Genomic DNA, 55834 nt, shown 5'->3' with positions numbered 1-55834 from the left:
TTCGGCATAGACTGCGCCGAGTCGGGTCCCGTAGCTCTGTCCGAAGAAGGTGAGGGTCTTGTCCCCCAGGGTGGTACGAAGCACGTCCATATCCCGTGCTACATTCCGGGTGCCGACAGCAGCGAGGACCTGCTCACCCCCCGATCCCTCGGCGCACTGCTCCATTAGCTGGCGCGTGTCGGCGGCACTCCATTCTCCCGACGTACCCAACAGCGTCGTCTGGTTCTCGCCTCGGTCGTTCTCTTCGTCGGTGAAGCAGTTGATGGCCGGGGTCGAGGCACCGACGCCGCGCGGGTCGAAGCCAACCCAATCGAAGCGTTGCAGCAGTGGACCGTCTTTTTGACCCGTCAATGCCGAAAGGACAGCAACCTGCATTCCCGAGCCGCCCGGCCCTCCTGGGTTAATGACCAGCGAGCCGATCCGCTGGCTCGGCTCACCTTGCGCAGGCAGGCGCAAGACCGCGATTTGCATGGTCTCACCCTCAGGGTCGTCGTAATCTAGCGGCACCTCCAGTCGACCACATTCAAACGGATCGACGTACAGTTGTGCTTCGATAGCAGTAGTCGCAAAGCCTTCGCAGGAGCCGAACGCCAGATCCTGGTTGTAAAATCGCTCCAGTTCCGCCGCTGGTGCCGGGGCCGACTGTGTCAGTGCGGCCGGTGCCCCAGCGAGGATAAGCAACATTACTGCTGTGCCTGTTAATAAGCGCCTGACGCAGGTCTTGGGAACGCGCATAATTCTCCCCTCAGTGGAAGCTGTTGGTCTTGAGTCGTGCGTGAGTCGGTCACGATTTCGTGAGCTGTTAGAAGAAATTTGAGACATGATGGTGGACTCGTTGCCGTCCAACTCATCCGGCAAAGCACCTAGGGCGACCACCCAGCACCGACTGGCTGTTGTGGTACACACAACCAATGCCTCAGCCGATGAGGGCCAGCATGGCATGAACCGTCAGGTGGGCGATTATGGCGGCCTCTAGCCCGTAGCGCCAGAATAAATACCCCGCAGCTACTGCAAACAAAGAATTTTGGAGCAGCAAGAACCCTAGCAAGGCTGGGGTTAACGGCAGTCCTAGGGCGATCGCAGCGGGCAAGTGGGCCATCGCAAACCCCAGGGAGGAGACGGCAATGGCGATTACCACCCATTGGTCCTGGGGTTTACCCTGGCGCTGCTGCCCAAATCGCCAGCCCAGCCATAGCAGCAGCGTCATCAGTCCCCAGCGGATCAAAATTTCTTCGGTGATACCGCCGTAGAGAAATCGCACCAGCAGCGGTGTGGGCTCAGACTCTCCATAGGCGGATGGCAGCAGCGGGCGAGACAGTAGGGCAATCGCCGCCAGCAATCCGCCGCTGATCAACCCACCCACCACGCCGGGCAGTAGTTGAGGAACCATGGCTTTCCGCCACGATCTCCCAGTGGACAAAGCCTCTGCCCCCGGTGCCGTTAGCCCTAGCCGGTGAGCCAAGAGCACGCCTATCAGCACCGCCACCGACAGCAAAATCGTGGGCTGCACCAGCACCAGTAGCCTGACCACGGCGGCAGGTGGTGCACCCTCTGGGAGCGAGGGCAAAGGCAGCAACACCAGGGATATCACCCCAGCCATGCCTGCCAACCACAGCAGCCCGAACAGTCGCAGCCTAGAGTCTTTATGCTTAACCATGGCTTTATCCTCTGGTACATTTGCTGATGGTTTTACGAACTGACGAGATCATCGACGACCCTTTCGATAACTCTGGAAAACGGGTTCGGATGCCTCGTCGCGTTTGAACACCTTGTAGGCGATCGCCAGAAACATGGGTACGACAACCAGCATTGATAGAGCCGTGTAGGTCGCGTGGAACTCGCTGACTGTGAATAGAGTCGGCGGGGTCACAGCGCTTCCGGTCACGTCGCTTCCGGCTACGCCCATCAAGAGATTGCCGCCGATGTTGTTCGCGAAGTGTACGCCGATGGCGAGTTCAGTGGTTCCGTCAATCAACGAAACCACGGTCCACACTAGCCCCGGAACGAGGAAGTAGTTGATGAAGACCGTGAGCCAACCGCCAGCGCTCGCCTCCGGGTTGAGCAGGTGCGCCAGGGCGAAGATCACAGCTGGCACCAGCGCCAGAAAGACGCGGTTAGACCAAACAATACTCGCGCCCTGCACAATGTATCCGCGAAAGAACAGCTCCTCTGTGGTGGTCTGGATCGCAACGAAAATCAGTGCGATCGGTACGAAGAGCGCGAACGTTGTGAGGTCAAAGTTAAAAGAGAAGGTGTCGGGATAGAAGAAGTACTGTCCCAACCCAGCGATCAGCCAGACTGGCACGAACCACGCCACAAACCCATGACCGACCCGCCGCCAGCTAATCTTTTCCCGCGCTGTGACCAGCGTCCGGGGATGACGCTGGTGAATGAGGGTGACGGCGATTAGGATTCCCGCGAGGAAGAATGGAAAACTCGCCCTGAACGCAACGAAGCCCCCCACGAGGCCGAGCGCAGCATAATCCAGCCGATTGAACGCCGCAAGCGCCTCCTGACCGCCGAGCAAGAACGCAATACGCGGGGCAGTTATGCCGTTGACGACCAGTCCCACAAAGAAGATGACGACTAATCCCAAAACATACCGCCACCCCCGATGCTTACCCCACCGGGCAGCCTCCACGTAGGTAACTTTTTTCGCTTCTGCCGTGATTCCCTTTATTCTTTCGGTGTTTTGTATCTTCATCTCCGTTCCCTTTATGGGTAAATTCTGTAGTGCTTGGTTCTGGTTACTAATCACAGTTGTCGATAGTTTCAGGATTTAACGATGACTTCGATAGATCTGGTGTCACCAGATCCGGCATCGTTGGACATGTGCTTGCCCTTAGTCGAACCATCATCCGAGTATCGACGGCCACTATCAACGGAATTTTTGTGCTGTGTTTATGTACTTTTTGTGCAGATTGTCTTTGTCTTAGCTAACTTGAGTGTATGAGTTTTAACACTCAACTTCTTTCAGATTCTTACGGTGATTTATTAGATTCCTATGGAGCTAGCGAATCTGTTTCGGTGTCATGCCAGTGAGACGCTTAAACTGTTGCGTTAAATGGCTTTGGCTAGAGAAACCGACTTGTAGAGCGATGTCTGCGATCGCTAAATCCGTTTTCATCAACATCACTTTCGCTCGTTCTACCCGCTGTTGAATCACGTATTGATGGGGCGAAATTCCCATGGTTTGTTTAAACAAACTCGCAAAGTAAGTCGGGCTGATGTTCACTACACTTGCCAGTTCTGCCAAGGATAAATCTCGATTCAAGTAAGTGTGAATGTAATCGATCGCCTGCTGTAACTGGGTACGAGTAAAGCTGCTGTGGGGTGATGTGATCGGCTGTGTCAGGGTCGAATAGTGTCGTAGTAAATGGATCACTAGGGCTTGAGTGAGTGATTCGACATAGAGTTGCCCCATCATCCCGCCCGATCGCAACTCAGCGAGCATCAGCATACCAATCTGATGCAGTTGCACATCCTGCTGACCGAAACCATGCACAAGCTCGAACCGTGTGGAATCAATGTCAGACCCTTCAGCAACCTGTTGAACCAATTCTGGCTTTAGGCAAATTTGCAGCGGAGTACAAATGCCAGCAATCTCATCTCGACACCAATAGCTCGGTTGTCCAGCCGGGACAAAAAGATTGTCCCCTTCATGAAGGATTGATTCATGCAGGCGATCGTCCCGTTTCTGAATTAAAGGGGCAGGATTTCCGATGTGTAAGTTGAGCCAATGGTCTGAGAGGGCTGAGAGTTCCACCTCAAACGCTGAAATAGGGCTTTGGCATTGCTCAACCAAAACGCCATTCCAATTCATCTGCCGACTGGAAAACATCAGCGTTTTATTCAACTGCTGGCTGAGTTCGAGCGAGTTAAGCCGATTGCTAGTCATGAAGTTTACTCTCACCAATTGCTCTTATGTAAGACTTCAGGGATTGTCAGTGCCGATAGACTACGGGATCGAGTCAGAGCCGCGCGTCAGGGCGGAGCGGGGGGCGCGCGGGGGTCAGAGCGGGGCCGGTTCGCCGCGTGCACCACCACACCACTGCGGTGATCACGACAACCGTAAGCGTGGGCACGAGCTGGTAGGGCGACCCCACACCTGCCGATCGGTCCTGGAGCGCGGTGCCAAGGTCGACGCGCAAGAGGGCGGCCCCGATGAGAACGACCGTGTTGAGCACGGCGTGGAGCACGACCGCGATCTCGATGCCACCGCTGCGCCATGTTATTAGCGCCAACCCGGCGGCTAGAACGAAGTACCACACGTTGATGTAAGGGTCGGTTGAACCATGGATGGCCGTGAACACCACGCTCGAGACCAGAACACCGATAACCAGCCCCGCCCGCGACCCACGGGCCCAGCTCCCGGCGACCCGGAAGACCAGTCCGCGCACGCCATACTCCTCGCCCGCCGCCTGCAGCGGCGTCAGCAGGAGCGTTCCGATGAAGATGCCGATCAAGTCCGTTTGCGACCACGAACTCTGCTCACCGGGTGTGAAGAACGGGAGCAAGTTGACGACGATCCAGACGGGGCTGAAGAGCAGGAGCGCCCGGCCAAACACGTCGAACCGAAACCGCGACACCACCGAGTGCAGTGAGGGACCGGGCACGCCGTAGAGCCATCGCTGGATGACCATGCTCCACGGAATGAGCACGGCGAGCGAGAGCATGGTGCTGGCGTGGTAGAGCGGCGTGTAGTCGGTGCCACCGAGGATCGGAGTGGTGTTGCCCATTTGCAGGTCAATGACTGCAGCGCCCCTGGAGATGACGTTGATGAAGACGACGGCCCCAGCCAGCAGAAGCACGATAGCGAAGATGCCGCGCCCGATGCGGTGTTTCTTGTCAGCGAGTACGCGATGGTATTCCACGCCGGCTGGGACTGACGCCGGTCTCGCGGGCCGCTCCGAGGGCGTGGCGGGGATCTTTCCTAACTCCCGCGAATAGTTAGAAGCGAATTTAGACATGAGGATCACCTCCTTTACTCTTGTTGCTGATTTCAGTTGTCACTTGGTTTAAGGATCGACAGGATCGCCGACCGCCCCACCTGTAGCTGTATGCACGGCGCGGGCCATCTGCCCAAGCGTGTTGCCAAGCGAGGTGGGATCGGCCCCCGCCATCAGGGCCGCACTGATGTCTTCACTGATAACGCGCACGACTGCGGTGGCTGCGGCGGCGTGCAGTCGCACCTCGATATCGTCAGGCGATCGCCGCAGGCGATCTGCGAAGATCTCGACTAAAGCACGCTCTATTCGGTCGTTGGTCATCAGCCAGGCCGTCCGCACATCCGGCTCTTTTTCGGCCAGCACAGTCATCTTGATCACAGCCTGATCAAAGGCCTGCTGATCGGGATCTTTAGTCCGATTTATCGCCCACTCCATGAGGTGATCTTCAAGGGAGACATCTCGAGGCCAGCGGCGCAATAGCGCCACAAACTCCTCGCCATCCTGCGCCAAGACCGGCTCTACACAGCTCTCCTTGTTGCGGAAGTACCGCCAGAGGGTGCGCACTGAGAGACCTACCGCTTCTGCGATCTGCTCACCGGTCGTGGCAGCGACGCCTTGCTCCCAGAACAACCGCGCCGCCTCCCGCGAAATCTCCAGACGTATCCGTTGCTGCCGCTGCTCACTCATCCTCCCTGGCTTGCGCTCGTTCTTTGTCATGTCGTTGGTAGCGTCACTCCCCACAACAGTCTTCTTTCAAAGTCTGTCACTAAGTGACAGGATAACGCTAAGTGACGCTAGGTGACAAGAGGTTGCTTTGCCAACTAGCACGTCTTACTCAGGCAAATAGCTATTCAGGCTTTGGAACTACCGACAAGGGAATGACATTTGAAAGCCCCCGTCATAGTCGGCAGGGGTGAGGGTGCTCCTGCCGAATGCCACTACATTCGGGACTTTGTTTTGACCTACGGAAGAATGCCATCTTTTTGTAATTGCTTCTGGAGCGTTTTCGGCAGGCTCTTAATGTTGCAATGCCTTGGAGAACTACCCTCATAGCGCCAGGACTGAATTTCACTAGAGCGATCAAACTCGACATCAATCTCACAGAAATCACGATCGACAACCGTGTTGCCTCCGCTAATTATCGTAGTTGTATCGCCCTGACCGTTCTCAAACTCATTCACAGTGGTTGGCTGATTAAACTCCCGTTCTCGATCCGTTCTGTAGGAATAGATTGTGTTTCCATTGGGTAACGTAAGCGTTGTCGTGGGTGTACCATATCTGCGAACAAACTCATTGATATTCCGACCAATCCAACTGTTCATTGTGCTATCCAATTGTTCTTTCGCTCGTTGATCGTCACACCCGAACAAGCTCACGCTTGCTAAAATTAGCAGCATCGAAATCCAAGTCTTCATATTCATTCCTCTGTTTTGAAAGATTTTCATGTGCGATCGTTCATTTCAGTCGCAGTAAAGCTAGGTCAAAGGACTCAATCGATTATTCGTGCGGTCGTTTGAAAGGAGAGTCAATCGCGTTGTGTTATCTGAAGTGTACTGAGGTCCAATGCTTAATTTCTTTCAGATTCTTATGGCGGTTTGAAAGATTCTTAAGGTGTTAGTGAACCTATTTCGGCGTCAGTCCCGTGAATCGCTTGAACTGTTGCGTCAATTTGAGGCTCTATAAGCAGCTCAATCTGAGACTGATGTTCTGAATCAGTTAATTGGCTAACATAATTTTTCTGCCAATTGAAGTTGATTTGAACTAGAGAGACTGCCCCCCAGAGACTTCGATTCTCTGTCCAGTAATCCATCGATTCTCTTCCGACAGCAACAGCGCGATCGCCCCTCCAATATCATCGGGTTCACCTACCCGGCCTAAAGCAGTTTGGGATGTGATGTACTTGTTGATCTCTGGATTGTCCCGCACGACACTGCCCTCTGTGGCGATCGCTCCTGGAGCGACTACATTCACTGTGATTTGCCGCTGTCCTAGTTCCTTCGCTAAGGAGCGAGTCAGAACCTCGATCGCGCCCTTCATGCTGGCATAGATCGCTCGTCCTGGGCTTATGGTGCGGGTCAGAAACGATGAAAAATTCACGATTCGTCCACCATCTTTGAGCAATGGCAGCAACTTCTGAGTGAGAAAGAAGACCCCCTTGAAGTTAACGTTGAATATTCGATCAAATTCTTCCTCTGTTGTTTCTGTAAACAGTGAACCGCCGCTAACCCCAGCGTTATTGATGAGGAAATCAAATTGCTCGATGCCCCAGGTGTTTTGCAGGGCTTGCTTGACTTGTAGCACAAATGCATCAAGGGTTTCGATGCTGCCAATATCGAGCTGCAAGGCCACTGCTTTATTGCCCATTGCCTCAATTTCAGAAACAACGGATTTTGCTTCTACTTCACCGTTGAGATAGGTCACAATTACGCCCACCCCTTTCTTGGCCACTGCCAAAGCAGTATTCTTTCCCAGTCCTCGACTTGCTCCTGTCACTAGAGCAATTTTGGGTTTATCTTGTGTCATTACTTCATTTCTCCAATGAAAAATGGTCAGGTGTACTCCTAGATAGAATCCATGGAGATATTAATCCTGCCGTTCAATCTATTCTGAGTGTTCTAAATGTACTGAGTTCTTGTGCTTGACTTCTTTCAGGTTCTTAGCCTAATTTGTCAGATTCTTCTTGTTAGCGCACCTGCTTTGGTGTCATGCCAGTGAATCGCTTAAACTGTTGGGTTAAATGGCTTTGGCTAGAAAAGCCGACTTGTAAAGCAATATCTGCGATCGCCAGATCCGTTTTTAACAGCATCAATTTCGCCTGTTCAACGCGCTGTCGAATCACATACTGGTGGGGCGAAATTCCCATTTCCTGCTTAAATAAACTCGCAAAGTAAGTTGGGCTGATGTTAACAACACCAGCCAGTTCAGACAGGGATAAATCTCGATCTAGGTAGGCGTGGATGTAATCAATCGCCTGCTGCAACTGGATACGAGTAAAGCTGTTATTTTGGGATGCGATCGGTTTCGTTAGGTTTGAATAGTTCCGCAGTAAATGAATCACTAAAATTTGAGTGAGTGATTCGACATAAAGTTTCCCCATCATCCCATGCGATCGCAACTCAGCCAATATCAGCATGCCAATCTGGTGAAGTTGAAGATCTTGCTGACCAAAACAATGTATAAACTCGAACCGGCTTGAATCCATATCAGAGGCTTCAGCAACCTGTTGAATCAGTTCTGGTTTTAAGCAAATGAATAGTGGAGAGCAGGTGATACCACTTTTATCTTGACACCAGTAGCTTGGCTGTCCAGCTGGAATAAAGAGATTGTCCCCTTCCTGAAGGATCGATTCATGCTGTCGATCGTCCCGTTTTTGAATTATATGAGTAGGATTCCCTAGGTGTAAGCTGAGCCAGTGGTCTGAAAGGGCTGGGAGTTCTACCTCATAGGTTGAAGCAGGACTTTGACACTGCTCCACCAAAATGCCATTCCAGTTCATTTGACGACTGGAGATCATCAGTGGTTTCTTGAACCGTTGGCTGAGTTCAAGCGAGTTGAGTTGGTGGCTGGCCATAGAGCTTGCTCTCACTGATTGCTTGGAACTACGAAATCAATACTTCCCAGCCCGGTTATGGCGCAGCAAAAGCGTTCATCAGTCAGAGACACAAAAGAGTGACTGAAGCATAAAACCACAGGCCAGCGATCGATGCCTCTCTCCTTAGGTAGACTTTGCCAACTCATCCAGGGGCCGATCATTCAGCAGAACTATCTCCATCTGCTAATTCTATGCCATCGCTTTCGTAAGCTTGTACTAGATAGGATTGTTTCAGCAATTCAGCAACTTCTTGCGCGATCGCAATCAGGGCATCATTCACTGGAGAGTCACAGAGATAATCAGGTTGAGGTGTAATCTTATACTCAAAATCATTCTTGCATTGTGATGCTGAACGCTTCATGGGATCATTCTCAATGAAATGCTGATTTGTAACTGCTTACGTCTTGTTCAAGCAGCTATGCCGCCATCAATTTTGAGGCTCACACCCGTGACAAAAGCGGCTTCAGGGCCGGCGAGATAGGCAACCATGCCAGCCACCTCGTTGTCCTATCCGTAGCGACCAAGAGCAATCATGTTAGTGGTTTCTTTAGCAGAGTCCCCATCCGCAGGATTCATATCGGTATCGATCGGACCCGGTTGAATATTGTTGACTGTGATGCCGCGAGTCCCCAAATCGCGGGCGAGGCCACGGGTAAAACTAGCGATCGCCCCCTTCGACAACGCATAGACCGAGAGACCGGCAAAGGGGGTAAAATCACTGATGAAGCTGCCTATCATGATGATCCGTCCTCCCTCGCTCATGTGACGAACGGCCTCTTGAGTGGCGACGAAGACGCCTTTGATATTAATGGCGACGAGTCGGTCAAACTCTTCCATCGAGAACTGGTCGATCGGCGCTAAAACCAAAACGCCTGCGTTGTTGACGAGAATGTCGAGCCGACCGAGGGTGTTAACAGTCTCAGCGACGGCGTGTTTTACCGCATCTACATCGGCACTGTCAGCCCGAATCGCCAGGGCTTTTCCCCCGGTTGCTTCAATATCCCGAACCACCTGATCAGCTTTTTTGGGTGAACTGGTGTAGGTGAGCGCAACGGCGGCCCCATCGTGAGCGAGACGCTTGGCGATCGCCGCGCCTAAACCGCGTGAACCGCCCGTAACCAGGACAACTTTGCCTGCAAGTGTTGTCGTCATGATGGACTCCTTTAGGTGTGAAATTGTTGACTCAAGCTTGTGCTTCGATCAGTTTGCTGACGACATCTGAAAGCAGTGTTTGCCCCCTGACTGTTTGAACGTAGCTTTCCCCTTCAAAAACAATGTGACCAGAATTAAAGCCGCGCATCATCTCGCTGTAACTGTTGACGGCTTCAGGCGAAAAGCCGAATCCGGCCATTGTTGCCTGCCACTCGCTTTCGGGGACAGCGACAGCCTGTACGTCGTGTCCGAGAACGGCGGCAAAAGCGGCGGCGACATCGTTTGGCGAATAATCTGCTGCGCCATGCAGTTCGATGATGCGTTTCCCGGTCCAGTCTGCGGTCATCGCTTGGGCAACGGCACGTCCGATATCGGCAGCGCACACCATCGGCATCTTGCGCTCAAGCGGCGTATAGAAGCTCGGCAAAATGCCTTGCTCAGCGACAACCTTCGCCACGCTGCCCCAATTTTCCAAAAACGCCGATGCTCGCAAAAAAGCAACAGGGATTTCCAAATCGCCAAAAATTGTCTCTAAAATATGCGTCGTAAAAATGTTTCCCGTGCCTGAAGCGTGTTGCGAGCCGACTGAAGACAGCAACACGACTTTCTGCGCGCCGGAATTTTCGATAGCAGCCACATAACGCTCACCAATTCCTCTTGCCACCGCAAACATATTGGCGACATTGTAGGCAGGCGGATTCATTGCGTAAACAGCGTCCGCATTCCGCATCGCATGGGTCATCGCTTCTAAATCGCTTAGGTCTGCAAAAGTAACGTCTGCGCCTCTCGCCCGCCAAGCAGCGGCGGTTTTGTCCGATCGCAAAACGACGCGCACCAACTGATTTTTCTCAAGCAAAGCATCAGCAACCGCAGAACCCGTCTGTCCAGTCGCACCGAAAACTACATTCACAAGATTTTCCTCTTAACTCATGATTATCCGCGTCATTAGACCGTCTCATTTCACCTCTCGCGTTTGGCAAGATGAGGATTACGGTCATTTCGATCAGGCGAACAGAGCGGTTGGGAGAGATGGGGTGGGTGCGATTGCCGGGTTGTACCCGCAAAACCGTCATCTCTCGGCTAAAGTTCGCGTTTTGCTGATGTTTATGACTGAACTGAGCACCGCACTAAAGCGAGTCGATATGGTGGACTGAAGACTTGAATAAGTTAGTGACGAGACAGAGTGATGTCATCCGATGTCTACATCATCTGGCGGACCGGGCGGACAATCACTTCATTAACATCAACTGTCATGAATAATCTAGCCTAGGTAGGCCCAGCAATGAGCCAAAACTTGTGGCACCCGCTTGGCTTCCCAGGAAGCCCCTACGAGTCTAGTGCGTTGGGACGATGAGTACCTCTTCTAGCTCCTCAGGTGTAATTCTACAATTTAATTCATTGGTTGCCTAACTTCTATTTCCAAAACTTCTTCAAAAGCTGGCATGTCCAAGAATGCGGTAACTTCAGTCACTTCTTCATCCTCGAAAGTGAAAAACCAGGCATAGCTGTTTCTATACTGTTCTCCATTAATCAAGGTTGTTTCAGCATCAAAATGAATAATAACAACGTCATCATCTTCATAAACTTGCCACTGTGTTGGCCTTAAAGGTTCCTCTACGCGCTCACTAAAAGGCGCAATCAGCTCTTCTTCAAAAGGCTCGCGTGTGTAAGTGCCGGCATATGTATTAAAGCCACTAATCGTCCAGCGCATATCCTCTGATAAAAGCTCGAAAGGAGAGCCGGTACCATCTTGCCATTGCTGAAAACTCGCCTCGACAACGGCCTTTTTACTTGGTGCCGGTGTTTCATTGTGAACAGAAGTTTGTCCGACAGCGTTACAGCCTACCGTGAGAATAAGCGCCATAGCAGCTAAAAAATGAAATGGTTTCATTACGACAATGTCCTTTGTGTTGGTGATAACGCTCCTATGCTTTGACCGATTCTCTTCAGAACCCACTGGCCGTCGGTCGGGCTATGATTTCATTCACGTCAACATCATCGGGTTGGGATACGGCGTACAGCACCGCTCTCGCGATCGCATCTGGGCTGAGCGAAATTTTGCGAAATTCCTGCAAAGCACCTTTCGCTGACTCGTCTGTAATATCAGAGCCCAGCTCCGTCTCAACGACACCCGGAGAGATCGTAGTAACGCGAATATTTTGCGATTCCTGGCGCAGTCCTTCAGAGATAGCCCAAACCGCATATTTCGTGGCGCAATAGACGGCCCCCGTCGGAACGACCACATGAGCTCCAATCGATGCGGTATTAATGAACTGCCCACCGCCCTGCGATTCCATAATCGGTAGCCCCGCTGCGATACCATTCAACACGCCCCGAATATTCACATTAATCATGTTGTCCCATTCCTCGACTTTCAGGGCATTCATCGGCGATAGGGGCATCACACCTGCATTGTTAAAGATGACATCGACGCGACCAAATTTAGCTTTGGCAAACTCAACAAATGCTTTCACATCGTCGCGATCGGTGACATCGACCGCTTTGAACTCTGCTGTGCCACCGGAAGCATGAATCTCCTCGACTAGCTTTTCTAGCTTATCTGTCCGCCGTGCGCCCAAAACGACTTTTGCGCCATTTTGGGCAAGCAGTTTTGCGGTGGCTTCACCGATGCCGCTACTGGCTCCAGTAATGACAATTACTTTGTTTTCTACATTCAACATAGCGAGGTTTCCTTTTATTTGAGTTGCCTTGTGTTTAGTCAGTGTAAATTAAAGAACATGCCGCAGAGACTTCAATCCTCTGAGCATTTGCCCAGCGGTTATCTTCAGAAAGTAAAGATGCGATACCTTCGGTAAGCTTCGCTAACGCCCTGTTAATATCATCGGGAAGACCCACTCGACCTGACGTAGCTTACGAATCGATGAAAGTGTAATTTACTTGAGTGTAATGAGTTCCAATACTCAAGTTCTTTCAGATTCTTCTTGTGATTTATCAGATTCTTATGGTATTTTCAAAGGTCTTCGAAAATTTCCAAATATAGGTAGCCACTAATCAGGCGCGATTATATTAGAAAGTATCAGTCGGTTCCTTTTACGGCTTAAACCGACCATTGGCAAAGACTTTCGAGACTCAACCAGAGCTGGTAAGTTTGCTCTCAAAAGTCCGCTGCAATGGCTTTTCATGCCAATTATCCATGACGCTGTCGCGTCACCCCCAATGATAAAAGCTTAGGGAAAGGGCTAGATAGGCCAAAGGACCCAGTCCGTTGACAATGATGTTAATGGGTCAGCTATCCCCACAGGGACCGGATTCCTGAGCAGCGGTTTATTTTGAGAGCAATATCGTGCTTCCCTCTCAAGGAGTAAATAGGGAGTTGCGTCTTGAAATTCAAGGCAAAGTCAGAATTTCTACCCCTTCCGCAGTCACAGCAACGGTATGTTCAAATTGAGCAGAGAGTTTCTTGTCTTTCGTAATCGCAGTCCAACCGTCCGCAAGGAATTTAAGCTCATGAGTCCCTTCGTTTAGCATCGGTTCAACTGTAAAAACCATTCCTGGACGCAGTTTCAACCCGCTGCCTCGTTTGCCATAGTGAGGAATTTGCAGCTCTGTATGCATCTGTTTGTCTATGCCATGCCCAACCATATCTCGAACAATTGAGAACCCCTTTGCCTCGGCATAGGCTTGAATTGCAGCGCCAATATCACCAATTCTTGCCCCCGGCTTGATTTCAGCAATGCCTTGCATCATCGATGCTTGAGTGGCTTCAACCAGTTTTCGGGCTTTTGCGGATACATTACCAACTAGGAATGTTTTAGACGTGTCGCCATGATAACCGTCTAGTCGTGGCGTTACATCGATGTTGATAATATCTCCGTCTTTGAGAATCTGCTTTGGATTCGGAATTCCGTGACAAACCACTTCATTAATGCTGGTGCAAATTGAGCCGGTAAAGGGGGAATGACCAGGGGGTGCGTAGCCAAGGGTGGCACTGGTTGCCCCATGGGCTTGCATCCAATGCGCTGCCTCATCGTTTAAATCTTGCGTACTCACCCCAGGTTGCACCATAGATTCCAGATGCTTGAGGAGATTCGCAGCAAGTCGTCCAACCCGCCGCATTTTGTCTAATTCTCTACTCGAGAGCAAGACGAGGCCTGGAGGGCCCTGGGGATGGACAAAATCTCCGGCGATCGAGAGCAAATTTTGACGGTTCATGGATAAAGCCTGGATCACTCGTGCTATGCCATGCTAGCACAGCGTGGCATAGCACAACACAGGCTGGGCTATTACTGGTATCTTGGAAGCAAGAAAAGCAGAAGTGAAACTCAAATGGGTGGCAAGACAGACCTAGAGCGAGTGGTTGCTTACGTTCCTCCAGAGTTAAAGCAAGAGCTGGAGGAATGGGCACAGGCAGATGAACGATCTGTCTCTTGGCTAGTTGCAAAATTGATTGATAAGTCTTTGCAAGAACGCCGAAAAAAGGGAAGTGCTTCGGAAGTAGTCAATATGCGCTGAAACTAGAGTTCTTTCGGTCGCTATTGCTGTAGGGCTTCCAAGTGCTTTTTGTCTTCAGCTGTCATAGTGAGTCATTCCTGGGGCTACCCTTCCACTCTCCCCATTAATACGGTTTTCACAAAAGTGGGATGCCCCCGGTCGCTATGACATAGACGCGGTGACCCCGCACCCAACGCTTGCCCTAGAGGAAGCAATGTTCGCTCACTTACAAATTAGCAAAGCCCCGTTTACCCGTCTGAGACGTTTGCCCAAGCGAGAGCTGATCCAGTCGCTGCGGCGCAGCCTGAGACGAAAGGGAATGGCCTTGGGTAACAGCAGGAAGGCATGCCACTTCCCACCTACAAACTCTCGGTCGCCTGTAAAACAATGAATTTGGATGTTAGGAAAGAGCTACCCGAGGGACGTGGTAATTCCAGCTCACCTCCTACTCACCTTGCCAAATCCCCAGCTAGTAAAGCTTTCTGCTCCCCTTACTCCAGTTTTGTTCTTGTATTTTGGCTTAGGCCAATCCCTTATCGTTCAAAGCCTCTATCGTGTCTGATCGAACTGCCGCTATGACTTGCATGAGCCGAGTTTACTTGTCGATTGACCATGGCAACTAAATCGCCCAAATTCTTTGGTAGTGCCCGATCAGCGAGTTGAGATCTGCCACTCCTGATACCTATAACCTCCCCAGGGTTTTCCTTCGCCTTAGATCGCTCTACCCGCTCAATCAGCCGATTCAGGTCTTCCAACGCATATAGCTGCAGCTCCCGTTTCACCCGGCTCACTGCTACATAAAAGCTCTCCCGCGCCACATAGCGATCCAACGCCCCAATCACCCGCTCCGCTGACTTGCCCTGGGCACCGTAGGTGGTGCTAACCAGCGCATAATCCATATGCGCCAGCTCCGAACTTTCGAAGGATCCTACATTCCCCCGCCCCCAGCGAATCATCACCTGTTCATCCTCCAGACCCACCACCTCAAACTCCTGGCCATTGCGACGCCCCAGGGCATGGTCATTGCGCGTCCATCGCAGGCGATCGCCCACCGCAATCTCCATCTCCTCAACCTCATAGACCGACTTCCGCCGGATCTGAGCTGGATCCACCTGCAACGCTGCCCCGGATGGACCCCGCAACATCAGCCCATTACTGGGGCTATCGGTCGCCAGCACCTCGTAGTGCTGCCCCTTTTCTATCCCCAGCCGTTTGTAGCTGGCTTGGGGAATCAGTACATTTCCTGGCTGAAAATGATGGGCATAGCTCGCCTGGGTCTCCGTCAAATCTCTCGCCTTCAGCCGCTTCACTGTCAGGCTCTGACCTAGGGTTCCTTCTCCCTTCAGGCCCTCTCGCACTAGCTGAGTGATGGCTAAACGCTCCTGGTTGGTGCCTGCCAAGAGCAGGGTCTTCTGGCGCTTATCTGGAGCTAGGGCGAGATAGTCGCGGGCGATCGCCGCTGCCCTCGCCTCCTGACTCCTCACCTGCTGGATGTAGGGCTTCAACTGCTGCACCCCCGCCGCAATTTCCCCAGCGGCAATCAGGTCAACCCCAGCCTTGATCTGCTGATTCTTCTGCCGTAGCGACTGAGTGAGGTAAGCCGTTGCCATCCCCGCCTGCTGCAAACTCTTGAACGGGTTCCCCGCCTCCACTGCCGACAGCTGCCGGGTGTCTCCCACTAAAATTACTCGGGCTTGCTGCACCTGGGCCTTGGTCACCAAAGCCAGCGCATCCTTGGCACTCAAGAGCCCGGCTTCGTCTATTACCCAGACCTCGGGCTGAGGAGAAGGCAAGATCGCTTACTCTACTCGACGTATAAGCCCGGAAAAGCCAGCTACCCAAAGAGACGTAAAAACCCAGCCGAGCAAAATATGTATCCAGAAATAAACGAGTAAAAGTCCTCCACATCGTACATCTAGGAGAAGGAAATCAATTTTGAGAATCTTGCAACCTCGGCTAGCCTTTGGCATCCAGTAACTTGATTGATGGAGATCAATTACTGGTAAAAACACATCGAGCGAATAAGTTGGCGCGAAGAACTCTGGATAGGCAAGTGATTGTCTCACTTGGCCATCTTCTTCAGATAGTGAATCAGCAGGTGATGACATTGTCTCTGGATTCGCAATTGAGTAAGCTTCCAATTCTGATGGTTCAATTAGCCCATACTTGTAACCTAAGTGAAACAAAGCTATGCCTGAACTGATAATCACTACCGATATCCACAATGCTCGGAGTGGTTGATAGCCATGTTTGATTGTGATGCCAAGACATCGATTCCAAAACTGACCACGCTTCCCTATCTGACCATACTCGCGGATATCTTCTTGTTTGGCAATTAAAATCTCTATTGACTCTTGCAAATAGCCACTACCCTTAAGAACTTGGGCTAATTGTTCATAGGGCTGAGGAGAAAATGACTCTTTTAGGTTTTGAAGTCTCAACCATTTTAGCCTTTCGCCACTGCTACTTGGAGAATTATGATCGATTCTTTCATAAATAAACCCATAGAGCCTGAGGCATCCTTGTTGCGGCCAACTCTCTACTGTATCGCTTAGAGTACGCACCTTTGCAAATCTCAAATCGAGAGTAGTAGGCTTCGAATCATATAGAGATATATCCTTGTCAAGATAAAGCCCCCCCTCAACAGTGGCATTATAAAAAGAAACTATCCCAGAAGACTTGAAATTTTTGCGTAATAAGGCAGCACCTCCAATCTTTGCGCTCTCAGCTAGAAGAGCATGCCCACTACAATTCTCAAATATTCCTTTATCGCAGTCGAGATCGCCACCGACTTCAATATCTGACAACAGCACTAGCCCTTTAGCATGAAAGCCATCTCTAAGGAAAACAGTTCCCCTTATCTCTGCCCTCTGGGCTATGAGAGCATCTCCACTGAGACCTTGAATGTTGTATTTACTGCAAAGTTTGCTCCCACTACAATCTAAATTGCCACCAATAGTAGCCCCCAGCAGCCATATTGATCCTCCGCACAGAAAACTTTCACGCAATAAGAAGTCTCCTTCTACTTCTGCTCTTTCTGCTATTATATTCTTATCGCAACTATTTATGAAGCTAGCTTTTTCGCATTTTAGGCTGCCGCCGATTTTAATATCCGAAAGCGAAACTTGGCCATTAGAATAGAATCCATTATCTAAATACACATTGTCTTTGGCTGTGACACTATTGGCCATCAAACAATATCCATTAGGACTTTCAAATCTGCCTCCACTACAAACAAGACTTCCACCAAGCATAGCTCCTCGAAGCCATACTTGACCGCTCGCATAAAAACCACTGTTTAGAAAAATATCTCCTTTAATCTCTGCATTCTGAGCTATCAGAGAATCACCGCAGGGATGGTTAAATCTGCTTGTACTACACTGTAAAACTCCACCAATAGTAGCTCCTGCTAACGATACTCGGCCGCTAATGCAAAATCCATTACAGAGGAGGACATCATTTTCTACTCGAATACTTTCTGCTTCTAGAGAGGCATTGACTATGTGAGTTCCTGACAAATCTAAGAGCCTGATGGTTGCTCCTTTAAGCCAAATAGTTTCATTAAAATAGCATCGATGAAATATCAAAGGGAAGTCAATCTTGCTAAATTGCAGATTAAGTGATCCTTCAAACCTTGCTCCAATAATCCTCAACCCCTGATAAGGAATATATTGAATAGCGTCAGTATCTGTACATAGCCATATCAAAAAAGAGGCTCTTATTAAACGATCACTTCCCCACTTGGCTGCTGTTTTAGGAGTGTTCAATACTTCATTCTTGACGCTATAGTTTGCTTTCTTTCCTGCGATTAATGAATTCAGTAAGTTTTTCTCAGATTCAAACAAGTCAAAGCTTTCAGAAGCAAGTCGAGTTATTATTTCGATTCTATCATCCATTTATTTGACCTATTGCGCGTGGACTTAGACAATATCAATTAGGATTTAATTTATGATTTTAGACTAATGCGCTTCAAATTTTGAGTTGACAAAGAAAATTCATGAGCTGGATTGTCAATTTTGAGATTGAAGCATTGAATGAATTATTTGACTTATAGCAATTAGGATGGATTTAGCGATTCTGGTTATCCTAAAATTGAGTATGAATAAGAAATTTCTGCTGTCGCTCGCGAAAGGTTTATTGAACCTGTGGAATTTGTTTCTCTTGAAGTTTATCAAAACTACAGTCGATGTTGATTAAACGCTGTCATTGGCATTCGAACTATGACCCAAATCATTCAGACCTACATCGACATGGGCAGCTCTGCCACCAAGTGCCTCTACTGGCAGGGCCAGCCCTACCTGCTGCACCTAGACCCCCAGGTGGCTCGACTGAACCCCGCCCGGCTCGACCGGCTGATGTTAGGAGGGCTGACTAGCCAGGAACCGGAGGACAGTGCCTATGTGATGGTGGGGAGTAGTGCTTATGCCATTGGGGCGTTAGCGATCGCCCAAAAAGGTGACTCGGGTCTGGCTTTGCCCAAGCGCGATCGCGCCGTCTACAAAATCTTGGCTACCCTCGGCGTCATCGCTGAGAAGACTCTGGTAGCCCAGGATTCCGACAGCTCAGGTTGTGAGTTCATCGCCCAACTGGGGCTGTTGCTGCCATTGGAAGAATACTGGCAAGACCGCAAGGAGTTAAAGGCCCAGATTCTGGGGGCGATCTCAGACTTCAGCTTTCGGGGCAGGTCTCTGTTTGGGCAGCTAGAGCGCATCGAGATGCAGCCAGAGGGGGCCGGGCTTTACCTGGCCAAGGGGTTGCAGCTGGCCAGAGCTGGGGTAGGGATTCGCGACTCCACCGTCGTCGTCCTTATGTTTGGCCACCGCAATCTCTCTATTCTCACCTTCGAGAAGGGCAGCACGCCCCAGGAAACCAATAGCACCTCCCAGGGGCCAGGATTTGTGGAATACCTGAAGCAGTGTGCCACTGAGCTACCGGGTGTCGCTCCCGATGACCCGGCTCTGCTGGAAGCAATCCTTCAGGGGCACCCCACCTTTCACGTCCCAGGCCGCAAGGAAGCTCTCGACCTGGCTAAGGCCTGTAGCTACGCCCGTGAGTTCTATTTGGATCGAGTGAACCAGTTTCTGGTGGAGTGGCTGCCCTCGGCTGAGGTGGAGGTAATTGTGGGCGGGGGTGCTGCCTATTTCATTCAGCCAGAGCTGGAGCAGTTTTTTGACCAGCGCGGGCTTGCTCAACAGATCACCTGGGCCGAATCCCTGCGGCAGGAGATGACCGACGTACTGCGGGGCCAGGATGGCACGGCTGAACCTGACTTGATTACCAGCGTTCGATGGGCCGATGTCTATGGGTTGTTCAAGACCTTTATGTACAGCGCCAAGCCAACCCAGCCCCGCTAGCGCCAAACTCTCTCCAATTGCAGCAAAGATAAGGACTCAGAAGCATGACCCAAACGTCAGAAACAAAGGCCCGGATTCAGTACTCCAGCCGGGATGAGCTGGATGTGGCGGTGATCGGTTATTGCCGTGGGCGATCGCGCCATGACCTCCATGCCCGAATGCGATCAGCCCTGAATGGCTGTTATGGCCCGTTTGCCATGGCAGCAGTTCAGGCTTCCCAGGATGAAATTCGGCGACAGGCAATGCGATCAATTCAGCAATTGACGACTCAGATTCTAGAAATCAAGGAGCGGTTTCTCCCAGAGTTAGATGCTCTCGATGCTCCGGTGTTGCCAACCACGATAGCTCTCCCAGTGGTTGGGCCAACTCCACAGCATTTGCCATCAGCTAAAGACCCCGTGGCATCCACCACAACAGTACCCATCACAACTCCGACTGATTCAGGGCCGGTGGATCAGCCACTGCGGGAGTTCTTGGGAGATGATGCCGCCATCATGGCGGGGCTCAACCCTTTTATCAATGACTTGACGTGAATCCGCCGCGACCTAGGACACCTATCTCCGTTGACCGTCAGACCCAGGAGCAGATCGCGGGGACGGCGGTGCTGCTGCTGGAGCGGTTTTGCCGCGACCAAGTTCGGGGGCAGCGGGTGTTCGAGGGCAAGCAGTTTTACACGATTGTGAAAAGGGAGCGCGATCTGAACATCGAGTTTAAGGGCGATGCTCATCACCGGCCGGAGACAATTCTCACGTTGCGGACTCAGCGAGACAATGAGCAAACGTTCTACGAGATTGAGTCTTGGCTGACCCAGGCAGATGTGCAGCGGTTTGTCCTGATTCGTCGGGAGCTACAGCAGGATCTGGCAGAACCTCAATTTGAGCCAGGGCAAAGGACAATGTGAAGCGCTCTCTAGGGGTTGTCCATAAAACTGAGCGATGAGAGGTTAACTCAACTCCTCCAGCTGATCGAGGTTGAACTTTTGGATAATTTCTTGTTGCTCTGCCTCGGCTAGCCAATGGTCGATGGCTTCATTGGCGATCGCATTTACCGAGGAGTCTTTGATACCCGCGATCGCCTTCAGCAGCCGATCTTTCTCCTCAGTGATATACACCCTGATCTGTGGCTTAGCTGGCTTTGGCACTCGCTTAACCTACCTTAAGGCTACTTACCTATGCTGCTATTTTTAGCAACACAAATCTAGGGATATTGCCTTATAAAGGCAATCGCCTTATGATGGATCATCACCGCAGTTCCCATACCCCAATTTACGCTGGCGCTGCCAATGGAGGAAAAGCATGATCACTCTGACTACAGATGAAGTCGTTCTCATCAAAACTATTCTGACCGCCCTGAGAGGCATCAAAGTTCGAGACATCGACAGGGCGCTTGTCATCCTTAATAAGAACGACCCGTCTCGAGGGGTGGACAGCGGTCAGTCCAGTCCGTTAGACGAAACATAGACATCCTGGCTTTACCCAGGTCTCAGTCATTATTGGTTGCAAGCTTGCAAGCCAAAGTGCTGCTTTGTAATCTCTATTCGACTAGCCTAATTTGTTAGTACTATTGCGCTCACCTTACCTCTGGGACCACGATCATCCTAGTTGCTGGGGCAGTTTATCTATTCAGCGTGGTCATTCAACCGCTGTTGAAACATTGGCAATCGGCCAATCGCGATTTTTAGCTCTTTGGTGTATGACATCGGGCGCAACGACCCGCCAATCTACCCACTGGCCCAGATTAGACTAAGCCGAAATAGAGGCTGAAAGCGACTAGGCGTTCCTAACCCAAGGGGGTAAAGCCAAGGAAGCCGAGCTTCCCTTTGCTTTGTCACTCTATGATTATTTAGTTATATTAAAAGAAGCTATTAGGAGGGGCGCAAGCTCATAACAGATGTTTATCCCTCGTGGTTTTGGCGAACGGTCTATGACGACCCAGCTAGGCAAAATGGCTTACTACACGGCTCAAGGAGAACCGTGGGATGAAGCTCCATTAAAAGAAGCCTTGGTGTTTCTGCACGGCCTAGGGGGTGGGTCGTCTGCCTACGAATGGTCAAAGGTTTATCCGGCGTTTGCCGCTGATTATCAAATTCTGGCCCCCGATTTAGTGGGTTGGGGCCGCTCCGATCATCCCGTCCGTAACTATCGGGCCGAAGATTACATCGCCAGCATCATTGAGTTTCTGGAGCAGACCTGTCAGGCTCCCACAACCGTTATTGCCTCAGCCTTAACAGCGGCCTTCACGATTCGGGCCGCCGTCGAAAGACCTGACTTATTCAAGTCATTAATTGTCACCACCGCTGCGGGTTTAGCCGAGTTTGGCAAAGACTATCGCAAAAGCGGGTTTGCCCAGTTTGCCCAGTCTGTGAATGCCCCCCCGCTCAACCATTTGCTGTATGGTGCAGGGGTGGCTAACAGTTTTGGCATTCGTAGCTTTTTAGAGCAGCGTCAGTTTGCCGATGCCGCACGAATTAGCCCTGAAATCGTGGAAGCCTATCTGCAATCGGCTCAACAAGACAACGCTGAGTATGCCGCGCTCTCCTTTGTGCGAGGGGATTTGTGCTTTGACTTGTCCCAATACATCACAGACCTGACGGTGCCGACCGCCCTGCTGTGGGGCAAAGGCTCTGAGTTTACCCATCCTAGCGTCGGTCGTCGGCTAGCAGAGATGAACCCTCAAGCTATTCGCTACGTTTACTACCTGGATGACGTGGGATTTACCCCGCAGCTCGAGCAACCAGCGGTGACGATCGGCCTCATTCGTAAACTCTTGCCTTTACTGGCCTAGGGTTTGACCAACCACCAGGAGATAGAGACATCATAATGAGCCCCATAACGAACAGCGCAGGTTGGCAGAATGGGTATAGACGGGTTTTGGCCTGGGGAATGGCCAAGGCCACCGAGGCAGATGAGCAAACCATCAAGCTGCATGATTGCCACGACTACACCACAATGGCCGACCTGAAGCGATCGCTATTGGGCCATTTGCAGGGCCGGGTATTAGAAATTGGCCCCGGAGCAGGGACGAACTTAACCTATTTTCCCCCAGACATTCACTGGATTGGGGTAGAGCCTAACCTGTTTACCCATCTCTATATTCGTCAAGAGGCCGAACGCCACGGACTGAAAGATATCGAACTACATGGTCAGCCAGCTGAGCAATTTCCGGTCGAAGACGGCAGCCTGGATGCGGTGGTGAGCACCTATGTATTGTGTTCTGTGACTGACATTGACACGACTCTAAAGGATATTCAGCGAGTGCTAAAACCTGACGGCAAGTTTGTCTTTATGGAGCACGTTGCCGCAACCGACGGTACCTGCACTCGCACCGTTCAGGATGGCATTACGCCGGTCTGGAAGACGGTGTTTGATCACTGCCATCCCAACCGAGAAACCTGGAGAAACTTGGAAAAGGCAGGGTTTGCAACAGTGGACTATCAGACCTTTCGACTATCTATTCCGGTGGTTAGCCCCCATATTGCTGGCGTAGCAACCCGAGCATCGATCGATTCTAAGACTGAATTAGCCCACGGCCAGAGCAAATCTAGACAACCCACTTTAGGAGATATTCATGATATTTAGCAAATCAATTCGGGCCGTAGTGCTGGCGCTCGCCCTGGGGGTCTGCCTCTGGTTGGGGGTGGGGCCAAGCTCGGTACTGGCAGCACCGCTACCAGCCACTGAAGCGATCTTACAAGAAGGGGATCAATCTCTGCCTGAAGCATCCCTGGAGTTAAAATTGGGAGTCGATCGCTTCCTCACGTCGATGCCTACTGGCTATTACGCGATCTCGAACGTGGCCAGCTTGAAAAGTCGGTTAGCCAACCCTGAAGCGGTGTTAGTCGATGTGCGCGAGCCTTCGGAATATCAGTCTGGCCACATTCCTAACGCCATCAATATTCCGCTGCGAACCTTGACGGATAATTTGGATAAAATTGTCCGCGATCGCCCCGTGGTGCTGTACTGTTCGACGGGCTATCGATCGGCGATGGGGGTGATGACATTGCACCTGTTGGGCTATGACAACGTTCAGGGCTTTCCGCCCAGTTTTGCCGGGTGGAAAACAGCTGGGGAGATGATCGTCAAGTAACTATTTCCTTAGTCTGCTTGCCAAACGATTACCACCTGAGTGCATGTCCGGCAATCGACACAGCGATCGCCCAATTTATGCCACAAAGCGCCCATGGTTGTTAGTCCGGTGCAATGGTTAGCACCGAGCAATTGCATGTCATACCGTTTTAAGCATTCAAGGGTGGCATGTATACGATACTCACTCAGCAGTCCCCTACCGCCAGCGGTGTTATCCACCAAAACTGTGATCCCAAGGCGTTCAATCATTGAAGAAATCCATGGTCTAAAGACGGAATGCGTCCCCAAAGGATTGATCTAACCTGTGCCACTAACCGGCTTGGGTCTGCACTTGTTCAGTAGGGCCAAATATTCTATCCGTAAATTTCACGTACCAGGCCGCGGCCTGTACCTGGATGATGTAGGCCATGGCAATGATTAAGGCAATTTCGGAGCCTTGTTCGTTGCCAAAGGCGGTCATGGCGATCGCTAAAGCAATGGACAGATTCCGCATCACCGTGCCGTAGACCAGGGCGATCGCATCCCCCCGTTCAAAAAAGAACTTACCGACCAGGGTACTGAGGAGAAAATTCCCCGCATACAAGATCGCTAGGGGAATTAAGAATGAAAGCAAGACTAATGGATTGGCGAGGATGTCTTTCGCCTTCAGCGCCATCGCCACAAACACGATGCCTAAAACGCCAATGGTGGAAAAGGCGGGAAACTTTTGTTTGAGATTTTTGTTGTATTTATCTGCCCCAACAGCTTGAATCAGGGCAATGCGGGTGACAAACCCCAGAATCATGGGCAAGAAAACAATAATGATGATTTGCTTGAAAATACTTGCCAACGGAATTTCGACTACGGTGCCCATGAGCCACTTGGCATAAAACGGAGTGGCGATAGACCCCAGAATCAGCCCAATCACCGTCATTTTGACAGCAGCGCTCAGGTTGCCCTTGGCAAAGCCCGTCCAGGAAATGGTCATGCCGCTGGTGGGCAGCAGAGACGCCAGCAACAGGCCCAGCGCCACCAGGGGGCGATCGCCAAAAAACACTCGACCCATCGCCAAGGCAAAAAACGGCACCACGGCGAAGTTGATGACCTGGGTGACTATCTGCACTTTGGTGTCGCCCCCCGACAACACCTTCTGAATCTGCAGATTAATCATCATGGGATACACCATGAGGAAAGTCAGGGGAATGATCAGCGACTTGAGGGGGGCTGGATTGGTCAATGCGCCGACGATGATTCCGGCCACCATAAAGGCCGGAATTGACCAGACGAGATTTTTTTGAATAAAGCCCAAGACTTTCCACATGGGACGGCTCTCCTAAATCGTTGTGATGATGAATGATGGTTTGCTTAATCAGAAACCTCAGCGGTTTTCGCGGTGCCCTTTTGGGTGGGGAGTCCGGCTTTTTGCCAGGCCACCATGCCCCCCGTAATATTGAATACTTGGCTAAAACCGTCTTTCACGAGGGTCTGGGCCGCGAGCGGACTGCGGTGAGCGGTCAGACAAATCAGGGCGATCGCCTCTGTTTTGGGCAAAGTGCGAAACCAGTGGGGCAGCACCCAGGTTTTAAGCCAGGGCAACCGTCCCATCAAAATGCGCGGCAGGCTCAGGCTGATCGCCCCCGGCGCATGAAACTGCGCATATTCCAATCCACTGCGCACATCAATCAGTCGTGGGGGATGAGGCCGGTGGACAAATTCTTCAGGCGTCAGCTCAACCACCGACGGAGTCAGGGATGACATCGAATCCATATCATTTCTCCAATGTGAGTGGTGAAACGGTTAGTCCACTGCTCAGTCTGGACTCTCTGCTTGTCCTTGCACCACTAAGACTGAGCAGGCAACATGGTGTAGGACATAATTGCTCACGCTGCCCAGGAACATCTCAGAGATCCCTCCCAGGCCTCGACGCCCTAACACAATTAAGTCGGCTCCCCACTCCTGGGCCAAGTCGCGAATCAGGGGCCCCGGATGACCCACGGCACACCGAGACTGAACCGGGATGTGCTGCTCGGTTGCTTGAGCGACATAACGTTTTAACCAGTGACGGGTCTCGCTCAGCTTTTCCTCTAACTGGCTTTGCTGAGAGGCGGCAAAGGCCCCCGACAGGTCGGTCTCCATTTCAATCGCGTCAAAGGCACCGAGCCCCACATGAAAGTCCCAGTCCAGAGCTGTGAATAGCATCAACTGGCTATCGTTAGCCAAGGCCGTTTTGATCGCCTTGGCAAAGACATCGTCAGCCTGTTGAGAACGGTCTAGGGGGACTAAGATTTTGGTGAACATAGTATTCTTCCTGTTTTCTGGGCCAAGTCAGGTGTCTGTTAAGTCCCTAGACCCACCAGGGCTGTTCTCCCGTCCGGGGGTCAGTTTCATTCCAGGGATAAATCCAGATGGCGTCATCTTTCACCGCCACATGAACAATCTTGAGGGGGAGCGGCGCGGGGCCTCGCACGACATTGCCATCGGGGTCGTAGAGGGATCCGTGGCACGGGCATTGAAACTGCTGATCGTTCGAGTTCCAGGGAAACGTGCAGCCCAGGTGCGTGCAGTTATCGACAATCCCCCTGGGGGACACAGAACCATCCATCTGGATCGTCAAATAAGTGGGTTCACCGGCTAATCCGGCAATCAGGGCACGGGTGCCAGGGGGTTCAGCCAAAATTTGACTCGCCGGAATGGGATTACCCAGTTTGTCTTTAGCGAGAATCCCGCCCCCTTCAGTCACCTCTCGAGGCGGTACCAGAAATTTGGCAGCGGGGTACAGTGCTGAGCTGGCGGTGGCCGCTACGGCAGCCCCGGTTAAAAAGTTGAGCAATTGCCGCCGCGATAGGGACGGACTTTCATACGGAATGGCATCTTCCATTATTCAAATTAACTCCAGTTCTTTTAATGACAGTGCAGAAAGAATGGTGCGGTAGTTCTCTCAAAAACTCAATTTGTTAGGACTCACCCAGATTGCAGCGCTGGGTTGATTCGGTAGACCCCGAATCAATGCTTCAGGGTCTAAAACTAGGAAGCTATCGGGGTATAGTCTTGCTTCCTCAGAATTGGGAGTTGGGGGCTTAGAGGGCCATCCAGCAGAATGTCTAATTCTGACCATTCATTCTTTGATGCTGCAACGCCATCGGCTGCAACCTAATCAAACAACCCTTCCACTTCTTGCTGAAAGGCAATCAACGCATGGGTGGCCTGAAACGGCTTCAGGGCTTCCATGATCTGGTCGGCAATGGTGCTCGAAACAATGGTCTTGATTTCAATATTGGTGTTGTAGCCCGCAATATCGCCCATGCGTCTACCATGACTACCGGCTCCTTTAGCGGGAATCAGCGTGTAGCCTGACACTTTCAGCTGGGTAAACAAATGAATCAAACGTTCCTGCAAAACCGCTTCACCAATAATGGTGACGAGGGTACCTTGGGTTAACGTAGCCATGTGAACCTCTAACAACGTGATTGGTGAATGATAAGCAAACTCCTGCCGTCGTCTACTCAGGGAAAGTCAGTAGGTCGATCTCAACGAAGGAGATTTGATCACTCAGGGGCGCAGAAAACTTTTTTGAGTCTCATGGTGAATGGCTGAGACGGTCAAAATATCAGCTTGAATCCACTTCCCTCATCCAATTTTTTAAGCGATCCTCAAATTACTGTCTCAGTGAGAATCCCTTATTCATAGGAATTTCCAGAGTTTTCTGCACCACCAAGGGCCGTGAGTCAAAGGAAGCGATCGCTCACCCGACCTGAAAGTCTCCATCGCCGTTCAATCACTCTGAATAAAATCGTCTGACTTTATGACAGGGATTGGTTGGACTTGCGGGTATTGATCCCGAGCAATCCGTACAGGGCACAGGAACCGATCAGGCCCGTGAGCAGGGCAATGCCCCCGACCACAGCCAGCCCGATTCCCAGGGCTGATCCAGCATGGGTTTGCAAACCCAAATACAGCAGAACAGCGGCTGCGATTAGGCGCAGTAAGCGATCAATGGTACCGACATTGTTCAACATAGGATTTATCTCCAAAGATGATTGGTCAAAATTGAATCAGTAAAATCAAATCAGGCGAATGTGTGGATGTTGTGAGCAGCGGCTATCCGTTCAGGAACTCAACATTCCAGGACTGAGGCAAAACTCAGGCCACCCCAGCCAACTCAGGCATTGTGGCGGCGGGCAGGCGATCGATCACAGCCTGCATTTTTTCGCTGGCTTCTAACGCAATCGCCTTGGCCTCAGGGGTATGCACCATTAAAAACATCATCAGCGGATCGACCGCCGAGACCTCGACGCGGCCATCTTCATGCTCTTGGACCACCACATTGCAGGGGTAAAGCGTCCCAGCTTTGTCATCCGCTTGAATCATGTTGTAGGCGATGCCGGGATGGCAGGCCCCGAGAATTTTGTAATTGCGAAAGTCTTTGCCGAGCTTTTTCTTAAAGGCGGCCTGCACGTCAATTTCGGTCAGGATCCCGAGCCCTTCTTCTCGGAGCGACTCTGTCACCTGTTCTATGGCCTCTGCAAATGAGGCATTTACAACTTTACTAAAGTGATACATCAATCGGATCTCTATGACTACAGTGCTTGTGAATCAAGGCATCTGTCCATCAGGATGACTTTCAGACCAGCCCTTGATTGATTAACTTATTTTCACTATATAACCAATTAGTTGTTGGTTCTTGTCCCCGACCAAGAAAGCAATCCTCAAAGGCGATGCATAGATCTTAGTCTATTTGTAAAACCATATAACTAATTAGTAGTATGCTCAAATAAAGAAAGGAGTGGATGATGCTTGAGTGAGGTGCCTCATAACTTCCTCAAAATGTTGGCCTACTCTCCTATTGGCTGAAGCTCAGACGTTCGGAGAGCTGTGTTGCCCCGAGGGATGAATAAACGCCTGATAAAAAAGTCCGAGTGACCTGTTGTGCAACTATTTAGCCCTCACCTCCCCAGCCCTCCTCTCCCAAATCTGGTAGAGGAGAGAGTTTGAAAGGTTTTTGGTGCCCTTCTCCCAACCTTGGAATAAGGGCAAATGCAAGATTGACAGGCTTTTCAGGAAAGTTGCCCAACAGGTGAATGAAAACATAGAGGATGAAAGCACACTATGGCTAATGTTGTTGTAATTGGAGCCGGATTGGGGGGCTTGCCAGCCGCCTACGAACTCAGGCATCTGTTGCCTAAGGAGCATACAGTAACCCTGGTGTCCGATAAATCTGAATTCACCTTTATTCCAGGGTTGATTCAGGTCGCTTTCAATTTGAAACCCCTGTCGCATGTTCAGATGGGCTTGGCTCAACTCGCTCAGCGCCATCACCTCAACTGGGTGTCGGGCCAGGTCACAGCGCTCGACACCACCCAGCAGTGCCTAACGATTGAGGGGCAGGAGGCGATCGCCTATGACTACCTGCTCATTGCCACCGGTGCCTCCCTCGCCTGGGACCGGGTACCGGGCACTGGCCCCCATGGGGGCTATACCCACTCGGTCTGCACCCCCGACCATGCTCTCGAAGCCCGTCAGGCCTGGCTCGACTTTTTAGAAAATCCTGGCCCCATCGTGGTAGGAGCGGCTCCCGGTGCAGGCTGCTTTGGCCCCGCCTATGAATTTGCCCTGATTGCCGATCAAGAATTGCGCCGTCGAGGGTTGCGAGATCAAGCCCCGATCACCTACGTCACCCCAGAACCCTACGCCGGACATTTAGGCGTCTCGGGGGTACGCCAGGCCCGAGAGCTGACCGCCGAGCTGATGCAAGAACGGGGAATTGAGGTGATTGACAATGCCACCATTACCGCCGTGGAGCCCCAAACGGTGACCCTGGCCGATGGCCGCCAGTTGCCCTTTCATTACGCCATGATTTTGCCTGCCTTTCAGGGAGCGCAGTTTATCCGAGAGGTGCCTGGGCTCGGCGATGACAAAGGCTTTATTCCCATTTTGCCCACCCAGCGTCACCCCGAGTTTGCCAATATCTATGCCGCCGGGGTCAGTGTCAAATTGGCCCAGCCCGATGTCACTCCGGTGCCGATTGGGCTCCCCAAAAGCGGACAAATGGCTGAAGCGATGGCGACCGCTGCGGCCCACAATATCGCGGTTGACCTCAAAGCGATCAACGCCAAGCCTCAAGTACCGACCTTAGAGGCCCTCTGTTTCGCGGAGTTTGGCGAGACGGGTATTGCCTACATTGCCGCTCCGGTACTCCCCGACCCCAAAACCGGAAAGCGGAAACGCTCCTACGCGGTGCGTGGCCCCTGGGTGGTGTGGGTGAAAGCCGCTTTTGAAGAATATTTCATGATGAAAATTCGCTTTGGCGTGGGCATGCCCTGGTACGAGCGGCTGGGGCTGCGATCGCTGTTCGGGCTGCAACTGTTGAAGGATGTTTCCAGCAGTGCTAAAACGGCAGCCCCAGGGTCTGAATCCTTGGTGGGTTGAGTTGCGCGTGCATCCCGACCAAGCGCGACTGTGCCCCTTTTGCCGATTAACGACGACTACTTTTGATCACGCCACCACCCCGACCATGATTAAATTTTTTTCTCGCTTAGTCCTCGGCGTATCCCTGGTTGTTTGGGTACTCGTGGGCCTGCCCGCGATCGCCCAGGCTCAGCCTGACCCCGCCCAACTCGCCAAAGCCGTCGAAGAAATTGAAAATTTAGATGCCATGCGGAGCAATCTTGCCGCCTATTTAAAGGATGCTCCCGAAGCGCCGACCGCAGAAACCATGAAACAAGTCTGCAAACCGGTGGGCATGAAAGCCATGCAGCTCAGTCAAGAAAACGGCTGGCAGGTGAAACAGATGGCCACAAAATACCGCAATCCGGCCCACGCCCCCGACAATCTCCACGCCAGAATGGCCCTGGCTAAGTTTGAGCAAGACCCCGACCTCACGGGTTTTTGGGAACCCGAAACCCTGGATGGCGTAACTGGGACGCGCTACTACCGCCGCATCAATGTGGAAGCGAGCTGCCTCGCCTGTCATGGGGCTCAGAACAACCGTCCGCAATTCGTTAAAGACAACTATCCCCAAGATCTCGCCTATGACTTTAACGTCGGCGATTTGCGGGGCATGTATGCGGTCTTTATTCCCGAGGTCAAACAAGCGCTAGAAGATGCCCTCTCAGGATCTTAGGAGGATAACGATGGGCAATTTCGTCCAAAAAATGGTGTCCCAGTTAGCCGCAATAGCGCTGTTAGGCGCTTGCCTTTTGAGCGTTCTGGTCTACCCCTGGCCTGCCCAAGCCGCAATTCGCCAATTGGAGGAAGCACCTGGGCAGGTGGTCTACCAGTCTCGGCAGACGGTCAGTGATCAGCACGGTAATACTTGGCAAGCGATCGCCTTCAATCGCATCCGACCCGATGGCAGCACCCGCTTTTATTTGCGGCTAGTGGGGTTTCCCGGCACGGCTGAGATCGATCGAGAGCGACCGCTCACCCTCATCACCTCCCTGGGACAATCTCTCACGGCAGCAGATGCCTCAAGCGACATCTTTACCGATGCATCGGCTCCCGAAGCCAACGTGGGCCAGTATGATTTGCAGCCCATTGTCTCTCAGCTACCAGCCGCGATTCCTTTACAGCTCAGGTTGCCAAATTTGGCCGCAGACGATGTTGTATTGCCGATCGCTCCATCTGTCATTCAGGAGTGGAAAACAACAGCGACTTATCAATAGAGTAGCCTCAAAGCTGCCATATCTCTTGAACACCAATGTGGAGTTTGACATGCAGAAACTGTTCTTGATAGCTTTCGGGATTTTATGTGTTCTAGGGCTCATCTTTCATCCCGTAGGAGCCTTAGCCGCCGATCTCCAGAATGGCGAAAAAGTGTTTGAAGCGAATTGTGCAGCTTGTCATCAAGGCGGGCTTAATGTCGTTATGCCAAACAAAACTCTAAAAAAAGAGGTTCTTGAAACCTATGGAATGGATTCAGTTGACGCAATTACGGCACAAGTAAAACAAGGTAAGAATGCCATGCCGATGTTTCAAGGAAAGTTGACCAATCAGGATGCCGAAGATGTTGCAGCTTATGTATTAAAGCAAGCTGCGCAAGGATGGAAACCATAAACCACTCGTCTTTCGAGTCTAAACCGATGGCGGCAGGAGTTGATTCTCGTCAACCTCGGTCAGCCGCGACGGTCAGGTTGGTCGCTGCAATGTAGAAACAGTAGTCTTGCTACACGGCTTTGGCGGCGGTTCCTTGGCCTACGAATGGTCAAACGTTTATTTTGACGATTGCCAACCCATTCAGGAGGGCTCAATGATGTCAGATTTCTCCTTCGATACAGAATCCGATGAAGTCTATGACGTTGTGATCATCGGTGGAGGACCCGCAGGACTTAGTGCCGCCATTTATGCTGCCCGAGCGAATCTTAAGACAGTCGTTTTAGACAAAAGTTCTACGGCAGGGGCTCTGAGCATGACCCACAAGATGGAAAATTATCCTGGCGTACCGCAGGCAATCTCAGGGAAGGAGTTGTTATCTCTTTTTCACCAACAAGCTGAAAGCTTTGGCGCACAAATTATTCAAGCCCAGGTATTTGGCGTTAATTTCGCGAAAGAACCCAAAGAAGTGATAGCAGCTGACAAAATCTACAAAAGTAAAGCTGTCATTATCGCGACGGGTTCGATGGGGCATAAGCCCCGACTCAAGGGAGAAGCTGAATTTATTGGCAAAGGCGTCAGTTATTGTGGAATTTGTGACGCTGCTTTTTATAAAGGTAAACCCGTCGCCGTCATTGGGGAACCGCCAGATGTCTTTGCCGAGCTAGAGATCATTGCCAAATACGCTAGCAAGATTTATCTCTTTCTGAAGGGTAGAGCACCGTCAGCCGAACAAATAGAAAGGGTTCATCGTATCCCTACGGTAGAAGTCATGAACCCGAAGCATTTAGTGGGTATTGTTGGCAACGAATTCGTTGAGGGTGTCACCACCCTGAATGCTGCTGGCAGTCAAGAATTGATGGATGTGGACGGAGTATTTGTCTATCTGCATGGAAACATGCCCATCGTAGATTTTCTGGGTCAGCAAATCGATATCACACCGAAGGGGTGCATTAAAGTGAACCAAGCGGATATGTCCACCTCTATAGAGGGCGTTTATGCCATTGGGGATGTGATCTGCAAAGAGATTCGGCAGGTCGTAATTGCCGCAGCTGAGGGCTGCACAGCGGCTTTGTCCGTAGACAAATACATTAATCAGCGCCAACAGCTGCGATCGCAATGGTCATGAATCGCTACCTCCTTAGCAATTCTGACGCTCACTGTTTTCACCTGAGCTGAATCCAGACTGACGGCCAGTCCTTAATTGCCAGACGACTGTAAATTTTGGGCAACGTCGAAAATAACTCGCTAAATAGCTATATAGTTATACAAAGAGTGATGAAGGATTCTGTTAAGCGCTTTGCTCAGGGCCGTTAAGCGATCAACCTCAGGTATCGCTGCCCCTTAAATTGCCAGGGACTTTGAGTGCCCATTCACGGTTCTGGTTTCTTGAGCAGGTCATCGCTCACCAATTCATCGATATTCGAGGTATTTCCCATGACTCAAGCATTAGCAACGTGCCTGCGGGAAGGCACCCAGCAGTCTCACACGCTGGCTGAAAATACAGCTTTCATGAAATGCTTTCTCAAGGGCATTGTGGAAAGAGAGCCCTTTCGTAAGCTCACGGCCGATCTCTATTACGTTTACCGCACGTTGGAAGCCGAGATGGCGCGCCATCGACACCATCCCGTGGTGAGCCCGATGCTTTTTCCGGAATTGGAGCGCACCCCCAAGTTAGAAGCCGATCTGCACTTCTACTACGGTGACCACTGGCGCGATCGCATTGCAATTTCCCTAGCAGGGCGCAACTATGTGGCTCGTCTGCAGGAAATATCTCAGACTAACCCGATGCTGCTGGTGGCCCATGCCTATGTGCGGTATATGGGTGACCTCTCCGGTGGCCAGAGCTTGCGTCACATTGCCCGGTCGGCGCTGGATCTCCCGCCCGATCAAGGCACCGGCCTCCATGAGTTTGATCAACTGCCCACGGTGGAAGCCCGCCGCCAGTGTAAGCAGCGATATCGGGATGCCCTCAATTCACTGCCCGTTAGGGACGAGCACATTCAGGCCATCGTCGCGGAGGCTAATCTGGCCTTTGCCCTCAACCGCGATATCTTTCATGAACTGGAACCCGATGTCAGAGCGGCCATTGGCGAGCATGTATTTGATTTGATTACCCGGCAAGACAAACCCGGCAGTACGGAACGGGCACCGGGTCAGACTTCCGTAGAACTGGTGGCGGCGGAATCAGCCGCTTCGTAGAAAGTTCTTGATTTTCGATTCCTCTGAACGATGGGGACGGTAACCCTCGGACGTCCCCTTTTTTGCTCCCCAATTGACGATTGCTGTATGACAACCCTGACTTCAATACCGACGTTTGATGCGGCTTTGCTCAACAAATACAACCAGCCGCTACCCCGATACACCAGCTATCCCCCCGCCACAGAACTCACGGACGGGTTCCGGGTGGCGGATTTGGAGGCAGCGATCGCGATCGGTAACTACCAGCAAACGCCGCTCTCCCTGTATTGCCATATTCCTTTTTGTGAAACTGCTTGCTACTTTTGTGGCTGCAACACCATCATCACTCAGCACCACGAGGCATCAGAGCCCTACCTCAACGCTCTCATTCAGAATATTGAGCAAGTGGCGACCCTCACCCAGGGGCGCGTCGTGAACCAGATGCACTGGGGCGGCGGCACGCCCAACTATCTCACCCTAGAGCAGGTAGAACGCCTGTGGACAGCGCTAGTCCAGCATTTCCAGTTTTCCGCAGAGGCCGAAATTTCCATTGAGGTCAATCCCCGCCAGCTCACTCGCGACTATGTGTTGGGGCTAAAACAGATCGGCTTTAATCGCATGAGCTTTGGCATTCAAGACTTTGACCCCCAGGTGCAGAGGGCTATTAACCGCATTCAACCCGAGGAAATGCTATTTCAGGGTATGGCCTGGATGCGAGAAGCGGGCTTTGACAGCATCAATGTGGATCTGATTTACGGGTTGCCTTACCAGACCGCAGCGACTTTTCGCGAGACCATCCGCAAAACTATCGCGCTCGATCCAGACCGCATCGCCCTGTTTAACTTTGCCTATGTGCCCTGGCTCAAGCCCATTCAACGGCAGCATATTGACCCCACTCAACTCCCCACCCCAGCGGAAAAACTCAACATTTTCCACCTGAGCATGGATGAACTCACCACCCACGGCTACCAATTTATCGGCATGGATCACTTTGCCAAACCTGAGGATGAACTCACCCTGGCGCAAAAAGCCGGACAACTCCATCGCAACTTCCAGGGCTATACTACCCAACCCGAGTCTGACCTGCTGGCCTTTGGCATGACGGCTATCAGTATGCTGCACGATGTTTACGTCCAGAATCACAAGCGGTTACCGGACTTTTATCGGGCGATCGCGGCCCATCAACTGCCCGTGGCGCGAGGCGTCACCCTCAGCCGTGACGACATTCTGCGGCGAGCCGTGATTATGGAGCTGATGTGCCAGTTTGAACTATCCAAAGCGGTGATCGAGGCCAAATATCACCTCAGTTTTGACCAGGATTTCGACGACTACTTTGCCTCCGAACGGCAGGCTTTGAAAAATCTGGAAGCCGATGGTCTGGTGCGCCTCACCCCCAACCACATCGAAGTCACTCCGGCAGGGCGCTTGCTGATTCGCAACGTGGCGGCGGTCTTTGACACCTATCTGCGCCAGCCCCAAAAACGCCAGTTTTCTCAATCGGTCTAACCTGCATTCAATTTCAAAGCCAACGCTATGACACCCCTTTCGACACTAAATATTGGTCAATACACCACCCGACATCCCATCATTCAAGGGGGCATGGGCATCCGGATTTCTGGAGCCAAGCTGGCCGCAGCCGTCGCCAATGCGGGGGGCATTGGCATCATCTCCGCCATGGGGTTGGGGATGCGCTCAGCTTACTTCGACCCCCATGAGCCCAGCCCCAAAAAGCGCCACGACACCTTCCTGGAAGCCAATCGCCTCGCCCTGATTGACGAATTACAAACCGCTCGTGCCCTCAGCCCCCACGGCATCATTGGGGTGAATGTGATGGTGGCCGCTCACGGTTATGAGGTTCTGGTCAAAACCGCTGCGCAACACGGAGCCAATCTTGTGATTTCGGGGGCGGGGTTGCCCCTAAAGCTGCCGGAATATACCGCTGATGCCCCCACGGTTGCCCTGCTGCCAATCGTCTCCAGTGCTCGCACGGCAAAGATTATTTGTCAGAAATGGCAGCGTCAAGGGCGCTTGCCGGATGCCATTGTGGTCGAAAATCCTAATTCTGCGGGGGGGCATTTGGGCGCTAAGGCGCAGGATTTAGACTCCCCTCACTTTGAGGCTGACCAGGTAATTCCCGAACTGATTGCTTACCTGCGCGACGAACTTCAGGAAGATATTCCCCTGATCGCGGCGGGAGGCATTTGGGATCGGGCCGACATTGACCGGGCGATCGCGCTGGGGGCCAGCGGCGTCCAAATCGGCACCCGGTTCATCACGACTGAGGAGTGTGATGCCGATCGCCGTTATAAAGACTTTCACCTCCAGGCCACCTCTGAAGATGTCGTCATTGTGTCGAGCCCAGTGGGATTGCCAGGTCGAGCCTTGCGAAATCCCTTTGTCGAAAAAGTTGCGGCAGGAGCCCTATCGAACTTCCAGGAACCTTGTTTAGTGAATTGCTTAAAGGTCTGTAAGTTTCGGGATAGTCGAGACACCTACTGCATTCTCCGCGCCCTCGATCGTGCGGCTCAGGGGGATGTGGAAACGGGGCTGATTTTTGCCGGTAGCCATGCCGGTCGAGCAGAGAAAATTCTCCCGGTCGCTGAACTGATGGCTGAATTAACCGGTGCTGAGTAAAGGAGGCGAGGAAACCACGATGGCATCTTTTAATCCCCCTGCCGAGGTCACTGAAGCTTTGGCTAAAATTCCGCCCCATCATCTCAACATCATGGGCTATGTGGATCGCTCTGAGGTGAATGGGCCGGGCGCACGCGCCGTGCTGTGGGTGCAGGGCTGTTTGCGGGCCTGTCCAGGCTGTTTTAACACCGCATCCTGGTCTTTTGAACCCAATCAGATTGTATCGATTGATGATCTGGTCGCTCGGATTACGGGCGACCCTGGCAATACCGGGGTGACCTTTTCGGGCGGCGAACCGTTCTGGCAGGCGTCTGCTTTGGCCGAGGTTGCTCGCCGGGTCAAAGCTCAGGGCCTCACGGTGATGTCATTTACTGGCTTCACACTAGAGCAACTTCAAAGCCCCTCTGCTCCGGTCGGCTCACAACACTTGTTGACTCAGTTAGACATCTTAGTCGATGGCCCCTATGTGGAATCGCTGGCCATTCATGAGCCGACGTCGCCGGTGTCTTCTAAAAATCAGCGAGTACATATCTTTAACCCCGCCCTCAAAGATCGGATTACCTGGGCCAGTGATCAAATAGAAGTACACATCCTCAAAGATGGCGGTCGTATTGTGACGGGCTATCAGGGACACCTACATTTATCTGATTGATGATCGAAAAAACATGGCAGCAGACGTTCGAACGAGAGCGACCATTAACCCTCACGAACTCCTTTTTAGAAATTTAACCTTGGAGAACTCCACCATGAAACATCACCATCACCATCGTCGCCGCGTTCGGCGCGGGCCGTCAGGCAGTTCTGACTTTAATCCTGGCGATGGATTTTTGCCAATGTCCAATAGCCAGCAACGTGCCATCCCGATCGTACCCGTAGCGCCCCGTTTCCGGCCCGATGAGCGCACCCAGCAGGCGATGCTCGCGGCTCTTGACGACGAATACAAAGCCAGAGCCTTTTATACGGTGGTCATCGAGAAGTTCGGAGAGGTCAGACCTTTTAGCAACATTGTTCAGGCAGAAGATCGTCACGCTCGGCGCTGGCAAACTCTCTTTACTCAGTACGGCTTACCGATTCCCGCCGACCCCTACGCCGGTCAGGTTGAGGCTCCCGGCACATTGGCCACGGCTTGCGAGATGGCGATCGCCTCTGAAGTCGCTAATGTCCAAATGTACGATGAGTTTCTCGAATTTGTTACCGAACCAGACCTGCGCGACACCTTTAGCCAACTGCGCGACGTTTCTCAAAATCGCCACAAACCCGCGTTTGAACACTGTGCCCGGCGTCTGGCGGGCGGCGGACGGGGATCGGCCCATCGCGGCCATCGCTAGAAAGAGACTTTTACCTTAGATGTTGACTCAAATAGGAGTAAGACCATGTCTGTTAAAGTAATTACCCGACCCTTGAAAACGGTGAATATTACGGTCGTGAGCAATGCGACCAGTCTGCATGTTCAGGGCGACAAAGTGACCAAGCTCAGCGCCATACCAGGGCAAGAAGCGGTCAATCCTGCCTCAATATCTGTTGATCTGACCGTTCAAGACCCGCAAACCTTGCCGGGAGTGCTCGCTGCGGCTGAGGCGCTAGAGCTGATGTTCAATGTAGAGGATGCCCTGGAGTTGGGGCTGTTGCTGGTGGCGATGGGGTTGGAGAATACGTCGCGCGATCGCATCTCCGCCACCCTAGATCGCCTGACCCAGCTCATCGGTGAACTGGGCTAATGCTCTAGGGCAACTCGCGCTGTTAACCCTGCTGCTCAAACTCCTCGATCGCCTCCATCACATGAGCCGCATACATCAGCGACGGACCACCCCCCATCATGACGGTCACGCCTAGCGTTTCGACGATTTCCTCCCGCGAGGCTCCCGCTTGCAGCGCCGCCCGAGTGTGAAAGGCAATGCAACCGTCGCAGTGGGTGGCCACCCCAATCGCCAGCGCGATTAGTTCCTTGGTTTTGGTATCCAGTGCCCCCGGCGTTGATGAGCTACGACTGAGTCCATAAAACGCCTTCATGACATCAGGCAGTTCTTTGGCCAACTGACCTGTGTAGCGCTTGATGTGGGTGATTTGATCAGAATAGGAAGGGAAGGGGGAATTTGCTTGAGACATGGCAGCTTTGTCAGTAAATTGCGATTAGCACACCCTCAATTCTAGAGGGGACTTTACGGTATGACGTCCGATTCAATCAGCCCTTCTGATCCACTATTGGCGGCTGCTCCACTCTCATCCACGCCCTTAGGCCGTGAGCTGCCCGCAACGGCCCTCGCTGAACCTAAAACCCTCAAAGAGCGCAGTGACTGGCTGAGCTTCCATCGGATCTGGGGGGTGCTGCCAGACGAGAGCCTAGTGGCGATCGCGGCTTCTCTACACCGGCTAACAGTGGCACCTGGCACTGATATTTATCACCAGGAACAAGCCGCGATCGGGCTTTATTTATTGAAATGGGGCAGCGTTGAAATTTATCGTCAGTCACCTGTAGGCCGCACCCACATCTGCTATCGCAGTGCAGGTGACTTATTTGGCTATGTGCCGCTGGTCGCCGCCACAGCCACCACCCCGTATCAGGCGAGTGCGATCGCGCTGACCAGCAGTGAAATTTGGTTTCTCCGGCGGGACGACCTGGAACGCCTGATTCTTCAGAATCCGGATATTCAAACACCCATTAATCGCCTGCTGGCTCAAGATGTGGCCCAGTTTGCCCAGCGGATTGCCTGGGAACAAATCCGCACCCAAGGACTCCAGCGCTACCTGCGTCCCCTTGCGGGCGAGCCGCCGCTAATGGGTCAGAGTAAAGCGGGGCGTAAGCTCGCTCAACAGGTGGAAACAGCGGTGACTACCCTAGAGGCGATCGTGTTTCAGGCCGGTTCGGGGACGGGCAAAACGTTTTGGGCGGGTTACATTCACAGCCAGTCTGGTGTGAGCAATCAGCCGTTTGCCGAACTGGACTGTGTGCAACTGCCGCGAGATGCCGCTGGCGTGGTACAACCCGAGGCGCTTTTTGGGTGTGAAGACGGCGCACCGGGTGTCCTCGAACTGCTGGAGCGCGGCACGTTGTTAATCGATAACGCCCATCTGCTGACCCGTCGCGATCGCGATCGCCTGACCGCCTATCTCAAAACGGGCACCTTTACCCGCAACCCCGCCCCATCAGCCGAGCTCCAGCTCGTTGATACCCCGCCGCCCGCCGTCAAATCGTGGGTGCGGCTGATGCTAGCCAGTCCCCAAAAACTGACGCTGGTAGAGGCTAAAACCCAGACGATTAAGCTCTTTAATCTGTCTCAACGCAAAGACGACATCCCTGATTTTGCGCAACACTTTCTCGCAAAATTTTGCCAAGAACAGGATCGCGCCCCCCTGCAACTCGACCAGAGCGATGTCCGGCGGCTGATCAGCTATGCCTATCCCGGTAACCTGAGTGAGTTGGCGGGCATTCTCAAGCGGGCGGTCACCATGACGCCCCCCGATCAGAGGCTCATTCCAGAGCAAGTCCTGTGGTCAGTGCAATCGGCCAAAAATGCGTTTCGCATCGATTTACTCACCCAATTTCCCTGGATGCGTCAGTTTTTGCTGAGCCAATGGTGGCCAGAGCGATTCTGGTTGGTCATGATGCTGGTGTTTATTCCCGTCACCGTCATGGGGTTGGTCGGGCCTCAGACGCGCGACGCCAGCATGACCCTCAACTTTTTCTGGGCCTGGTGGTGGCCGTTCTATCTGCTGCTATTCCCTTTAGTAGGAAGGCTTTGGTGTAGCGTCTGCCCGTTTATGATCACGGGGGAGTGGTTGCGAAAAGTCTCCCTCTGGATTTGGCCCCGTGAATTGTTACCCTGGCCCACGAAATGGCTGAATCGCTGGGGAGCCTGGGTTCTATTTGTCGGGTTTGGGCTGATTTACCTCTGGGAACATCTCTGGGATCTTCCCCATACCGCCTATCTTTCCGCCTGGTTGCTAATTGTTATTGCGGCCGGAGCGGTGATGGGTAGCCTTATTTATGAGCGCCGCCTTTGGTGCCGCTATCTCTGCCCCATCGGCGGGATGAATGGCATGTTCGCCAAGCTGGCGATCGTTGAGGTGCGCTCCACGCAACAGGTGTGTGGCAGTCAATGTCATACGTTTGGTTGCTACAAGGGCAGCCCCGCCACCCCCGTCACCCTTGCCAACGCCTTGCCCACAGAAGGTCAGGCCACCCATGGCTGTCCGCTCTATTCCCATCCGGCCCAGCTCAAAGATAACCGCGACTGTGTGCTGTGCATGACCTGCCTCAAAGCCTGTCCTCACCGATCAGTACAGGTCAATGTCCGCTTTCCCGCGTCCGATCTGTTGGAGAATCATCAAGCCTTTGGGGCCGAAGCCGCCCTCTTACTGCTGCTGTTTGGCGGTGTTTTTATGCACCACGACCAGCAGATTTTAGACTGGCTGGGGCTGGGGCCGCTGCCGGTGGATGCGGCCCATTTAGCGATTGGCCTGCCGGTGGTGACCGTGCTCTTGGGTGCGCCCGCCCTGCTGACCTATGCTGTCCATACCCTGGCTCGCTGGCTAGATCGAGATATGCCAGATTATCTGACGACGGTCTATGGCTACTTGCCCTTTACCTTGGCGGCTAACCTGGCCCATTACATTCCCGCCGCGATCACCGAAGCCGGGCAAATTTTACCCGTCATGGCTCACACCTTTGGCTTTAGCGGTCAAGGGCTTCCCACGCTCACGTGGAGTCCTGATGTCGCCGCCTTTCTCCAGGGCGTGACCCTCATCGCAGGCTTGCTGTTGAGCGTTTACCCGCTGTTGCGGACAACCCGGCGTCCTCTAGCCCAAAATCTTCCCCATCTCATCCTTATGGTGGGGCTAACCCTCTTCTTCTTTAAGCTGATGGTGGTTACTCCCATATCGGTGTAAGGGCATGTCACAACAGTCATTTGCAGCAAAGTATCCCCATATTGCCCGTTGGGTGGATGAACATCAGGGCTGGATTGAAATCGGGTATGCCCCAGACGGCCCCTTGACGTCGTTTGTGAGAGCGCTCGATAGGGGGGGAATGCCCTGGGAAGGACAGGATGAATACGAATCGCTGGATGAGGCATGGCGCGATTTGGACAGCAATATCGGTGTCTATTTGAAGGATCTCTATGGAGAGTGATGTCTAATGTACGACTCAATTACCCAAGCCATTGGCTGCACGCCGTTGATTAAATTGCAGCGACTGCCCCGAGAATTTGGCTGTGTCGCGACGATTGCCCTCAAGCTGGAGGGCATGAATCCCGCTGCTTCAGTCAAAGATCGGATTGCCATCAGCATGATTGAGGCCGCCGAGGCAGCTGGCTTGATTCAGCCCGGAGTCTCCACCATCGTGGAAGCCACCTCTGGGAATACCGGCATCGGACTCGCGATGGTCTGCGCCGCCAAAGGGTATCGCCTCATTCTCACCATGCCCGACAACATGAGCCAGGAGCGGCAGCAAATCTTCCGGGCCTATGGCGCAGAAATTATGTTGACCCCAGCCGCGTTGGATATGGCTGGGGCGATCGCTCGCGCCAATGAAATTCTCGCGACGGTACCCAATACCTTTTCACCGCAGCAGTTTAGTAATCCTGCTAATCCCAAAATCCATTACGAGGCGACTGGCCCCGAGATTTGGCAAGATACCCAGGGGCAACTGGACGTGCTGGTGGTGGGAGTGGGCACGGGAGGCACCCTAACGGGGGCCGGACGCTATCTCAAACAGCAAAAGCCTGACCTCAAAATCATAGCGGTCGAGCCCGCCAGCAGTGCCGTGCTCAGTGGCCAATCAGCGGGACGCCATGATATTCAGGGTATCGGAGCCGGTTTTGTTCCTGATGTCCTACGGGTGGATTTGATTGACGAAATTATCACCATTGCTGACGACACCGCCTATGAACTGGGTCGAAAATTGGCTCAGACAGAAGGGATCTTGAGCGGAATTTCAACCGGAGCTGTGCTGTCAGCGGCGTTTCAGGTCGCTCAACGCCCCATCCATCAAAATCAGTTAATTGTCGCTATTCAAGCCAGCGGCGGTGAGCGCTATCTCAGTACGCCGATGTGGGCCAACCTGGCCGTACCGCTGGTGAGCAATGCGACATAAAGGACAGAACTTAGCCAGAACAACTCACGGCCAGTCAGACACTGAACTCATGGCCTGATAGTCTTAAATCCGTCGCTGAGGTTGTAGGCGTTAAAGCCGTTTGACCGTAAAACGCGGGTGGCATAGTAAGCTCGCTGCCCAACCTGGCAATAGACCCAGATTTTCTGCTCCGGGTTCAACGCCTGTGGGCGATTGCGCAATTCAGACAACGGCAGATTCACCGCCCCATCAACAGGCCCAGCGGTAAACAAGCTAATGGCCTTCTTTACTCGCTTCCTTTCATGGCTGAATCGTTGTTTGAACCGTTCTTTCCCCAGAGGGTTGGGAAAGGTGAAAACTCTGCCGATTCTGCACTAACACAAACGTGGCCACCATCAGTAGAAAATAACCGAAGATCTTTTGCAGCTTCTGGGCCGGAACAAACTGAGCCAGATACGCCCCTGGAATGGTCCCTAGGCTAGCGACAAAAATGAAGGATATCATCAGGTGCCAGTCCAGCTCTACATGGCCCAAATAGCCCAGGAAGCCGGTAACCGAGTTGGCCATAATAATCAGCAAAGATGTGCCAATCGACTGTTTCATCGGCACTTTGGCCAGCAAGACTAACGCTGGCACAATGGCAAAACCACCCCCCACCCCCACCAGTCCGGTCAAAATACCCACGCCCAGCCCTTCACTCAATAGCCAGAGCCAGCAATATTTACAAACCGGTTTTGGATATAAGGTTAGGGGGTCGGCTGAGGGGGGATTTTGGGCACTGCGGTAAATCATAAATCCCGCCGCCAGCAGCATCACCACAGCAAACAGCAGCATTTGGAAGCTTTCGGAGACCACTGGTAGGGTGGCGATCTTGGCTCCCGTAAAGGTGCCCACCATCGTGGCTGAGCCAAACACCAGCGCCGTTTTGAGATTGACATTACCCGCCCGCCAGTGGGGAATTAACCCCAGCAGGCTGACGGTGCCGACAATCACCAGGGTCATGGCGATCGCACTCTTCGGTGACACCCCCATGACATACACCAACACGGGCAATGCCAACACTGAGCCGCCGCCACCCATCAGGCCCAAACTGAGACCAATGCCCCCCGCCATCACCAGGCCAACAATCCATTGCATTAGCCCTGACTCCGCTGGTTATAGGGCAATTTGGCCAGCAGCATCCCCATCATGCAGGTATCGCTCACCCCAGCAAACACGAGCCCAACTCCCACAAAGCCACTCAGCATTAAAAACCAGGGGGAAACAAACGCCCCTAATAGCGTCCCTAGGAACACCAAAGACCCGGCAACAATTTGCACCTGACGCATCAGACTAATCGGCGCATTCCGATTGACGACGGTTGAATAGCCCGCTTCTTTCCAGGAGGCCAATCCGCAGGAGAGGTGAGTAACCGATTCAAACCCAGCATCTAAGAGCTTTTGGGCAGCGATCGCCGAGCGATTGCCAGAACGACAATACAACACCAGTTGCGTATCCCCGAACTGGGGAATTTCGCGCAAATCAAACCGAGAGAGTGGCACCAGCATCGCGCCAGGAATATGCTCTCCCGCAAACTCGACGGGCTCACGCACATCAATAAGCGTGATGGTCTGTTGATCTAACCCCTGATTCAGGGTTTGAGCATCCATTGTGTGGAGCTGATTCAAGCGAGCAGCCTGCATGTAGAAAGTCTCCCTATGAAAATTAAAAACTCTATCTTCGACATTTACTCGGCGGATTAGGCCGCCACCATCTGCCCACAGCGTTCATTAGCAGGTACTGCCTCCATAATCTTTTTGGGGTTAGGCAAGTTCAGAGAGTCCATGAACTGCATGAACTCGGCGCGACTACGTCCAGTGAAACGAGGATTCCACCGCTTCTCTTCCCCAACCGTCGAAACGGTCTGCCCCTTATAGTCGTGGCCCGGATACACCAGGGTGTTGTCCGGCAGAGTGAATAGCCGTTTGGTAACGACGTCGTAGAGAGTCCCAGCATCACCACTCTGGAAATCGGTGCGGCCACAGCCGCGAATCAGTAGCGCATCCCCCGTCAACAAGTGGGTGCCGTTGACCAAATAAGCCATGTGGCTATCGGTATGACCAGGGGTGGCGATCGCGTCCACCGTCACGCGGCCAACCCGTAACACCTCACCGTCACCAATGAACCGATTGGCACAAGCCGCCTCGGCCTTTTCAGGCACAATTCCAACACAGCCAGTGGCCTCCCGTAGTTGGGCCGTGCCGGTGATATGGTCAGCGTGGATATGGGTTTCCAGACAGTAGTTCAGCGTTAAGCCCAATTCGTGCAATAGCTGGCGATCTCGTTCCACCTGCTCCAGCACCGGGTCAACCAAGATCGCGCCCTTAGTTTCTAGATCGGCGATTAAGTAGGTATACGTGCTGGTTTCGGGGTCAAACAATTGGCGAAATAGCATATTCACTTTACCGATAGCGACAGGGTGCAAGAACAAGGCAATTTCTTTGTCAAACTTCAACTATATTACCATATAATAATAAAATTTTAGGATACAATAAAATATAGTTAAACCGTTGTATTCCTCCCATGGCATTACCTCCCACTGTTTTGGCTCCCATTGCCGATTATTTCAAGGTTTTATCTGAACTCAGCCGCTTACAGGTGCTGTGCACGCTTAAAACCGGGGCCAAAAGTGTGACTGAGATTATTGCCGAAACGGGGCTAGGGCAGGCTAATGTTTCCAAGCATCTGAAAATTTTGGCCCAGGCGGGGCTGGTCTCTCGGACGCCCCAAGGCGTCAGCGTGTATTACGAAATTGCGGAGCCCTTCATTTTTGATTTGTGTGAGTTGGTGAGCGATCGCCTCGCTAAGCGTTTGGCGGCACAATCAGAGCAGCTAAAACAGCTTGAGGCCTGGCAGCAGACAAAAGCGGTCAGTCCCCAATAGCCCACAGCCTGCACCATGACGACTGAGCCCTCCCCGGTAAAACGATGGCTGCTGCTTCTGTCTACAGAACCCGTGGCTTACTCTCATTGGCAAACATCGCCAGGACACCCATGGGACCGTGCTGGAATACTGGCGAGTCGAAAAGGCGGATTCGGTGATTATCTTGCCGCTTCAGAATCAGCGCCTCATCTTACCGCCCCACACTTACCGCCCCGGCATGGGAAAACTGACGCTGGATTTCCAGGGGGCCGGTGCCCTGCTGACCAGCACCCTGAGCAAGCTGTAGTGGCCATTTTGCAGCGGGAACTAGGTCTGCCTCAAACCGCGATCGACCAGCTGCTGCCGTTAAGTCAGGAAGGCTGGGCGATCAACGGCTCATTTCAAATGCTCTATGGCTTTGTGGCTGATCTCAAACCTGAGCCGATGGTTCCGGCAGTCCGAATTGCCGCCACCTATCCTGCTGATGCAACGGGCATGCAGCCATTGCTGGAAGTTCTTCAGTGCCTGCAAGGCCACTTGGTCTTACGGGAATGGCAAGCCAACAGAGGGAAACTCATTAAATTAAATTACTAAAAAAGAATATGGTTGTACAATGAAATCAGCTTTTTCTGGTGCGGAATATTTGATCCATGGATGTTGCTCTAGATAGTGTGGTGCTGTCGCGCATGCAGTTCGCACTGACGGCCATTTTTCACATGCTCTGGCCTGTTTTGACGACGGGCATGGCCATCTACCTGGTAATTGTGGAAGGGCTGTGGCTAAAAACACGCAACCCTGATTACTACCGCCATGCCCGCTTCTGGTCAAAGCTTTACGTGCTCAACTTTGGCATTGGGGTCGCCTCGGGGCTGCCAATGGAGTTTCAGTTTGGCACCAATTGGGCCCCGTTCTCAGAAGCTGTAGGCGATTTCTTTGGCAGTATTCTGGGCTTTGAAGGGGCCATGGCCTTCATGCTAGAGGCGGGGTTTCTGGGCATTATGTTGTTTGGCTGGGGGCGGGTACACCCGGTGATTCACTACCTGGCGACAATTATGGTGGCCTTTGGGGCCAACCTATCGACCTTCTGGATTTTGGTGGCGAATTCCTGGTTGCAGAGCCCAACAGGGGGTGAGATGGTCAACGGCAAGTTTATTGTCAGTGACTACTTTCAGGCGATCGCTAATCCTTTTATGGTCAAGAGCGTTTCGCACATGTTTTTTGCCACCCTGGAAACATCGTTATTCGTGATTGGTGGCATCAGCGCCTGGTACATACTCAACAACCGCCAGCAGGCCTTTTTTAGCCAATCGCTAAAAATTGTATTGGCTGCCGCCGTCGCCGTTACGCCGCTGCAAATTTACATCGGTCACCTCAGTGCCGAACAGGTGGCCCACTACCAGCCTACCAAACTCGCAGCCATGGAAGCCAAATGGGAGACTAGCCCCGCCGGACAACCCGCTGACTGGAGTCTGCTGGCGATCCCTGACGAAGCCACCCAGACGAATAAATGGGAAATTACCATTCCCAACGGGTTGGGCTACATTTTGGAATTTAAGAAAAATCTGTCTGAGCCGGTGTTGGGGCTGCGGGAATGGCCCACTAGCGATCGCCCCCGCATGGTCGGGTTGATCTACTATTCTTTCCGCATCATGAGCGGCATTGGCTTCTTTTTGGCCGGGCTGATGCTGTGGAGCATTCTGCAATGGCTGCTAGGTAACCTCTCTACCGAAAAAATTGGCCAGCAAAAATGGCTACTGCGCACCTGGATTTTTGCTGCACCCTTAGGTTACATCGCGGTGGAATCCGGCTGGATTGTCCGCTGCGTGGGGCGGCAACCTTGGACCCTGTATGGGCAAATTCGCACCGCCGACGCGGCATCCCAGCTTCCCGCCAGTAATGTACTGACATCGCTGACCTTATTTGCAGTGGTGTACTCGATCCTGTTTGTCGCGACCCTGTACTTTGGCAGCCGGATCATCCGCCATGGTCCTAATCTAGAGCTACCGATCCCAGGGCTTGACAATCAACCGGCGCTGGAGACCGAACCGGCTACCTTCGTGCCCGATCAACGTCCCCTCGAAGCCCAGCAGTAGCAGTAGGTGACTGATATGGACGCATTAGTACATTTTTTGCCCCAGGTTTGGTTCGTCATTCTGGCTCTATTCCTGTTTCTTTACGTCATGCTCGATGGGTTTGACCTGGGAGTAGGCATTCTCTCGCTAACCAGCTCCGACGAAGAGCGGCGTAGTCTTTTGATGACCAGTCTAGGCAATATTTGGGATGCCAATGAAACCTGGCTGGTGCTGATGGGTGGAGCCTTGTTTGGAGCCTTTCCTTTAGCCTATGGCACCATCCTCAGCGCCCTGTATATTCCCATTTTTATGATGATATTTGGGCTGATTTTTCGGGCGGTGGCCTTTGAATTTCGGGAGCATTCCACCCGCAAGCTGCTTTGGAATTTTGCCTTTGGGGCAGGCAGTTTTCTCGCAGCTCTGGGCCAGGGTTTTGCCCTGGGGAGCGTGATTGAAGGGATTGCGGTAGATGAGGCCGGTCACTTTATCGGCTCTACCTGGGATTGGCTCGACTGGCGATCGCTTCTGGTGACCCTGACCCTGATTCAGGGCTACGTGTTGATTGGGTCTACCTATCTAATTTTAAAGACCGAAGGAGATCTGCAAAAGACCCATTTCCGTACGGCTAAAATTGCCGCGATTACAACTCTAATCGGGGCAATTTTAATCACCATTGCCACGCCTATTTTTTATCAGGCAGCGAGAAATCGTCTGTTTACCCCACCTTTGGTTTATATCTTTGCTGTGATTCCGGTACTCGGTGTAGTGCTGGTTGGGCTGCTATTACGCAGCCTGAATCGGGAAGAAGAAGCCACGCCATTTATCTGGACAATTTTGATTTTCTTGCTCACCTTTATTGGCTTGGGGCTGATTGTATTTCCCTACATTATCCCCACTCAAATTACCATCTATCAGGCAGCAGCAGCCCCCAGTGCCCTGGTATTTATGCTCACCTTTATTGGGGTACTAATTCCCATTATGCTGTTCTACAACATCTATAACTACGTTGTGTTTCGCGGCAAGGTAGCGGGCAGCACCTACGGCGAATAGGAGAGGCGGTCAGGACAACGGACCTTCTTCCTGAAGGCCGGGGAACGTCAGAATAGGACACAGAATTTTTGCGATCGCCCGCTGCCTTGATCCTGTTCAGCCGACCTATCTCACGGTCATCTATGCCTATCTGCCCTTTACCCTGACAGCCAATTGGCGGTTTCTTCAGGGGGTTACCCTTCTGTCGGCGCTGATCTTTAGCCCCTATCCGCTACTGCGCATTACCCAGCACCCCACCATCAGCAATCTTCCCCATCTGGGTTGATGGTGGGGTTGGCCGAGTTCTTTTTCCAGCTGCTCCTCCAAAGTTGATGCCTGGTAACGCTCTATCAACTCTTATGAATTGGGGCTATCTCCTCGGGGGATAGTCTTCTAGGATCAAGGTAGGAAGGGGATTTTCCCTTCAGTCGAAATACCCAAATCAGGAGGTGTGGAGATGACAAAGGATACCAGGTGTATTTTGATCTTTTTAACAATGGTACTGCTTGCTCCACTACTGTTTGGTATAGCCTATCTGCTGTGGCCAGTCAGTTATTTTGCGGCGATCGCGGTACTGTTTATTGGCTTTACGATTGACATTCTAGGAGAATTTGAAATTCTAGATCACACGTTGAGTTAGACCTAACTCTCTGCCGAACCCGTCTCTTTGAGGTAATGCTCCGCCAACGGATCTCTGGACTATGCTGATTCATCGTGACATTACCGCTGTTGTCGGTCATACCCCTTTAGTCAAGCTGCAGCGATTGCCGCCGCAGTTTGGCTGTGGCGCAGAAATTGTGTTGAAACTGGAGGGGATGAATCCAGCCAAGTCGGTGAAAGACCGAATTGCCATCAGCATGATCCTGGAGGCGGAAGAGGCTGGTTTGATTCAGTCTGGGGTTGCAACCATCGTGGCGGTCTATGCTGGGCTACACCTGGGGCAGCGCGATCGCTACCGCAACCAACGCATTGTGATCATCCAACCCAGTGGGGGGAGCGCTACCTCAGCCCGGCCATGTGACATGGGGTGCATCCTGACGATTCGCTAGCAGTGCCGCCTGTGGCTCTGAATCATTAGCCCTAACCCTTGGATAGCCATGCCGCCTGATGCGCAACCCCCCTGGCGGGTTCAAGACCGCTTTCTAGAACTCCACACTCGCTGGATGACGCTGATCGGCGAACACTGGCTAGATGCCCAGGGGCAACAGCTAGAATACTGGCGCATTGAGAAGGCCGACTCCGTTATTGTGTTGCCCATTCAACGGGATCCCCTGGGCCAGTCTCACATTTTGCTACCCCCCGCCAGCTTTCGGCCTGGGGTAGGGCAGGTGACGCTAGATTTTCCCGGCGGGCGGTGCTTGGCGGGGCAAACGCCAGAGGAGGCTGCGATCGCGATTCTCCACCGAGAGCTAGGCCTAGAGGCAACCGCGATCGCTCAGCTTACGCTCCTCAACCCTGATGGGTGGGCGGTCAATAGCTCCTTCTCAAACCAAAAACTCTATGGGTTTATCGCCTACCTTGAGGAGGGCATCTCGAAGTCGCCGGAATTGATGGCAATCAACTATCCTGCGACTGTAACTGGCGTGTGCCAATTACTCGACGAGTTGACTTGCTTGCAATGTCGCGCCGTTCTTTTAGAGTGGCGCGCTTGCTTAGAGAACGGATTGCAATTATGAGGATGGCCGGTCGATGGGCTAGTTGGTTCTGTCGTAAAAACAGAGGAGTGGTAGTGTTCTGATGCGTCGGCATCTGCTGCCATGGGCTCAGACTGCTTCCATTCGTCACCAATATGCTGGATTGTCTAATGCCTGCACGCATGAACAGAGGCCAGGTACTGCCTCTATTGAATCATCTGTGAGTGATTGCCCCAGCCATCCCTCAGGTTGCGAAAGTTCAAGCGGTGCTGCGATCACATCCTGCGAAAGCGGTTGGAACCCAACTTTGGAGTAGAAGGTTGGATCACCATAGGTGGTCACGAATCTGACACCGCTTTTCTGCATTTCCTGAAGACCGTGGGTGATCAATGCCTGACCGATGCCCATGCCTTGATGATCACTGTGGACGGCAACCGGAGCCAAGATAAATACGTCGATATCCCTTTTCTCGAAGGTTAATCGACTAAAGAATATAGCCCCAACAATTTGTTTCCTATCAACAGCTACAAATCCATATAAATCCTGACTATCGGTACTCGAAATCAAGTCATTTGCCAGATTGCCGATCAAAACCCCTTCCTTTTCTCCTTCAGATCTGGTGAATACCGAAATAAAAAGACCTTCTATCGCTGATGCATCACTTGGTTCATGAGGTCTGAATTCCATCATTATTCCTTGAAAGGGTATGACACACATCAGGTTCTAAATAGCGGCATCGACTTGAGCTAGACGGTGAGTCTGGGGGTGGAGGATTTGGCTGTCGCGAATCACGCCGATGCAGTCGTTGAGGCTGCCATGAAGTAAGCTATCGAGCAATTGCTAATATCTCGAAAAATGAACCACACTCATTAGAGTGGGATGGGAAAGCACTATACCACTCTCAACCATAGCGAATTACCTAGGCTTAGAGAGTGACAGTGGGAACCGCCGCTCTTGGCCCCATAAGTAGAATGTCGTTCTTCATCGTTTGATCGGCAAAATTCGCAATTGTCTGCCTTCATCGTTTGATCGGCAAAATTCGCAATTGTCTGCCAGTCCTCTGAAGTAAAAATCTGAGCGAGCAGAGAGACTGCTTCAGCACGAACCACCTTCTGTTCGTTGGGTGACACCTGCTCTCCCTCTGCCAACAGCGCCTCAATCCAGGCCGTTTGCTCGGGGGTGAGATGCCTCAGGTGACCATATAAGCATATTTGCGCCTCCATGTAGACAGATTCTAGACTCCGCCCAAGCTGCCACGACTCTAACCACCCCTTCAGCTCCGGTAACAAAATGGATAGCACTCGCACAGTCCACCGCAGCCGCTGCAGAGCTTCTGGCGAAGCATTCTTGAGTAACTCCACATACGGCTGTAGACCCAGACCCGCCTCAACCGTCCCTTCCTCACTGGCGTGATCGGCATCGGCTTCCCGAACCCAAGCCTCGTCATTGAGCAAGTCCATCAGGTTGCCCGTTTTTCTCAGTTGCTCAGCCAGGATGGCATCATTCATAAACTGTGAGGACGTTGTGAACCGAGTAGTATGGTAACCCCCAACTATTCTTCCAACTCGCTAGGGTCGATACCCAGTTCCCGTAATTTTTCCATAGCCCGATCTAATTTGCGCTGGGTCTGGTTCCGCTCCTGGTATAGCTCCTCAGGGTCTTTGAAGCGCTCGCCATTGGGATAGAACAGCGCCAGGCCATCCTCAAACATGTCAAATGTGACCCCTAGCGCCGGGGAGGTCCAGGGCAAATTGAGGCGGGTGAGTAGCACGAGCCGTTCATCTGGGGCCTGTCGAGTCAGCCCCCAAAACTCAAAATTGTCGGGGTCGTAAAAGAACATTTCCAGCACCCCGTACCGGTCATAAAACGCCTGCTTCTGAGAAATCTCAGTGGCTGAGTTACTGGGAGAGATAATCTCAAAAACCACCTGGGGCGGGATGTTGTCCTCTTTCCACTGCTTGTAGCTACTACGGTCACCATCGGGACGACCCAGCACCACCATGGCATCGGGAGCCTGGGAGGGAACGGGGGGAGCATCCACCTGAACCGGATACCAGAGTAAATCCCCTGCGACAAAAGCCGTTTGGCCTTGTAAGAGGTTTCTCAGATTGCTGACCAACCGCACAATCCAACGGTATTGCTTCGTGTTATCAGCCATGGGCTGACCATCGGAGTCGGGATAGAGATCCGTGGTTACCGTTGCTTGAGTCATGGTCAGGTGGCCCCATCATCATATGGCTAGCGAACAAGGTGCTGGGCTCTTTGAGCTACCTCTCGTCTGAGTTGTTGAGGCACTCGATCGTACTCAGGCGGCATTGACGCTTGATGAACGAGTTCCGCTAAGACCTCTAACAACTGAACCATGACCTCCAAGCTTGTTCTGAGGCAGATGCTCAATCAGGGAAATCGCTCGTTGCCGAATATCCATAGAAGACATGACGAAAGGTTTTAGGCAAGCTTGCGTCAATTGTAGCAGTGGGCAGGTGTGGCGCAGCTTGAAGGCAGTTGGACAAGCCCCTATCTGGTAGGTGATCGTCAGCACACCAGAGATGCGGTCGTAGGAACTCTTAACCATGTCCAAATCGGGGTAAGTTTGGGGTAACGCTAAATTCATGGCCTTGAGACCCTTGCCATACATGAAGTGATTCACAGCTTCCCAAGCCGACGTTCTATGTCACGCTTTTGTAGCTCTTTCCATTTGATCAAGGGTGAGACCACGACATCCTCACCACACCACTGTGTTTGATCCATCTCTACCCAGCACCTGCTTACTCCCAAGAGCAATGGAGAGATGTTCGTTTGAAAGCGATGGGAGTGTCGCTCTTGCATCACAGCTGAGTAATCGCTGATGGGATAACCCGTTGCACGTTGGTGAAGGTTGAGGACGGTACTGGCGCTAGAACCGATACCAGAGTCGAATCGTAAGCGGCAACCTCTCATTGCTGCCGTTGGAAGGACAATTGAAAATATACCTTCACACATCGATTGAGCTTTGGCTAAGCAGAGCTACCTTAGGAGAAGCCCTTTAAATTTTGGCTACCATAGCCATTGGCAGCCGGGTTAGGACGTACTCTCAAGTCGTCTAAGGGTGATGGCTATACGCGGTTTGCTGCCCCAGTATTGGCCACTGGCGCTCAGGGAAATCCGGCCTTTAGTGAAACGGCGTTTCTAAATTTTGACCTTTGAGCAGCAATCAACCGAGATCGCCCGGTTATCCCTACACCAGTCCCAGCGGTACCAGGCCATCCCGACGCTGTCTGTTCTGTGGGGAAAAGTCATTGCCGCTCGTCAGTTGTGGATCCTGTGGTCAGATCAAACCCATCGACCGACTGGCGTTGGGGCTTATACCTCGATCGCAGCACTCTTAGAAACCTGGCTCACCGCAATTACCCACCACAACGACCTGCGATCAAGGATTCTGCAAAGCCTTGCCGCTCTGACCCATCGCCCCGAAGCGGAATTGACCGCCTTCTTAGCCAGTACCAGCGACTACCAGCGTCAGCTGTTTTGGCAGCAGCTAGCGCCCCTTTCAGAGGATGCCGATCAGCTCCGAGCCATCCTCACCTGGCTCCCTGACTCTCCAGGCCTAGAGCCACAAACCAAGCATTTAGCGTCTGAGGACTTGTCTACGGTGTTGGCAAGCTTTGCTGCTGTAGCGCGGCTATTTCCGCCGTCTGTGGTGCCGGGGCTATTGGTGCTGCTGCCTGAGGATTACCAGGGCAAGGCTGCCCTCCCCGCCCTCGCCCAGTTGGTAGAGGCGGTGCCGCAGATTCCGGTGGCCCTGGCGGTAACCGCAGCCCAGGGCCAAGGCTTACTGAATGAGCTGCCCGAATCGAGAGCTAAGGCGATGTTACGCGGTGGCCTAATCGATGTCCCCTCTCCCGAACCGGGCAACATTAGGCAGTGGTTGAACGATCACGGCCTTGACGACGAGCAGCTTCAGCCCCTGCTTCAACTGGCCGAAACGCACGGCACTACCCCAGAAGCATTGGATGCGGCACTGACTCTCCTTAATCAGGCTCACCAGCCCGATACAGCAGAGGCAGCTGAGGTTTATCGCAGTCAGGCGGAGTGGTTTTTGTTTCAGTATCTAGAGGCCAAACCGACGACCATGGGGCGATTTCAGGTGAATGCGCGGTTAGACATCGACTTTGGCGGTCGCCCAATGGAAGTGGATTTTCTAGACGCAGCGGCCAAAATTGTGATCGAATTGGATGGCCACTATCACTTCCAGTCCCTCGATAACTACCGCCGCGATCGCCGCAAAGATCGGCTTTTGCAGCAGCAGGGGTTTCTGATCCTGCGCTTTCTCTCAGAAGATGTGGTCAGCGACCTCGAAGGCATTCTCGATGCCGTTGATCAAGCTCTCACGACCCGCCCCCCGGCAATCCCCCACCCTTCGGAGGCATGATGCTTTCACTGCAACCCATTCCCCTATCAGACCTGCTCTTGAGCCGCCTACTCTTCGCCGATACAAAGGGTATGACCATCAGCGAGTTGAAAGCTGCCCTCAAGGCGATCGCTGGCAGCGAGCTATCGAACACCGCCTATACAGAGCAAATCGAAACCACCCTCACCAACCTCAGCGAGCAAGACTACACCCAGCCTGTCAGCTCGTCCCGCCACCAACTGAGCGGTCGCGGGCGTCAGCACATCCTCGACGGCCTCAGACTCAAGACCCTGCCCCCTCGACTCCAGTGGAAAACCCTAAAGAATACCGACTGGATCGCCTACGCCCTCAACCTTCCCGCCCTTTCAACCGAGACCCGTAGACGGTTAGCGGAGGCCGACGGCCTGCGAGCGGCCATTCTCCAGCAGGGCTTTGACCTTCCCATTGCCCCCTTCGGCACCCTCACCCAGGCTCGCAATGTCTTACTGTGGCAGCGCCTGTGTAATCCCCAAACTGCGGAAAACCTCCAGAACCAAATGCCCGACCTGCAACAGCAGGCGTTTAACCAGGGCACCGTCATGGCCGCACTGCTGAATGATTTGCTTCAAGCTCCCAAACCCCTGCCTTGGGACAAGGCGCTGTCGCAGCTGGTGGCCAAGGTCGCCCAGGCCAAGCGCACCACCCCCGATGAACTGCGCACCGCGATTTTGCGTCAGGCTGTGACCAGCGCCGCGCTGCCACCCCCAAAGACTAATGCCTCCCATAGCGCCCCCATAGCTGCCCTATCCGATGAAGCGTTCGCTGAGCTTACTCTCAATGCAGCCAAAGCAACTCAAGATGGCCGGTTAGGAGATTCCAAAGTATTTATCTCTCGGGTCTGGGCAACCTTACAGCAACAGCGCTCAGACCTAACGCTTACCCTGGAAGACTTCAAACAGCGTTTGGTAACCGCTAATCAGCAGCGAAGGCTCGATTTAAGTCGGGCTGACCTGGCCTATGCTCTGGACGCCAACGATGTATCGGCCTCCGAAATTAATCATCTAAACAGTACGTTCCACTTTATCCGTCTTGACTAAAGCCAATATCTATGAGTACTGACCCGAGATTTGACGCCTTTTGTTCTCACCAGGGGCTTGATGTTTTTCCTTAACGGGTGACAACGTACCTAAAGAGCTTGCTGCATCAGGGATAGAGCATAGAGACCACGCTGAAAATAGCGATGTTTATGGGGTTTGAGCGCTATCAGTTGGAGTGCCCAGTCGGTCCATAACT

The 55834-nt window shown here is 52.5% G+C and carries 63 protein-coding genes and 2 pseudogenes (1 of these 65 cut by a window edge); 31 read left to right on the top strand and 34 right to left on the bottom strand.

What is annotated here, in order from left to right:
• The 15 genes and pseudogenes from IQ254_RS04565 to map all read right to left on the bottom strand — a co-directional run.
• A protein-coding gene (locus tag IQ254_RS04565) for an alpha/beta hydrolase (protein ID WP_228040152.1) crosses the window boundary here: on the bottom strand, positions 1 to 735 show its start. Its footprint begins 837 nt before the window's first position; only the first 735 of its 1572 coding nucleotides appear in the window; its start codon is at positions 733 to 735; its stop codon lies beyond the left edge, outside the window.
• A gap of 181 nt (positions 736 to 916) precedes the next feature.
• Positions 917 to 1657: a CPBP family intramembrane glutamic endopeptidase gene (locus IQ254_RS04560; protein ID WP_193964891.1), complete on the bottom strand. Its 741-nt coding sequence runs from the start codon at positions 1655 to 1657 to the stop codon at positions 917 to 919.
• A gap of 48 nt (positions 1658 to 1705) precedes the next feature.
• Positions 1706 to 2704, bottom strand: coding sequence for a CPBP family intramembrane glutamic endopeptidase (locus tag IQ254_RS04555; protein ID WP_193964889.1), 999 nt, complete (start codon positions 2702 to 2704; stop codon positions 1706 to 1708).
• A 306-nt stretch (positions 2705 to 3010) separates the two neighbouring features.
• Positions 3011 to 3898 carry an AraC family transcriptional regulator gene (locus IQ254_RS04550; RefSeq protein ID WP_193964887.1) on the bottom strand — a complete coding sequence of 296 codons (888 nt, stop codon included), beginning with the start codon at positions 3896 to 3898 and terminating at the stop codon, positions 3011 to 3013.
• A gap of 73 nt (positions 3899 to 3971) precedes the next feature.
• Positions 3972 to 4928, bottom strand: a complete 957-nt coding sequence (locus tag IQ254_RS04545; RefSeq protein WP_369011289.1) for a lysostaphin resistance A-like protein — start codon at positions 4926 to 4928, stop codon at positions 3972 to 3974.
• Positions 4929 to 5018: 90 nt separating this feature from the next.
• Complete coding sequence (locus IQ254_RS04540) at positions 5019 to 5666, bottom strand: TetR/AcrR family transcriptional regulator (RefSeq protein WP_193964883.1); 648 nt, start codon at positions 5664 to 5666, stop codon at positions 5019 to 5021.
• A 245-nt stretch (positions 5667 to 5911) separates the two neighbouring features.
• Positions 5912 to 6394: a hypothetical protein gene (locus tag IQ254_RS04535; RefSeq protein WP_228040150.1), complete on the bottom strand. Its 483-nt coding sequence runs from the start codon at positions 6392 to 6394 to the stop codon at positions 5912 to 5914.
• A gap of 316 nt (positions 6395 to 6710) precedes the next feature.
• Complete coding sequence (locus IQ254_RS04530) at positions 6711 to 7472, bottom strand: SDR family NAD(P)-dependent oxidoreductase (RefSeq protein ID WP_193964879.1); 762 nt, start codon at positions 7470 to 7472, stop codon at positions 6711 to 6713.
• A 160-nt stretch (positions 7473 to 7632) separates the two neighbouring features.
• Positions 7633 to 8520 carry a helix-turn-helix domain-containing protein gene (locus IQ254_RS04525; protein ID WP_193964877.1) on the bottom strand — a complete coding sequence of 296 codons (888 nt, stop codon included), beginning with the start codon at positions 8518 to 8520 and terminating at the stop codon, positions 7633 to 7635.
• A 178-nt stretch (positions 8521 to 8698) separates the two neighbouring features.
• Positions 8699 to 8902, bottom strand: coding sequence for a hypothetical protein (locus IQ254_RS04520; RefSeq protein WP_193964875.1), 204 nt, complete (start codon positions 8900 to 8902; stop codon positions 8699 to 8701).
• 47 nt (positions 8903 to 8949) lie between these two features.
• Positions 8950 to 9693 (bottom strand): annotated as a pseudogene (locus tag IQ254_RS04515) (3-oxoacyl-ACP reductase family protein).
• A 31-nt stretch (positions 9694 to 9724) separates the two neighbouring features.
• A complete protein-coding gene (locus IQ254_RS04510) occupies positions 9725 to 10603 on the bottom strand; it encodes an NmrA family NAD(P)-binding protein (protein WP_193964873.1) in 879 nt (292 codons plus the stop codon).
• Between the two features lie 480 nt (positions 10604 to 11083).
• Positions 11084 to 11584 carry a nuclear transport factor 2 family protein gene (locus IQ254_RS04505; protein WP_193964863.1) on the bottom strand — a complete coding sequence of 167 codons (501 nt, stop codon included), beginning with the start codon at positions 11582 to 11584 and terminating at the stop codon, positions 11084 to 11086.
• 55 nt (positions 11585 to 11639) lie between these two features.
• Positions 11640 to 12374, bottom strand: coding sequence for an SDR family oxidoreductase (locus IQ254_RS04500; RefSeq protein WP_193964862.1), 735 nt, complete (start codon positions 12372 to 12374; stop codon positions 11640 to 11642).
• A gap of 667 nt (positions 12375 to 13041) precedes the next feature.
• Positions 13042 to 13866: a type I methionyl aminopeptidase gene (gene map, locus IQ254_RS04495; RefSeq protein ID WP_193964859.1), complete on the bottom strand. Its 825-nt coding sequence runs from the start codon at positions 13864 to 13866 to the stop codon at positions 13042 to 13044.
• 114 nt (positions 13867 to 13980) lie between these two features.
• Here map and IQ254_RS04490 point away from each other — a divergent pair, with 114 nt between their 5' ends.
• Positions 13981 to 14166 carry a CopG family transcriptional regulator gene (locus IQ254_RS04490; protein WP_193964944.1) on the top strand — a complete coding sequence of 62 codons (186 nt, stop codon included), beginning with the start codon at positions 13981 to 13983 and terminating at the stop codon, positions 14164 to 14166.
• Between the two features lie 512 nt (positions 14167 to 14678).
• On the opposite strand, the gene IQ254_RS04485 is transcribed toward IQ254_RS04490, so the two are convergent.
• Positions 14679 to 15938, bottom strand: a complete 1260-nt coding sequence (locus IQ254_RS04485) for an AAA family ATPase (protein ID WP_193964857.1) — start codon at positions 15936 to 15938, stop codon at positions 14679 to 14681.
• A 6-nt stretch (positions 15939 to 15944) separates the two neighbouring features.
• Complete coding sequence (locus IQ254_RS04480; protein ID WP_193964855.1) at positions 15945 to 18041, bottom strand: hypothetical protein; 2097 nt, start codon at positions 18039 to 18041, stop codon at positions 15945 to 15947.
• Positions 18042 to 18365: 324 nt separating this feature from the next.
• On the opposite strand from IQ254_RS04480, the gene IQ254_RS04475 reads away from it, so the two are divergent.
• The 3 genes from IQ254_RS04475 to IQ254_RS04465 are packed head-to-tail and all read left to right on the top strand — an operon-like array spanning position 18366 to position 20400.
• Entirely contained in the window at positions 18366 to 19499 is a 1134-nt protein-coding gene (locus tag IQ254_RS04475; protein WP_193964853.1) for a ParM/StbA family protein, read from the top strand.
• 44 nt (positions 19500 to 19543) lie between these two features.
• Positions 19544 to 20032 carry a hypothetical protein gene (locus IQ254_RS04470; RefSeq protein ID WP_193964851.1) on the top strand — a complete coding sequence of 163 codons (489 nt, stop codon included), beginning with the start codon at positions 19544 to 19546 and terminating at the stop codon, positions 20030 to 20032.
• Positions 20029 to 20400, top strand: coding sequence for a hypothetical protein (locus IQ254_RS04465; RefSeq protein ID WP_193964849.1), 372 nt, complete (start codon positions 20029 to 20031; stop codon positions 20398 to 20400). The genes IQ254_RS04470 and IQ254_RS04465 overlap by 4 nt, the downstream gene beginning before the upstream one ends.
• 42 nt (positions 20401 to 20442) lie before the next feature.
• Here the strand turns inward: IQ254_RS04465 and IQ254_RS04460 are convergent, their stop codons facing one another.
• Positions 20443 to 20640 carry a hypothetical protein gene (locus IQ254_RS04460; RefSeq protein WP_193964847.1) on the bottom strand — a complete coding sequence of 66 codons (198 nt, stop codon included), beginning with the start codon at positions 20638 to 20640 and terminating at the stop codon, positions 20443 to 20445.
• A 749-nt stretch (positions 20641 to 21389) separates the two neighbouring features.
• Between IQ254_RS04460 and IQ254_RS04455 the strand changes: the two genes are divergently transcribed.
• From IQ254_RS04455 to IQ254_RS04445, 3 genes are all read left to right on the top strand, one after another.
• Positions 21390 to 22283, top strand: a complete 894-nt coding sequence (locus IQ254_RS04455) for an alpha/beta fold hydrolase (protein WP_193964845.1) — start codon at positions 21390 to 21392, stop codon at positions 22281 to 22283.
• Positions 22284 to 22381: 98 nt separating this feature from the next.
• The gene (locus tag IQ254_RS04450; protein WP_228040142.1) at positions 22382 to 23077 is read left to right on the top strand and encodes a class I SAM-dependent methyltransferase; all 696 of its coding nucleotides are present in this window, start codon (positions 22382 to 22384) and stop codon (positions 23075 to 23077) included.
• Positions 23067 to 23585: a rhodanese-like domain-containing protein gene (locus tag IQ254_RS04445; protein ID WP_193964841.1), complete on the top strand. Its 519-nt coding sequence runs from the start codon at positions 23067 to 23069 to the stop codon at positions 23583 to 23585. Before IQ254_RS04450 ends, IQ254_RS04445 begins: the two co-directional genes overlap by 11 nt.
• A 309-nt stretch (positions 23586 to 23894) precedes the next feature.
• On the opposite strand, the gene IQ254_RS04440 is transcribed toward IQ254_RS04445, so the two are convergent.
• From IQ254_RS04440 to IQ254_RS04410, 7 genes are all read right to left on the bottom strand, one after another.
• Positions 23895 to 24884: an arsenic resistance protein gene (locus IQ254_RS04440; RefSeq protein ID WP_193964839.1), complete on the bottom strand. Its 990-nt coding sequence runs from the start codon at positions 24882 to 24884 to the stop codon at positions 23895 to 23897.
• A gap of 44 nt (positions 24885 to 24928) precedes the next feature.
• A complete protein-coding gene (locus IQ254_RS04435; RefSeq protein WP_193964837.1) occupies positions 24929 to 25330 on the bottom strand; it encodes a rhodanese-like domain-containing protein in 402 nt (133 codons plus the stop codon).
• Between the two features lie 42 nt (positions 25331 to 25372).
• Complete coding sequence (locus IQ254_RS04430) at positions 25373 to 25861, bottom strand: universal stress protein (RefSeq protein WP_193964835.1); 489 nt, start codon at positions 25859 to 25861, stop codon at positions 25373 to 25375.
• 46 nt (positions 25862 to 25907) lie between these two features.
• Positions 25908 to 26441: a cytochrome b6-f complex iron-sulfur subunit gene (gene petC / locus IQ254_RS04425; RefSeq protein WP_193964833.1), complete on the bottom strand. Its 534-nt coding sequence runs from the start codon at positions 26439 to 26441 to the stop codon at positions 25908 to 25910.
• Between the two features lie 272 nt (positions 26442 to 26713).
• A complete protein-coding gene (locus IQ254_RS04420; protein WP_193964831.1) occupies positions 26714 to 27010 on the bottom strand; it encodes a hypothetical protein in 297 nt (98 codons plus the stop codon).
• A gap of 353 nt (positions 27011 to 27363) precedes the next feature.
• Positions 27364 to 27579, bottom strand: a complete 216-nt coding sequence (locus IQ254_RS04415) for a DUF2892 domain-containing protein (RefSeq protein WP_193964829.1) — start codon at positions 27577 to 27579, stop codon at positions 27364 to 27366.
• Between the two features lie 124 nt (positions 27580 to 27703).
• A complete protein-coding gene (locus IQ254_RS04410) occupies positions 27704 to 28123 on the bottom strand; it encodes a DUF302 domain-containing protein (protein WP_193964827.1) in 420 nt (139 codons plus the stop codon).
• A 546-nt stretch (positions 28124 to 28669) separates the two neighbouring features.
• Here IQ254_RS04410 and IQ254_RS04405 point away from each other — a divergent pair.
• The 11 genes from IQ254_RS04405 to IQ254_RS04355 all read left to right on the top strand — a co-directional run bounded on the left by IQ254_RS04405 (position 28670) and on the right by IQ254_RS04355 (position 38184).
• Positions 28670 to 29989 carry an NAD(P)/FAD-dependent oxidoreductase gene (locus IQ254_RS04405; RefSeq protein WP_193964825.1) on the top strand — a complete coding sequence of 440 codons (1320 nt, stop codon included), beginning with the start codon at positions 28670 to 28672 and terminating at the stop codon, positions 29987 to 29989.
• 85 nt (positions 29990 to 30074) lie between these two features.
• Entirely contained in the window at positions 30075 to 30683 is a 609-nt protein-coding gene (locus IQ254_RS04400; protein WP_193964823.1) for a DUF3365 domain-containing protein, read from the top strand.
• Positions 30684 to 30693: 10 nt separating this feature from the next.
• Positions 30694 to 31224 carry a DUF3122 domain-containing protein gene (locus IQ254_RS04395; protein ID WP_193964821.1) on the top strand — a complete coding sequence of 177 codons (531 nt, stop codon included), beginning with the start codon at positions 30694 to 30696 and terminating at the stop codon, positions 31222 to 31224.
• Between the two features lie 49 nt (positions 31225 to 31273).
• Positions 31274 to 31615: a cytochrome c6 PetJ gene (petJ, locus tag IQ254_RS04390; RefSeq protein WP_193964819.1), complete on the top strand. Its 342-nt coding sequence runs from the start codon at positions 31274 to 31276 to the stop codon at positions 31613 to 31615.
• A 193-nt stretch (positions 31616 to 31808) separates the two neighbouring features.
• The gene (locus IQ254_RS04385; protein ID WP_193964942.1) at positions 31809 to 32780 is read left to right on the top strand and encodes an NAD(P)/FAD-dependent oxidoreductase; all 972 of its coding nucleotides are present in this window, start codon (positions 31809 to 31811) and stop codon (positions 32778 to 32780) included.
• A gap of 308 nt (positions 32781 to 33088) precedes the next feature.
• Positions 33089 to 33853 carry a heme oxygenase (biliverdin-producing) gene (locus IQ254_RS04380; protein ID WP_193964816.1) on the top strand — a complete coding sequence of 255 codons (765 nt, stop codon included), beginning with the start codon at positions 33089 to 33091 and terminating at the stop codon, positions 33851 to 33853.
• A gap of 87 nt (positions 33854 to 33940) precedes the next feature.
• Entirely contained in the window at positions 33941 to 35338 is a 1398-nt protein-coding gene (gene hemN, locus IQ254_RS04375) for an oxygen-independent coproporphyrinogen III oxidase (RefSeq protein WP_193964814.1), read from the top strand.
• Between the two features lie 27 nt (positions 35339 to 35365).
• Entirely contained in the window at positions 35366 to 36466 is a 1101-nt protein-coding gene (locus IQ254_RS04370; protein WP_193964812.1) for a nitronate monooxygenase family protein, read from the top strand.
• A gap of 19 nt (positions 36467 to 36485) precedes the next feature.
• Positions 36486 to 37118 carry a 4Fe-4S single cluster domain-containing protein gene (locus tag IQ254_RS04365; RefSeq protein ID WP_193964811.1) on the top strand — a complete coding sequence of 211 codons (633 nt, stop codon included), beginning with the start codon at positions 36486 to 36488 and terminating at the stop codon, positions 37116 to 37118.
• Between the two features lie 181 nt (positions 37119 to 37299).
• Entirely contained in the window at positions 37300 to 37794 is a 495-nt protein-coding gene (locus tag IQ254_RS04360; RefSeq protein ID WP_193964932.1) for a DUF2202 domain-containing protein, read from the top strand.
• A gap of 45 nt (positions 37795 to 37839) precedes the next feature.
• Entirely contained in the window at positions 37840 to 38184 is a 345-nt protein-coding gene (locus tag IQ254_RS04355; protein WP_193964809.1) for a hypothetical protein, read from the top strand.
• 22 nt (positions 38185 to 38206) lie between these two features.
• On the opposite strand, the gene IQ254_RS04350 is transcribed toward IQ254_RS04355, so the two are convergent.
• On the bottom strand, positions 38207 to 38572 hold the full coding sequence (locus IQ254_RS04350) for a carboxymuconolactone decarboxylase family protein (protein WP_228040138.1): 366 nt from the start codon (positions 38570 to 38572) through the stop codon (positions 38207 to 38209).
• A gap of 60 nt (positions 38573 to 38632) precedes the next feature.
• Between IQ254_RS04350 and IQ254_RS04345 the strand changes: the two genes are divergently transcribed.
• Genes IQ254_RS04345 through cysK form a run of 3 tightly spaced genes read left to right on the top strand, consistent with a single transcriptional unit; the run spans position 38633 to position 42557 of the window.
• Positions 38633 to 41353, top strand: coding sequence for a cyclic nucleotide-binding domain-containing protein (locus IQ254_RS04345; protein WP_193964807.1), 2721 nt, complete (start codon positions 38633 to 38635; stop codon positions 41351 to 41353).
• A 4-nt stretch (positions 41354 to 41357) separates the two neighbouring features.
• Positions 41358 to 41594: a hypothetical protein gene (locus IQ254_RS04340; protein WP_193964805.1), complete on the top strand. Its 237-nt coding sequence runs from the start codon at positions 41358 to 41360 to the stop codon at positions 41592 to 41594.
• Between the two features lie 6 nt (positions 41595 to 41600).
• Complete coding sequence (gene cysK, locus IQ254_RS04335) at positions 41601 to 42557, top strand: cysteine synthase A (protein WP_193964803.1); 957 nt, start codon at positions 41601 to 41603, stop codon at positions 42555 to 42557.
• Between the two features lie 47 nt (positions 42558 to 42604).
• On the opposite strand, the gene IQ254_RS04330 is transcribed toward cysK, so the two are convergent.
• From IQ254_RS04330 to IQ254_RS04315, 4 genes are read right to left on the bottom strand one after another with little or no spacing between them, the layout of a single operon-like run.
• Positions 42605 to 42808 (bottom strand): rhodanese-like domain-containing protein, encoded by a 204-nt coding sequence (locus IQ254_RS04330; protein ID WP_369011287.1) that lies wholly within the window; start codon positions 42806 to 42808, stop codon positions 42605 to 42607.
• Between the two features lie 28 nt (positions 42809 to 42836).
• The gene (locus IQ254_RS04325; RefSeq protein WP_193964802.1) at positions 42837 to 43673 is read right to left on the bottom strand and encodes a sulfite exporter TauE/SafE family protein; all 837 of its coding nucleotides are present in this window, start codon (positions 43671 to 43673) and stop codon (positions 42837 to 42839) included.
• On the bottom strand, positions 43673 to 44218 hold the full coding sequence (locus IQ254_RS04320; RefSeq protein ID WP_193964801.1) for a rhodanese-like domain-containing protein: 546 nt from the start codon (positions 44216 to 44218) through the stop codon (positions 43673 to 43675). Before IQ254_RS04320 ends, IQ254_RS04325 begins: the two co-directional genes overlap by 1 nt.
• A 56-nt stretch (positions 44219 to 44274) precedes the next feature.
• Entirely contained in the window at positions 44275 to 44970 is a 696-nt protein-coding gene (locus tag IQ254_RS04315) for an MBL fold metallo-hydrolase (RefSeq protein ID WP_193964800.1), read from the bottom strand.
• 128 nt (positions 44971 to 45098) lie between these two features.
• Here IQ254_RS04315 and IQ254_RS04310 point away from each other — a divergent pair, with 128 nt between their 5' ends.
• From IQ254_RS04310 to IQ254_RS04280, 8 genes and pseudogenes are all read left to right on the top strand, one after another.
• Positions 45099 to 45458, top strand: a complete 360-nt coding sequence (locus IQ254_RS04310; protein ID WP_193964799.1) for a helix-turn-helix transcriptional regulator — start codon at positions 45099 to 45101, stop codon at positions 45456 to 45458.
• A 118-nt stretch (positions 45459 to 45576) separates the two neighbouring features.
• Positions 45577 to 45744, top strand: a complete 168-nt coding sequence (locus tag IQ254_RS33040; RefSeq protein ID WP_228040136.1) for a hypothetical protein — start codon at positions 45577 to 45579, stop codon at positions 45742 to 45744.
• On the top strand, positions 45744 to 46031 hold the full coding sequence (locus tag IQ254_RS33035; protein ID WP_228040134.1) for a hypothetical protein: 288 nt from the start codon (positions 45744 to 45746) through the stop codon (positions 46029 to 46031). The genes IQ254_RS33040 and IQ254_RS33035 overlap by 1 nt, the downstream gene beginning before the upstream one ends.
• A 56-nt stretch (positions 46032 to 46087) precedes the next feature.
• Positions 46088 to 47530 carry a cytochrome ubiquinol oxidase subunit I gene (locus tag IQ254_RS04300; protein WP_193964797.1) on the top strand — a complete coding sequence of 481 codons (1443 nt, stop codon included), beginning with the start codon at positions 46088 to 46090 and terminating at the stop codon, positions 47528 to 47530.
• 15 nt (positions 47531 to 47545) lie between these two features.
• A complete protein-coding gene (gene cydB, locus IQ254_RS04295; protein ID WP_193964795.1) occupies positions 47546 to 48559 on the top strand; it encodes a cytochrome d ubiquinol oxidase subunit II in 1014 nt (337 codons plus the stop codon).
• Positions 48560 to 49034: 475 nt separating this feature from the next.
• Positions 49035 to 49178, top strand: a complete 144-nt coding sequence (locus IQ254_RS04290; protein ID WP_193964793.1) for a hypothetical protein — start codon at positions 49035 to 49037, stop codon at positions 49176 to 49178.
• Between the two features lie 61 nt (positions 49179 to 49239).
• Positions 49240 to 49452, top strand: a pseudogene (locus IQ254_RS33445) (pyridoxal-phosphate dependent enzyme); the annotation flags it as partial.
• Between the two features lie 183 nt (positions 49453 to 49635).
• Entirely contained in the window at positions 49636 to 50214 is a 579-nt protein-coding gene (locus tag IQ254_RS04280; RefSeq protein WP_193964791.1) for an NUDIX domain-containing protein, read from the top strand.
• A gap of 105 nt (positions 50215 to 50319) precedes the next feature.
• Here the strand turns inward: IQ254_RS04280 and IQ254_RS04275 are convergent, their stop codons facing one another.
• The 4 genes from IQ254_RS04275 to IQ254_RS04260 all read right to left on the bottom strand — a co-directional run bounded on the left by IQ254_RS04275 (position 50320) and on the right by IQ254_RS04260 (position 52786).
• Entirely contained in the window at positions 50320 to 50862 is a 543-nt protein-coding gene (locus IQ254_RS04275) for a GNAT family N-acetyltransferase (protein WP_228040133.1), read from the bottom strand.
• 200 nt (positions 50863 to 51062) lie between these two features.
• Positions 51063 to 51680, bottom strand: a complete 618-nt coding sequence (locus tag IQ254_RS04270; protein ID WP_193964787.1) for a hypothetical protein — start codon at positions 51678 to 51680, stop codon at positions 51063 to 51065.
• Between the two features lie 44 nt (positions 51681 to 51724).
• Positions 51725 to 52384, bottom strand: a complete 660-nt coding sequence (locus IQ254_RS04265; protein ID WP_193964785.1) for a Uma2 family endonuclease — start codon at positions 52382 to 52384, stop codon at positions 51725 to 51727.
• Between the two features lie 93 nt (positions 52385 to 52477).
• A complete protein-coding gene (locus IQ254_RS04260; RefSeq protein WP_228040132.1) occupies positions 52478 to 52786 on the bottom strand; it encodes a hypothetical protein in 309 nt (102 codons plus the stop codon).
• 561 nt (positions 52787 to 53347) lie between these two features.
• Between IQ254_RS04260 and IQ254_RS04255 the strand changes: the two genes are divergently transcribed.
• A complete protein-coding gene (locus tag IQ254_RS04255; RefSeq protein ID WP_193964781.1) occupies positions 53348 to 54583 on the top strand; it encodes a DUF559 domain-containing protein in 1236 nt (411 codons plus the stop codon).
• A complete protein-coding gene (locus IQ254_RS04250; RefSeq protein ID WP_228040130.1) occupies positions 54580 to 55638 on the top strand; it encodes a hypothetical protein in 1059 nt (352 codons plus the stop codon). Before IQ254_RS04255 ends, IQ254_RS04250 begins: the two co-directional genes overlap by 4 nt.
• Positions 55639 to 55834: the final 196 nt, after the last annotated feature.

This window comes from Nodosilinea sp. LEGE 07088, from assembly GCF_015207395.1.
GTDB lineage: Bacteria > Cyanobacteriota > Cyanobacteriia > Phormidesmidales > Phormidesmidaceae > Nodosilinea.
This window is presented reverse-complemented; position numbering and strand designations above follow the sequence as displayed.

Bases quoted from the DNA above. Each gene is read 5' to 3' on its own strand.
- IQ254_RS04435 (WP_193964837.1), bottom strand. From the start codon at position 25,330: ATGGATTCGATGTCATCCCTGACTCCGTCGGTGGTTGAGCTGACGCCT.
- IQ254_RS04395 (WP_193964821.1), top strand. From the start codon at position 30,694: ATGGGCAATTTCGTCCAAAAAATGGTGTCCCAGTTAGCCGCAATAGCG.
- cydB (WP_193964795.1), top strand. From the start codon at position 47,546: ATGGACGCATTAGTACATTTTTTGCCCCAGGTTTGGTTCGTCATTCTG.
- IQ254_RS04350 (WP_228040138.1), bottom strand. From the start codon at position 38,572: ATGTCTCAAGCAAATTCCCCCTTCCCTTCCTATTCTGATCAAATCACC.
- IQ254_RS04490 (WP_193964944.1), top strand. From the start codon at position 13,981: ATGGGTGGCAAGACAGACCTAGAGCGAGTGGTTGCTTACGTTCCTCCA.
- IQ254_RS04385 (WP_193964942.1), top strand. From the start codon at position 31,809: ATGATGTCAGATTTCTCCTTCGATACAGAATCCGATGAAGTCTATGAC.
- IQ254_RS04520 (WP_193964875.1), bottom strand. From the start codon at position 8,902: ATGAAGCGTTCAGCATCACAATGCAAGAATGATTTTGAGTATAAGATT.
- IQ254_RS04560 (WP_193964891.1), bottom strand. From the start codon at position 1,657: ATGGTTAAGCATAAAGACTCTAGGCTGCGACTGTTCGGGCTGCTGTGG.
- IQ254_RS04400 (WP_193964823.1), top strand. From the start codon at position 30,075: ATGATTAAATTTTTTTCTCGCTTAGTCCTCGGCGTATCCCTGGTTGTT.
- hemN (WP_193964814.1), top strand. From the start codon at position 33,941: ATGACAACCCTGACTTCAATACCGACGTTTGATGCGGCTTTGCTCAAC.
- IQ254_RS04540 (WP_193964883.1), bottom strand. From the start codon at position 5,666: ATGACAAAGAACGAGCGCAAGCCAGGGAGGATGAGTGAGCAGCGGCAG.
- IQ254_RS04440 (WP_193964839.1), bottom strand. From the start codon at position 24,884: ATGTGGAAAGTCTTGGGCTTTATTCAAAAAAATCTCGTCTGGTCAATT.
- IQ254_RS04405 (WP_193964825.1), top strand. From the start codon at position 28,670: ATGGCTAATGTTGTTGTAATTGGAGCCGGATTGGGGGGCTTGCCAGCC.
- IQ254_RS04365 (WP_193964811.1), top strand. From the start codon at position 36,486: ATGGCATCTTTTAATCCCCCTGCCGAGGTCACTGAAGCTTTGGCTAAA.
- IQ254_RS04555 (WP_193964889.1), bottom strand. From the start codon at position 2,704: ATGAAGATACAAAACACCGAAAGAATAAAGGGAATCACGGCAGAAGCG.
- IQ254_RS04535 (WP_228040150.1), bottom strand. From the start codon at position 6,394: ATGAAAATCTTTCAAAACAGAGGAATGAATATGAAGACTTGGATTTCG.
- IQ254_RS04550 (WP_193964887.1), bottom strand. From the start codon at position 3,898: ATGACTAGCAATCGGCTTAACTCGCTCGAACTCAGCCAGCAGTTGAAT.
- IQ254_RS04475 (WP_193964853.1), top strand. From the start codon at position 18,366: ATGACCCAAATCATTCAGACCTACATCGACATGGGCAGCTCTGCCACC.
- petC (WP_193964833.1), bottom strand. From the start codon at position 26,441: ATGGAAGATGCCATTCCGTATGAAAGTCCGTCCCTATCGCGGCGGCAA.
- map (WP_193964859.1), bottom strand. From the start codon at position 13,866: ATGAACCGTCAAAATTTGCTCTCGATCGCCGGAGATTTTGTCCATCCC.
- IQ254_RS04355 (WP_193964809.1), top strand. From the start codon at position 37,840: ATGTCTGTTAAAGTAATTACCCGACCCTTGAAAACGGTGAATATTACG.
- IQ254_RS04505 (WP_193964863.1), bottom strand. From the start codon at position 11,584: ATGAAACCATTTCATTTTTTAGCTGCTATGGCGCTTATTCTCACGGTA.
- IQ254_RS04270 (WP_193964787.1), bottom strand. From the start codon at position 51,680: ATGAATGATGCCATCCTGGCTGAGCAACTGAGAAAAACGGGCAACCTG.
- petJ (WP_193964819.1), top strand. From the start codon at position 31,274: ATGCAGAAACTGTTCTTGATAGCTTTCGGGATTTTATGTGTTCTAGGG.
- IQ254_RS04320 (WP_193964801.1), bottom strand. From the start codon at position 44,218: ATGCAGGCTGCTCGCTTGAATCAGCTCCACACAATGGATGCTCAAACC.
- IQ254_RS04260 (WP_228040132.1), bottom strand. From the start codon at position 52,786: ATGAATTTAGCGTTACCCCAAACTTACCCCGATTTGGACATGGTTAAG.
- IQ254_RS04340 (WP_193964805.1), top strand. From the start codon at position 41,358: ATGTCACAACAGTCATTTGCAGCAAAGTATCCCCATATTGCCCGTTGG.
- IQ254_RS04430 (WP_193964835.1), bottom strand. From the start codon at position 25,861: ATGTTCACCAAAATCTTAGTCCCCCTAGACCGTTCTCAACAGGCTGAC.
- IQ254_RS04380 (WP_193964816.1), top strand. From the start codon at position 33,089: ATGACTCAAGCATTAGCAACGTGCCTGCGGGAAGGCACCCAGCAGTCT.
- IQ254_RS04370 (WP_193964812.1), top strand. From the start codon at position 35,366: ATGACACCCCTTTCGACACTAAATATTGGTCAATACACCACCCGACAT.
- IQ254_RS04415 (WP_193964829.1), bottom strand. From the start codon at position 27,579: ATGTTGAACAATGTCGGTACCATTGATCGCTTACTGCGCCTAATCGCA.
- IQ254_RS04480 (WP_193964855.1), bottom strand. From the start codon at position 18,041: ATGGATGATAGAATCGAAATAATAACTCGACTTGCTTCTGAAAGCTTT.
- IQ254_RS04265 (WP_193964785.1), bottom strand. From the start codon at position 52,384: ATGACTCAAGCAACGGTAACCACGGATCTCTATCCCGACTCCGATGGT.
- IQ254_RS04530 (WP_193964879.1), bottom strand. From the start codon at position 7,472: ATGACACAAGATAAACCCAAAATTGCTCTAGTGACAGGAGCAAGTCGA.
- IQ254_RS04345 (WP_193964807.1), top strand. From the start codon at position 38,633: ATGACGTCCGATTCAATCAGCCCTTCTGATCCACTATTGGCGGCTGCT.
- IQ254_RS04500 (WP_193964862.1), bottom strand. From the start codon at position 12,374: ATGTTGAATGTAGAAAACAAAGTAATTGTCATTACTGGAGCCAGTAGC.
- IQ254_RS04470 (WP_193964851.1), top strand. From the start codon at position 19,544: ATGACCCAAACGTCAGAAACAAAGGCCCGGATTCAGTACTCCAGCCGG.
- IQ254_RS04275 (WP_228040133.1), bottom strand. From the start codon at position 50,862: ATGATGGAATTCAGACCTCATGAACCAAGTGATGCATCAGCGATAGAA.
- IQ254_RS04360 (WP_193964932.1), top strand. From the start codon at position 37,300: ATGTCCAATAGCCAGCAACGTGCCATCCCGATCGTACCCGTAGCGCCC.
- IQ254_RS04450 (WP_228040142.1), top strand. From the start codon at position 22,382: ATGGCCAAGGCCACCGAGGCAGATGAGCAAACCATCAAGCTGCATGAT.
- IQ254_RS04280 (WP_193964791.1), top strand. From the start codon at position 49,636: ATGCCGCCTGATGCGCAACCCCCCTGGCGGGTTCAAGACCGCTTTCTA.
- cysK (WP_193964803.1), top strand. From the start codon at position 41,601: ATGTACGACTCAATTACCCAAGCCATTGGCTGCACGCCGTTGATTAAA.
- IQ254_RS04410 (WP_193964827.1), bottom strand. From the start codon at position 28,123: ATGTATCACTTTAGTAAAGTTGTAAATGCCTCATTTGCAGAGGCCATA.
- IQ254_RS04290 (WP_193964793.1), top strand. From the start codon at position 49,035: ATGGTACTGCTTGCTCCACTACTGTTTGGTATAGCCTATCTGCTGTGG.
- IQ254_RS04325 (WP_193964802.1), bottom strand. From the start codon at position 43,673: ATGCAATGGATTGTTGGCCTGGTGATGGCGGGGGGCATTGGTCTCAGT.
- IQ254_RS04455 (WP_193964845.1), top strand. From the start codon at position 21,390: ATGTTTATCCCTCGTGGTTTTGGCGAACGGTCTATGACGACCCAGCTA.
- IQ254_RS04445 (WP_193964841.1), top strand. From the start codon at position 23,067: ATGATATTTAGCAAATCAATTCGGGCCGTAGTGCTGGCGCTCGCCCTG.
- IQ254_RS04315 (WP_193964800.1), bottom strand. From the start codon at position 44,970: ATGCTATTTCGCCAATTGTTTGACCCCGAAACCAGCACGTATACCTAC.
- IQ254_RS04420 (WP_193964831.1), bottom strand. From the start codon at position 27,010: ATGGCTACGTTAACCCAAGGTACCCTCGTCACCATTATTGGTGAAGCG.
- IQ254_RS04300 (WP_193964797.1), top strand. From the start codon at position 46,088: ATGGATGTTGCTCTAGATAGTGTGGTGCTGTCGCGCATGCAGTTCGCA.
- IQ254_RS04525 (WP_193964877.1), bottom strand. From the start codon at position 8,520: ATGGCCAGCCACCAACTCAACTCGCTTGAACTCAGCCAACGGTTCAAG.
- IQ254_RS04310 (WP_193964799.1), top strand. From the start codon at position 45,099: ATGGCATTACCTCCCACTGTTTTGGCTCCCATTGCCGATTATTTCAAG.
- IQ254_RS04250 (WP_228040130.1), top strand. From the start codon at position 54,580: ATGATGCTTTCACTGCAACCCATTCCCCTATCAGACCTGCTCTTGAGC.